Annotated in this window: 43 protein-coding genes (1 of these 43 running past the window's edge); 28 read left to right on the top strand and 15 right to left on the bottom strand. The window is 62.2% G+C overall.

Annotated elements, in window-relative coordinates:
• A protein-coding gene (locus tag VB777_RS13885; protein ID WP_323249663.1) for a protein phosphatase 2C domain-containing protein crosses the window boundary here: on the top strand, positions 1 to 176 show its 3' portion. Its footprint begins 1054 nt before the window's first position; 176 of the gene's 1230 nt are visible here — the last part of the coding sequence; its start codon lies off the left edge, out of view; it ends in the stop codon at positions 174 to 176.
• 246 nt (positions 177 to 422) lie between these two features.
• Here the strand turns inward: VB777_RS13885 and VB777_RS13880 are convergent, their stop codons facing one another.
• From VB777_RS13880 to VB777_RS13870, 3 genes are all read right to left on the bottom strand, one after another.
• Entirely contained in the window at positions 423 to 1169 is a 747-nt protein-coding gene (locus VB777_RS13880) for a RodZ domain-containing protein (RefSeq protein WP_323249661.1), read from the bottom strand.
• 68 nt (positions 1170 to 1237) lie between these two features.
• Positions 1238 to 2068 carry a hypothetical protein gene (locus VB777_RS13875; RefSeq protein ID WP_323249659.1) on the bottom strand — a complete coding sequence of 277 codons (831 nt, stop codon included), beginning with the start codon at positions 2066 to 2068 and terminating at the stop codon, positions 1238 to 1240.
• Positions 2069 to 2376: 308 nt separating this feature from the next.
• Complete coding sequence (locus tag VB777_RS13870; RefSeq protein ID WP_323249657.1) at positions 2377 to 4863, bottom strand: glycosyltransferase; 2487 nt, start codon at positions 4861 to 4863, stop codon at positions 2377 to 2379.
• Between the two features lie 282 nt (positions 4864 to 5145).
• Here VB777_RS13870 and VB777_RS13865 point away from each other — a divergent pair, with 282 nt between their 5' ends.
• The 3 genes from VB777_RS13865 to VB777_RS13855 all read left to right on the top strand — a co-directional run bounded on the left by VB777_RS13865 (position 5146) and on the right by VB777_RS13855 (position 9443).
• Positions 5146 to 7575: a glycosyltransferase gene (locus tag VB777_RS13865; RefSeq protein WP_323249656.1), complete on the top strand. Its 2430-nt coding sequence runs from the start codon at positions 5146 to 5148 to the stop codon at positions 7573 to 7575.
• 84 nt (positions 7576 to 7659) lie between these two features.
• Positions 7660 to 8769 carry a hypothetical protein gene (locus VB777_RS13860; RefSeq protein ID WP_323249654.1) on the top strand — a complete coding sequence of 370 codons (1110 nt, stop codon included), beginning with the start codon at positions 7660 to 7662 and terminating at the stop codon, positions 8767 to 8769.
• Positions 8766 to 9443 (top strand): tetratricopeptide repeat protein, encoded by a 678-nt coding sequence (locus VB777_RS13855; RefSeq protein ID WP_323249652.1) that lies wholly within the window; start codon positions 8766 to 8768, stop codon positions 9441 to 9443. Before VB777_RS13860 ends, VB777_RS13855 begins: the two co-directional genes overlap by 4 nt.
• Here the strand turns inward: VB777_RS13855 and VB777_RS13850 are convergent.
• Positions 9394 to 10557, bottom strand: a complete 1164-nt coding sequence (locus VB777_RS13850; protein WP_323249650.1) for a hypothetical protein — start codon at positions 10555 to 10557, stop codon at positions 9394 to 9396. The two genes, VB777_RS13855 and VB777_RS13850, sit on opposite strands and share 50 nt — an antisense overlap.
• Before the next feature lie 54 nt (positions 10558 to 10611).
• On the opposite strand from VB777_RS13850, the gene VB777_RS13845 reads away from it, so the two are divergent.
• The 9 genes from VB777_RS13845 (at position 10612) to VB777_RS13805 (ending at position 28611) form a co-directional block, all read left to right on the top strand.
• Positions 10612 to 13275: a glycosyltransferase gene (locus tag VB777_RS13845; protein WP_323249648.1), complete on the top strand. Its 2664-nt coding sequence runs from the start codon at positions 10612 to 10614 to the stop codon at positions 13273 to 13275.
• 107 nt (positions 13276 to 13382) lie between these two features.
• Positions 13383 to 14147: a hypothetical protein gene (locus VB777_RS13840; RefSeq protein WP_197156941.1), complete on the top strand. Its 765-nt coding sequence runs from the start codon at positions 13383 to 13385 to the stop codon at positions 14145 to 14147.
• 160 nt (positions 14148 to 14307) lie between these two features.
• On the top strand, positions 14308 to 17418 hold the full coding sequence (locus VB777_RS13835) for a hypothetical protein (RefSeq protein ID WP_323249646.1): 3111 nt from the start codon (positions 14308 to 14310) through the stop codon (positions 17416 to 17418).
• A gap of 182 nt (positions 17419 to 17600) precedes the next feature.
• Positions 17601 to 18386, top strand: a complete 786-nt coding sequence (locus tag VB777_RS13830) for a peptidylprolyl isomerase (RefSeq protein ID WP_323249644.1) — start codon at positions 17601 to 17603, stop codon at positions 18384 to 18386.
• 3 nt (positions 18387 to 18389) lie between these two features.
• Positions 18390 to 21635, top strand: a complete 3246-nt coding sequence (locus VB777_RS13825) for a peptidase domain-containing ABC transporter (RefSeq protein ID WP_323249642.1) — start codon at positions 18390 to 18392, stop codon at positions 21633 to 21635.
• A gap of 55 nt (positions 21636 to 21690) precedes the next feature.
• Complete coding sequence (locus VB777_RS13820; protein WP_323249640.1) at positions 21691 to 23160, top strand: HlyD family efflux transporter periplasmic adaptor subunit; 1470 nt, start codon at positions 21691 to 21693, stop codon at positions 23158 to 23160.
• The gene (locus tag VB777_RS13815; protein ID WP_323249638.1) at positions 23157 to 23855 is read left to right on the top strand and encodes a tetratricopeptide repeat protein; all 699 of its coding nucleotides are present in this window, start codon (positions 23157 to 23159) and stop codon (positions 23853 to 23855) included. Before VB777_RS13820 ends, VB777_RS13815 begins: the two co-directional genes overlap by 4 nt.
• Positions 23846 to 25747 carry a glycosyltransferase gene (locus tag VB777_RS13810; protein ID WP_323249636.1) on the top strand — a complete coding sequence of 634 codons (1902 nt, stop codon included), beginning with the start codon at positions 23846 to 23848 and terminating at the stop codon, positions 25745 to 25747. The genes VB777_RS13815 and VB777_RS13810 overlap by 10 nt, the downstream gene beginning before the upstream one ends.
• Positions 25748 to 25866: 119 nt before the next feature.
• Positions 25867 to 28611 carry a hypothetical protein gene (locus tag VB777_RS13805; RefSeq protein WP_323249634.1) on the top strand — a complete coding sequence of 915 codons (2745 nt, stop codon included), beginning with the start codon at positions 25867 to 25869 and terminating at the stop codon, positions 28609 to 28611.
• On the opposite strand, the gene VB777_RS13800 is transcribed toward VB777_RS13805, so the two are convergent.
• On the bottom strand, positions 28608 to 29843 hold the full coding sequence (locus VB777_RS13800) for a glycosyltransferase (RefSeq protein WP_323249632.1): 1236 nt from the start codon (positions 29841 to 29843) through the stop codon (positions 28608 to 28610). The genes VB777_RS13805 and VB777_RS13800 overlap by 4 nt on opposite strands.
• Positions 29844 to 30360: 517 nt before the next feature.
• Between VB777_RS13800 and VB777_RS13795 the strand changes: the two genes are divergently transcribed.
• Positions 30361 to 30846, top strand: coding sequence for a J domain-containing protein (locus VB777_RS13795; RefSeq protein ID WP_323249630.1), 486 nt, complete (start codon positions 30361 to 30363; stop codon positions 30844 to 30846).
• A 170-nt stretch (positions 30847 to 31016) separates the two neighbouring features.
• Here VB777_RS13795 and psbA read toward each other — a convergent pair whose 3' ends face one another.
• The gene (gene psbA, locus VB777_RS13790; protein ID WP_197156957.1) at positions 31017 to 32096 is read right to left on the bottom strand and encodes a photosystem II q(b) protein; all 1080 of its coding nucleotides are present in this window, start codon (positions 32094 to 32096) and stop codon (positions 31017 to 31019) included.
• A gap of 292 nt (positions 32097 to 32388) precedes the next feature.
• On the opposite strand from psbA, the gene VB777_RS13785 reads away from it, so the two are divergent.
• Positions 32389 to 32748 (top strand): hypothetical protein, encoded by a 360-nt coding sequence (locus tag VB777_RS13785; protein ID WP_197156959.1) that lies wholly within the window; start codon positions 32389 to 32391, stop codon positions 32746 to 32748.
• Between the two features lie 77 nt (positions 32749 to 32825).
• Complete coding sequence (locus VB777_RS13780; protein WP_323249627.1) at positions 32826 to 33341, top strand: hypothetical protein; 516 nt, start codon at positions 32826 to 32828, stop codon at positions 33339 to 33341.
• Between the two features lie 28 nt (positions 33342 to 33369).
• Here VB777_RS13780 and VB777_RS13775 read toward each other — a convergent pair whose 3' ends face one another.
• Positions 33370 to 34326: an aspartoacylase gene (locus VB777_RS13775; RefSeq protein ID WP_322758372.1), complete on the bottom strand. Its 957-nt coding sequence runs from the start codon at positions 34324 to 34326 to the stop codon at positions 33370 to 33372.
• A 76-nt stretch (positions 34327 to 34402) separates the two neighbouring features.
• Here VB777_RS13775 and VB777_RS13770 point away from each other — a divergent pair, with 76 nt between their 5' ends.
• The 3 genes from VB777_RS13770 to VB777_RS13760 are packed head-to-tail and all read left to right on the top strand — an operon-like array spanning position 34403 to position 38094.
• Complete coding sequence (locus VB777_RS13770) at positions 34403 to 35440, top strand: glutathione S-transferase C-terminal domain-containing protein (protein WP_322758371.1); 1038 nt, start codon at positions 34403 to 34405, stop codon at positions 35438 to 35440.
• Positions 35427 to 36080, top strand: coding sequence for a DUF2301 domain-containing membrane protein (locus VB777_RS13765; protein ID WP_323249624.1), 654 nt, complete (start codon positions 35427 to 35429; stop codon positions 36078 to 36080). Before VB777_RS13770 ends, VB777_RS13765 begins: the two co-directional genes overlap by 14 nt.
• Before the next feature lie 31 nt (positions 36081 to 36111).
• A complete protein-coding gene (locus VB777_RS13760; protein ID WP_323249622.1) occupies positions 36112 to 38094 on the top strand; it encodes an ABC-F family ATP-binding cassette domain-containing protein in 1983 nt (660 codons plus the stop codon).
• Here the strand turns inward: VB777_RS13760 and VB777_RS13755 are convergent.
• Positions 38068 to 38568, bottom strand: coding sequence for a hypothetical protein (locus VB777_RS13755; RefSeq protein ID WP_323249620.1), 501 nt, complete (start codon positions 38566 to 38568; stop codon positions 38068 to 38070). The two genes, VB777_RS13760 and VB777_RS13755, sit on opposite strands and share 27 nt — an antisense overlap.
• Positions 38569 to 38707: 139 nt before the next feature.
• Between VB777_RS13755 and VB777_RS13750 the strand changes: the two genes are divergently transcribed.
• Positions 38708 to 38926, top strand: coding sequence for a Calvin cycle protein CP12 (locus VB777_RS13750; protein WP_197170647.1), 219 nt, complete (start codon positions 38708 to 38710; stop codon positions 38924 to 38926).
• Positions 38927 to 39183: 257 nt separating this feature from the next.
• Here the strand turns inward: VB777_RS13750 and cgtA are convergent, their stop codons facing one another.
• Complete coding sequence (gene cgtA, locus VB777_RS13745; RefSeq protein WP_197156969.1) at positions 39184 to 40176, bottom strand: Obg family GTPase CgtA; 993 nt, start codon at positions 40174 to 40176, stop codon at positions 39184 to 39186.
• Positions 40177 to 40268: 92 nt separating this feature from the next.
• Here cgtA and VB777_RS13740 point away from each other — a divergent pair, with 92 nt between their 5' ends.
• On the top strand, positions 40269 to 41516 hold the full coding sequence (locus VB777_RS13740) for an ABC transporter ATP-binding protein (RefSeq protein ID WP_323249618.1): 1248 nt from the start codon (positions 40269 to 40271) through the stop codon (positions 41514 to 41516).
• A 28-nt stretch (positions 41517 to 41544) separates the two neighbouring features.
• Here the strand turns inward: VB777_RS13740 and VB777_RS13735 are convergent, their stop codons facing one another.
• Positions 41545 to 43998 (bottom strand): endonuclease MutS2, encoded by a 2454-nt coding sequence (locus tag VB777_RS13735; RefSeq protein WP_323249615.1) that lies wholly within the window; start codon positions 43996 to 43998, stop codon positions 41545 to 41547.
• Complete coding sequence (locus VB777_RS13730) at positions 43995 to 44432, bottom strand: VOC family protein (protein ID WP_323249613.1); 438 nt, start codon at positions 44430 to 44432, stop codon at positions 43995 to 43997. Before VB777_RS13730 ends, VB777_RS13735 begins: the two co-directional genes overlap by 4 nt.
• A 73-nt stretch (positions 44433 to 44505) precedes the next feature.
• On the opposite strand from VB777_RS13730, the gene VB777_RS13725 reads away from it, so the two are divergent.
• Complete coding sequence (locus tag VB777_RS13725) at positions 44506 to 46068, top strand: MFS transporter (protein WP_322758365.1); 1563 nt, start codon at positions 44506 to 44508, stop codon at positions 46066 to 46068.
• Positions 46069 to 46144: 76 nt separating this feature from the next.
• Positions 46145 to 47191, top strand: a complete 1047-nt coding sequence (locus VB777_RS13720) for an HlyD family secretion protein (RefSeq protein WP_323249610.1) — start codon at positions 46145 to 46147, stop codon at positions 47189 to 47191.
• 3 nt (positions 47192 to 47194) lie between these two features.
• Here the strand turns inward: VB777_RS13720 and VB777_RS13715 are convergent, their stop codons facing one another.
• The 3 genes from VB777_RS13715 to VB777_RS13705 all read right to left on the bottom strand — a co-directional run bounded on the left by VB777_RS13715 (position 47195) and on the right by VB777_RS13705 (position 51018).
• Positions 47195 to 48868, bottom strand: a complete 1674-nt coding sequence (locus VB777_RS13715; RefSeq protein ID WP_323249608.1) for a TolC family protein — start codon at positions 48866 to 48868, stop codon at positions 47195 to 47197.
• 73 nt (positions 48869 to 48941) lie between these two features.
• Positions 48942 to 49943 (bottom strand): porphobilinogen synthase, encoded by a 1002-nt coding sequence (hemB, locus tag VB777_RS13710; RefSeq protein WP_323249606.1) that lies wholly within the window; start codon positions 49941 to 49943, stop codon positions 48942 to 48944.
• Positions 49944 to 50007: 64 nt separating this feature from the next.
• Complete coding sequence (locus tag VB777_RS13705) at positions 50008 to 51018, bottom strand: J domain-containing protein (protein WP_323249604.1); 1011 nt, start codon at positions 51016 to 51018, stop codon at positions 50008 to 50010.
• Positions 51019 to 51167: 149 nt separating this feature from the next.
• On the opposite strand from VB777_RS13705, the gene VB777_RS13700 reads away from it, so the two are divergent.
• Entirely contained in the window at positions 51168 to 51593 is a 426-nt protein-coding gene (locus VB777_RS13700; RefSeq protein WP_323249602.1) for a hypothetical protein, read from the top strand.
• Between the two features lie 6 nt (positions 51594 to 51599).
• Here the strand turns inward: VB777_RS13700 and VB777_RS13695 are convergent, their stop codons facing one another.
• Entirely contained in the window at positions 51600 to 52262 is a 663-nt protein-coding gene (locus VB777_RS13695) for a GAP family protein (protein ID WP_323249600.1), read from the bottom strand.
• Positions 52263 to 52690: 428 nt separating this feature from the next.
• Between VB777_RS13695 and VB777_RS13690 the strand changes: the two genes are divergently transcribed.
• The 4 genes from VB777_RS13690 to VB777_RS13675 all read left to right on the top strand — a co-directional run.
• On the top strand, positions 52691 to 54115 hold the full coding sequence (locus VB777_RS13690) for a glycoside hydrolase family 10 protein (protein ID WP_323249598.1): 1425 nt from the start codon (positions 52691 to 52693) through the stop codon (positions 54113 to 54115).
• A gap of 664 nt (positions 54116 to 54779) precedes the next feature.
• Positions 54780 to 55637, top strand: coding sequence for a shikimate dehydrogenase (locus VB777_RS13685; protein WP_323249596.1), 858 nt, complete (start codon positions 54780 to 54782; stop codon positions 55635 to 55637).
• Between the two features lie 775 nt (positions 55638 to 56412).
• A complete protein-coding gene (locus tag VB777_RS13680; RefSeq protein ID WP_323249594.1) occupies positions 56413 to 57078 on the top strand; it encodes an AAA family ATPase in 666 nt (221 codons plus the stop codon).
• 118 nt (positions 57079 to 57196) lie between these two features.
• On the top strand, positions 57197 to 57671 hold a 475-nt coding region (locus tag VB777_RS13675), incomplete at its 3' end, for a transposase (protein WP_323249592.1).

The raw sequence follows: 57671 nt of genomic DNA, 5'->3' as shown, positions 1-57671 counted from the left end.
GGCCTCTCCACTGGCTGCAATGGACGCTGAACCATCGCCGCAGCCTCGGTGTGCTGATCGTGTCATTGGGCAGTATTAGCATTCTACTGTCATTGCGAGTTCTGGGGATCTGGTGCAACGACATCTTTCTGCTGCCTGAACAGAGCGTGGAATCCTGCACAGGCCGTGATCGCTGACACCATGGCCACGCCTGCATGACAAGGAGCGGAAGGCAAAGACGGCATGCCAAAGACTGCTCCAGGCCGACTGAAACACAGGCCAGCAGGATGACTCAGGCTGCTCTGCTCCTAAGAGACTGCTGAAAAACCCCTTCAAGGGCCATTCAGCCCGGGAACGCCTGACTCCGAGCCCAGTGTTCACGGGCGCTGCGCCCAGAGGTCAGACTCAAGTCATGGCGACCTCGGGACTTTTTCAGCAGGCTCCTAAGGCTGCTCTGCTCCTAAGGAACTGGGTTGGAAGCGATGCCAGTCGACCTCTTCAATGCGGCCGAGAACCCGCGGGGGCTGATTGTCCACACGCACTGTCACCAGGTCTGGCCGTCCCGCACTGACCTCCAAACCCTCGCCAAGGGGAAATTGCTTCTCACCCTCCAACTCACCGGCGAAGAGCATCGTGCCATCAAGCCGGCGGACCTCCAACCAGCTGGGCTCCATCGCCTGCAGATACAGTTGCTCCTGGCTGGTGATGGGCGCACTGCCTGAAAGAGCCTGCTGCTGCTGCAGGCGCCGCTGGATCCATGGACCACCAAGACCGACAATGAAGCCGATCAGAACGGCTCCCATGAACACCTTGGCCCATGCGGCATCCACAGGCCAGCCCGTGCGATGCCGTCTCCGGGGAGGCGTGACCAGCTCGCGGGGACGTTCTGGAGCGGCAGGCCGCTGAGGCCGCGACGCCACCTCTGCAACCTCACGCGCCTGCTCAGCCGAAACACGCGCCTGTTCAGCCGAAACGCGCGCCTGCTCCGCAGAGGCAAGCGCCTGCTCCAGCTCCCCCACGCGTTGGGTCTGCGCCTGGAGGCGACTGAGCAACACGCTCTGCTGGTCCTGCAGCTCCTGGAACTGCCGCTGTGCAGCCTGCAGGCCGTCCTCCAGCTGCCGGCGTTCCTCAGCATCCTGACGTGCCTGTTCCCTGAACTGCTGCCTGAGTCCCACCAGAAACTGCTTCAACTCCAGGGGACTGGCATCCTCTGGCAAACCGAACGTCTCAGAACTCGCAGAGGAAGAGGAACGGGTCATCACGACTCAGGGAACAGACGCTGAGGCTGCACAGCCTTCAAGTGAGCTGCGAAGGGAGGCTGACGGCCAGTCAGCACCGCGTCAAGGTCGTGATCCAGCATCTCCTGAAGCAACTGCTGGCGGGTGTCCTGATCAAACTGGGCTGGAATGCGGGATTCCAAGCGAAGCAACACGAACCAGTCATCGATGCGCAACGGTTCGTGCAGCTCACCGAGTGCCATCCGACTCAGGGCAGCCTGGAGATCCGGATGCAATCCAGCCAGGCGACGTGGACCAATCACTCCCAGGCTGAGTCGCTCGTCACCCGTTGCGAACTGCCGAGCCAGGTCATGAAAGGAGGCACCCTCATCCAGCAGGCGCAGGTACAGCTCAAGGGCAGTGCCGTGGCTCTCCACTCGAATCATGCTGAACACCACCTTCTCAAGGGCAGCGCTGCTCTCCTGAAAGTAGGCCAGGATTCTGTCGCCGTAATGGAGGTCGCACCAGCGTTGCAGACGCAAATGGAGCCAACGCTCCTCCAACATCGAGCGGAGGGCCAGAGGCACTGCCTCAATCCAGCCGCTGTTCGGATCCCGGGGTGGCTGACCCGGCAATCCCTGCCACAGCTCAGCCGCCATGGGCGACCAGTCCTGTGCATCAATCACAACTTCTGAGGCCAACCTGGCGCGAAGACGCACGCGCACAGCATCCCGCAACGCAGGATACTGGGCCAACACTGCAGGAAGATTCTCGTGGGCGGACGACGTGCCCTGCCGCTCCAGCCAATTCACCAGCTCGGCCTCTGGCTCATCCAGGCCTTCCGGCAGGGCCAAGGGGGCACGCTCCTGCATGGCCTCCTCTGGCAAAGTGGATTGGACAGGCTTTGGGCCCTGTCCAGGTGGCAAAGACGCGGGCAGGGAATTCAGCCGCGCCTCCACGGTCGCAAAGACGGCCTCGGCATCCCGCTGACGCTGAAGCCAACGCTGCTGCTGCTCGGCGATGGCCCGGTCAATCCGAGCGAGGTCCTGTTGAAGTGCTGAGATGGAAGGGGATCGTTCCTGCACTCCGCTCCTGAACTCCATTCAAGTGTAGGTGGAGCAAGGTCTTTGGCCAGACCAGGCTCTGAGGCCACCGAGCTCCGAATCAACCAAGGGGTAACTCAGATGGACCCCGCAGGCGGAAAAGCAGTGGGAGGCAAGGGGCGGAGTGTGGTCGATGAAGCAAGCACGTCCTGCGTAAGGAGATGCTGAGCAAAGCAGGATGACGTGCTGTGCGGGTGAACCCCATGCACGACACGCCCGACAAGATCATCCAAGAACATGATCTTGCACCCAGCATCAACAAATCGTCGAAGCAAGGAAGAATCGACAGGGAGAGAGTGATCGAACCCACTCAGCTTCAGCAAAGCAGATCGAGAGAACACATGACTGAAACCATGACCGTAGGCATTCGAGTCCAGCTCTTCACGCGTCAAGTTTCTCGCCAAAACAGTGATCCCAGCTGCCGTGAGATGAGAATAGCGCAGGCCAGATAATGATGAGTTACAAAAACCATACACACCACTCCGTGCGTGCCAACAGCACCAGCTCCTTAACGAGACAAAGTCACAGCCATGCTGCAACAGATCTCCAACCATAAAAGCCAGGTAATCAGGCGCGTAATAGTCATCGTCATCGAAGCGCGCAATAATGTCACCCGATGCAAGGTCGCAAAGCTGGCGCAGCTTCTCACCAAGGGATAGGGGACTCTGTCGATGTAAGTAGGTCACCCGCGCATCAGCCTGTGACAGAGCGATCGCCTCCGCACAGGCAGTGGCACTGTCATCAAGAATCAGCATCTGCTTATTGGGCCAGGTCTGGGCCTGAAAATGCCGAATCACACTGGTCAGGTGAGTGGGTCTGTCCTTGGTTGGCACAATCACAGAGACCTCAACACCCCTGCCGTCGCCAAGCCAGGCTCGGCCCAGGAGAGATTGATGGTCAGGGCCAGTCGCCACGCCACTCCTGGGCGGAGTCGCCAAGGACAGAAAGGGAGCAGGGGCAAACGGCGGGATCGATCGCAGGCGGCTGAACGAAACCGATGCGGTGACCTCTGAAGACAAGCGCCCCTCCAGAGGACCAAGATCGTTGAGCCAGAGCAATGGATCTGGAATCCAGATCATGCGCCCGGCTGCTAACTCGAGAAAGAGAAGGAACAAAGCTGATGCATCGGCTTGCTTGTCAATCGCCCCAGCCTCATCCCCCAGATCAGAGGGAACGATGAACGGCAGCAAGCCGGCCTTGAAACTGCGCAACGGGGCCGCACACCAACCAACCTGGCGAAATGAATGGGCCAAGGTGGTACGTGCCAGGCAGGCGCTGCCAACAACCTGATGGTCACTTGCCCGAACATAGCTGCCATAAGTCAACAGGCACTGATGACGCTGATACGTATGACTGATCAGCTGAAGAGCATCATCACCGAGTAGCCGGTCAACCCCATCGATCTGGATCATCACATCATCGCAGCCAGGCTGAAGCAGCTCGACTCCCTTCAGAAAGGCTTCAAGAGATGAATTCATCGACACAGGGCTCAAGAACACCTTGAATCGCTCATCCCCATCGATCGCGATAGAGACCTGCTCAGGCGTCAGCTCCGTAGATGGATCAACAAGGACGATGGCCCTGAAGTTATGATGCTTCTGCTGACGCAGTGACTGCATACAGTCATCAAGCGACACCGCAGGAACGCGGGCAGTGATGACAATCTTGAAATGGACAAGATTGCTGTCAAAGCACAAGCCATTCTCATGTCCTAATATCGGAATAGACGGAAGCGCCTGGACAATCGCACCAGAATCCCCACGTTCAACAGGAGACTGCATCGTGAGCCCCACTGGAGCGGAAGAACTCAGCATGACAGTCACATACTGGCTCGCGACTTCCTCAAGCAACTCAGCCGTCGGTCCCTCTGCTTGATTCAGCTGGCGAAAGCGGGGATTGCCCTTGTTCTGAATCAGCAGGCGCTTCTCAAATGTGTTGCGATCATGGCCAATGCAGAGGATTGTCTGTTTAGGATCCAGCTGCGCCAGAGGAAATGAGTAATTCTTCAGGAAGAATCGCTCCTCAGCTCGAGAAGCATCATTGGAATAAGCAGTTTGCTTCAACAGCTCCCTACGGAATGCAAATGTTCCAGCCGTGGCATGATGTTGCCCATAGGGCCCCGCCAGCCACAATTCTTTTTCGGGCAGGAAAAGAATCGGCAGCAGTGTTGAGCCGGCGACCAAACAACCAGTGTCTAGAAGCCGGCGAACAGCATGTTCGACACGAGTCGGGGGATAATAATCATCATCGTCGAGATAGACGATGATCTCGCCCTCACAGAAGGTATGACTGAGATTCCGCTTCTGTCCCAGTGGTAGCTTCTCATCAAGCCGGCGATAGACAACCTTAAGACCGCTTGCCTCGCTGGGCACGAAATCAGGAACACCAGCTGGGGAATCATCGATCAGAACCCACTCCATGCGTTCACGGGGATAGGTTTGATCGAGAATTCTTTTCTCCAGCAGCGGAAGAAATGCAGCCCGATTGTAAGTCACCGTGCAGAGACTGACAAACGGGTAGGAGCTCAAACTGGGATCTGACTTGCCTGAACTGACCATGGCCATCTCTTCGAGGGGCTTCGATGGCTTGGAGAAATCATGGAAAGGATTCTTGCGCCCCTGTCGCCGCTTTCTGGACACGATAGTCAGGCTGCCAACGAGAACTCCGATTCAAGTATGCAAGAACCAGAGGGTTGATGGCGATGAAACGACCAACAATGAAGCACAGACGATACAGGCAGAACAGAAGGAGAGAATCACAGCCAATCAACAGGAGACAATGGTCTGTTGGTCAAGCACTAGGATGGCCAACAGATTCCTGAAGCGGGCCCAGCGGTGGGGGAAAATGTGAACGACGTACGCGGCCACCTCGACGGGGTCGTCGGTCGCTTGGCGTTTGGATGGGCACTGGATGATTCCGATCCGTCCAGGAAGCTGAAAATTACAATTGTAGACAAACAAACGGGGGCCACGCTTGGTGAAGGCCTCGCCAATCAGCCCAGAGAAGATCTCGGTATCCTGGGTCAGCAGGATAGCGACTATGCATTCAGGATTGAACTGAACAGTTTCCCATCGTCTTTGGCTGAGATTGAAGCCGTGGCTGGCGGCGTCACCCTGGTCAAGGCTTCCACCAGCACCGCTGCACCAAGCAGCGGCAACCTTTCCAGCCGCAGCCTTGATGTGCTGGCATCTCTCAATCAGGCCAACTTGGCCTTACAGCGCACTCTTGCATTGGAAATCAAGGTCAAACGCATCGCAGCAGCACTGGGATTGCCATTGGATATCGACAATGAACTCCCCGACGATCAGAAGCATCAGCCAAGAGAAATTCCAAGGCAAAAGGCCGAAGAGCCAGGCAAGCTGATTGTCTTCTCCATTATTGACTGGGGGTACCGATACCAAAGACCGCAACAGATCAGTGCATCACTGGCAGAGGATGGCTATCAGATCTATTATGTGAATGCAAACTTCATCGCCACTCATAGCAGCGGTAGCGATTCCAAGGCATTGCTGCCCTCCCTGAAAAGAGTTCGAAAAAACATCCTTGAAGTCACACTGAAAAAACCACCCCACTTCTCCGGCAGCGGAAACGAGCAAGATCTCAATAACATCTACAACCATCCCAGTGATGCCATGGCACTGTGGATCTCGGCGCAACTGAGAAGTCTGATTGAGATCTACAAGCTAGAGAGTGCCATTGCAATCATCATGCATCCGTCATGGCACAAGATCTGTCGCACTGGGCTGCAGGAGCTGCCAATCGTCTACGACTGCATGGATCATATCGCTGGCTTTCCAGAGACATCTCTTGAAGTGATCGAAGAAGAAAAGCTGCTGGCCAGTCAGTGCGATGCGCTTGTCACCACATCTGAGTTTCTGCATAATCAGTTCACACATAATAATCACTATCTTATCAGGAACGGCTGCGATTATGCTTATTTTTCCGCTGCAGCCATGCCTGATAGCCTGTTTGAACGCTATCAGTCTGCAACGTCTCCCATTGTCTGCTACTACGGGGCGATTTCTGGCTGGTTCGACTTGAAACTTGTCGCCGATGTAGCGAACCAGCTTAATCACCATACATTTCTCCTGGCGGGTTCAACCGAAGGATGCGATCTCGATGCCGTAGAAATTCCAGATAACGTCCATTTCCTTGGCGAGATTCCGTACAATAAACTCACAGCTCTGTTACTCTTGGCGGACGTTTGCATAATTCCCTTCAAGCTCACAGACTTGATTAAAGCTACAAATCCTGTCAAGGTCTATGAATACCTGGCCGCTGGCAAGCCTGTTGTCTCCACATGGTTACCGGAAATCGAGGCGTTGAATCTGGATGAGTCTTTGGTACGCCTGGCGGCAACTGCGGATGAGTTCTCGGCAGCAATCATCAACGCAACACAGGAGGACAGCTCCCATGAGGTTGTTGCGGCTAGGCGACATTTTGCCGCAGAGAATACCTGGAATAACCGCAAAGAACTTTACGACCAGGCACTTAACAGCATTTTCCCCGAAGTATCCATCATTATTCCATGTCACAACAACATTCATTCCACACAGCTATGCATCGAGAGCCTGCAAGCTCATACACACTACCCGAACTACAACCTGATTATCGTCGATGACGCATCAAAAGATGGAACGCATCACTACTTGAACAGGTTGCAGGAGCAGAATTCTCACATTAGCGTCATCACACTCGAAGAAAATTCCGGCTTTGCACATGCTTGCAACCGTGGCATGGGGCAGGCACGATCAGACTATCTCGTGATTCTCAATAATGACACCCAAGTAACGCCACACTGGCTATTCAAGCTTTTGCGAGCCCTTCGCGCTGACCAATCGATTGGCCTGTGTGGCCCCGTGACCAATGCCATTGGCAACGAGCAGAAGATCAAGATTGCCTATGGCACCATGAAAGAAATGCAATGGCGTAGCCAGGAGTTCACAACCGCTCGGCACAGAAAGACGCTAGAGGTGGATGCATTAGCGTTTTTCTGCGTCATGTTGAAGCGTGATGTCGTTCGTGATATTGGATTGCTGGATGAAGACTTTGGCCTTGGCTACTATGAAGATGATGACTACTGTGTACGAGCTCGCAAAGCTGGCTATCGCCTCGTGATCTGCGATGATGTATTCATCCATCATGAACTCTCGAAGTCATTCGGAAAAGATGATCTCAAGCGATCAGAGCTTATTGCCAAGAACAGGACATTATTCTGTGCCAAGTGGGGGTTTGACGTGGTTCATTCCTATCGAGATGAGGAGGGCTTTGGCTAATCATCATGAACCTAATGAGAATCGCATTTACCCGATCCTCAATGCCTCTCGCAACAAGCCAAGTTCGTCAACTACAATCAAGCCATGGCGCATGAAAAACAGCATCGCTTTATTCTGAGCGCTTGTGAACGGTTTCAAGGGCTGATCGAAAATGCCAGGATTGTAGAAATAGGATCACAAGATATCAACGGCACAGTAAGGGATTGCTTTCAGGGCTGCCAGTCGTACCTAGGTATTGATATCGGAGCTGGTCAAGCGGTGGATCTGGTTATTCCGGGGGAATTGCTGGAACTGCCCTCCGAGTGGGCAACAATCGTCATCTCGACCGAATGCTTGGAGCATGCTTCAGGCTGGCAAGAGATTCTTGCAACGATCATTCGGATCACATCATCTGGTGGACTTGTGTTGTTAACTTTTGCCAGTTTTGGCAGGCCAGCGCATGGAACGATTGACTCAGACTCAGCATCCTCACCCTTCACCAATCATTACTATAAGAATTTAACTCCGCATCATCTACTTGACGCCATTCAGCTCAATCAATACTTTTCTGATTATGGCTTTGAAGTTAATACCTCACCCGGAGATACTTATTTCTGGGGAATCCGCTCCTCGACTCCTTGGAGAAAACGGGAAAGCTCGGAGATTCTGGAAGAGCGTCTTGCCAGGGCACAGGGGCAACTGGCCCAAGCCGTGGAAAAGATCAGCAAGCAAGAAGAACTTTATGCTGGCTTCAGAGATCTTGAAGCTCGCATTAAACACAAAGAAAATCAATTACAAGATCTTCAGGCACAACTTGCCACCACACTAGGACAGCTGACCACTCGGACTGCGGATCTCGAGAAGGTCCAGTCACTTCTAGATCAAAAGACAAAAGATGGGGAGCATAAGATAGAAGAAGTCAAGCAATTGCAAGATGTGATTGCCCGCAAAGAACAACAATCACACGGGTTGCTTGAACAACTTGCAGACATACGTTTGGATTGTGACCGTGCCATCGACAGCGCTGAACTGGCCACGTTGCGCTGCCGGAGCTTTGAGCTGGAATCCGAACGGTTTCGCACTGAACGGGATCAGCTTCTCCAGATCAACTCCGAATACCGTAGGCAATGCCGTCGTGCCGTCGATTTACTCTATAGGATAAAGGCTTTTTCCATGACTACAGACGCAGTCGAGAGCCAAGGGAGTTCTCGATGAATATCATCGCCTTGGCCGAATTGATTCGTCAACGCCCCTTGACATCAACTCAGTTGCATCACGTCGCAGAAGAACTGGAGTCAAGAGCGGATTGGACCCTGATGAAGCAGGCCTTTCTTTCCTTTCGAGTTGATGCGAATCCAGCCAGCAAGATCATTGGGTTTATTGACTACAAGTTGGCACAGGCCTGCTTCCATTGTGGTGAAACGAAAGAAGCCGAGGCCCTGGCCAGGCAGGCGATTCAGATCGAACCTGGCTTTCCATATGCTTATCATTTACTTGGAAAGTGTTATACACTGCTCGATCAGCACAGCAAGGCCATCGAAGCCCATCAACGATGCTGTGATCTGGCCCCCAGCTTTGCCTGGGGGTGGTATGAGCTGGCACAAAACCATCGGCATCTTCACCACTGGGATCATGCCCGTTACGGGTTGATCAGGGCCATACACTGTTGCACCGCCAACGAGTCTGAGCTGATCCAGCAGATCCAGGCGACGCATACCAGTGTGGATGAAGGAGAGCGCCTGGAAATCGCGAAGACCATCTGGGGAGATCGAATCAACGGGATTCCGGCGTTGAACGGCTTATCGGAAAGCGACCATGCCCTGCTCCAGTTGGAGCAATTCAAACGCCAGATTGATCGCTTGGCCGAGGATTTCGAAGTTCCGGCTTGAGCGATTCACCCCTTCGTGCATCGCCCTGTTGCGGATCGTCAGGCTTGAACGGAGTCTTGGCAACCGATGGAATGTCGTCTGGATCGGCAAGAGCCTGGCGATAGATCAGCGAAGCCTGTTCAAACTCACCACGCCGCTCATGCAGCTGCGCCAGGGTTCTGAGCAAGGCAGGGCTCGCCTGCTGCTGCTGCTGCAGCCAGGTGAGGAGCTCAATCGCCTCACGGTCCTGACCCATCTGCTCCAACGTGCCGGCAGCCTCGGTCAATCGAGCTGGCCGCAGATAACCGGGCTTGAGCCGATGGATGCGATGCACCAGCTGGGCCGCCTCCATCGCCTGGCCCAACTGTTGATGGGCCAGAGCAAGATTATTCAGGGCCGGCACAGCCTCTGGATCATCGGCGGCAATCTGCCCGAAAGACCTCCGCAGCAGTGGAATCGCCTGCTCCGCCCTGCCGCTGCGTACGAGGATTCCAGCCAGATTCACCAGGCTGCTGTAGTGACTGGAATCCAGCTCCAAAGCAGCGCGGAACCCCTCCTCGGCCTTGCCCTCATCGCGTTGCAGCAGGGCCGCCAGACCCTTGAGCTTGTGAAGATCCGGATCACTCACGCCCTGGGCCTGGAGCTGATCCAATTCACGCGTCACGGCGGCAGCCGTCTGGGCGTTGAGCTGCCGGCGCAGCGTCTCAAGGCGTTGACGCCAGGGCACCGCAGGAGTCTGCTGGGCCGGGTTGGTCGTGTTGGCCGGCTGCGGCTGGGCAGCGATCGTCTGGACAGGCCTGGGTGCGACGACCGGGCCGTCCGAGCTGTAGGGCCCGCTCTGCGCAGAAGCACGCAACAGCACATAGGCCTGCCGGAAAAAGGGGGCCGCCAGTTCAGGGGCACCGCGCAGGCTCAGATCCTCGGCGTAGTCGAAGTAGCGGGAAGCCTGCGCCACCAGGTGCTCTGGTGCATGGGCCGGCAGGGGCACGCTCACCGGCACAGCTGGGGAGCGGTTGCCTGCCACGCCCTCGAACAGGGGTGACTGAGCGAGCGCCGGAGCTTCTGCCTGGGGGCGTGGCCACAACCGCCCCAGGGCCCTTCGCAGGCGGCCGGGCTGCTGTGCAGGGGTGGTCATCGCAGAGGCAGGCGCCAGATTGATCGATAATCGCCCAGAACGGACACCATCGCCATGGGCACAAGGCCAGAGGTCTCCGTGGTGATTCCCTTCCGGAATGCCAGCGCCTGGTTACCCCAGACTCTCGCTTCGCTGCAGAGCCAGAGCGGGGTGGAGGGTGAACTGATCGCGGTGGATGATGGCTCAAGCGACGCGTCCGCCGCTCTGGTGCAACGGCTCTGGAGCCACCACCCCTGGCCCTTGAGGCTGCTGCGCTTGGACGGTGTGGGGGTCTCCCGGGCGCGAAACCAGGGTTGGCATGCCAGCCAGGCTCCCCTGGTGGCCTTTCTCGATGCCGACGACCTGATGCTGCCGGGGCGGCTGGCCGACCAGCGGGCCCTCCTGATGGCCGAGCAGCAGTGGAGCCATTGCCTGTGCGGCTGGGTGCGGCTGGATGCCGCGGGCCGGCCGCTGGTGGAGGTGCGGCCCTGGCTGGAGGGGGCGGGTTTCAGCCCGGCCGAGGCCTTCCGCCACAAGGCGGTGTTGCCCAGTGCGTGGATGCTGAGACGGCAGGCCCTCGAAGCCGTGGGAGGGTTCGATCCAGCCCTGGCCCATGCCGAGGATGTGGATCTGCTGCTGCGCCTGGCCCTGGCGGGTCAGCGGGGCACCTGGCTGCGCCGGATCGGCTGTGGCTATCGGGTGCATGCCGGCAGCGCCAGCGGGCACGTGCAGAGCCAGGCCCACAGCCTGCTGTGGGTGGTGGACCGCCAGTTGCGCAGGCTGCCGACCACGCCGGCGGCCCAGGCTCTGGCGCGGGAGCAGCGCTACACCACCCGCGCCTGGGCGGGATGGAAAGCCTGGACAGGGGGAGATCGCCCCCTGGCCCAGGAACTCTGGAGCACCAGCCTGGGGATGAGCCCCCTGTCTCCGGCACGGACGTGGCTGCACCTGGCGGAGAACGCAGGGCGGAGCAGCCGGCGGGAGGGCGTGACCTTCACACCGGAGCTGCTGCTGCACGACCCGGTGTGGCGGGGCCTCGAGAGCAAGCTGCTGCTGCGGTGGCTCCGACCGGAACCGGGGGAGCGGCTGGTGAGGCGCCTGCGAGCCGATCTGCTGAAGGAGCTGGGCGAACCGGCGGACGGCAGCCCCTGGTGGCCCCCTCGGCTGCGGACCCAGCTGAACGGGGAGGATCCCCTGCGGGACCTCCGCGCCCAGGTGCTGAGCTGGAGCGCCAGGCTGATCGGCGAGCCGGAATCCAGCGACTCAGAACTGGCGCAGGACCTGGCTGGGCTGCTACGGCAATGGCTGGCGGTGGTGTGGCCGGAGGACCGCCGCGCCAGTCAGCGGATTCTGGAGGAAAGCCTGGCGATCGCACCGCAGCCGCAGGCCCTGCGGGCCCTGGCCCGGCTGGAGCGACACGACCATCCGCTCGGTGCGCGGGCCCTGGAGCAGCTGGCGGCGGCGGCTGAGCTGGCGGCGCCATCCAGGCCGAACGCCCAGAAACCACCGCCACCGGCCATGCCCGCAGCGGCGTTCTGGGAGCGCGAACAGGGGCCACCGGATCGCTGCCTGGGGCCGCACTGTTCGGCCTGTGCTGAACGCCTGCTGCAGGACTGGCGCCAGGAACCACTGGGCCCCACCAGCCAGCGCTGGTATCCGCCGAGCCAGCGGCAGGCCGATCCACCCTTTGGCGTGCATCGCCTCAGCGGCGGACGCTGCTGGATTCGCAGCCCCGCCAACCCCTGGCAGCTCACCCATGGGCTGGGGGTCGCCAACGGCAGCGGTGAACGGATGGCTGCGTTGTGCCGGCGCTACCCCCAACCCTGGCCAACCTGCCCGGAACCGCCGCAGAGCCTGGAGCCATGGCCGGTGGACCCACCGCTGCAGCTGCGTGGCAGGGTGCTGGCGGTGGCGGATCTCTCCGCCGAGAATCACTACCACTGGCTGGTGGATGCGGTGCCCCGGCTGGGGCGGGCCCTGGAGCAGCTGGCAGACCAGGGATCGCTGCACGACCTGACGGTGTGGCACAACGGCGGCAGCGGACCGGTGGTGCGGGAATGCCTGGTGGACCTGCTGGGCCTGCGGCCGGAGCAGCTGATCGATGCCCACCACCACCGCCACATCCAGGCCGAGGAGCTGCTGGTGCCGGATTTCGCCGGTCGCTTTGCAGTGCCGGCTGCGGCAAGCGTGGCCTGGTGGCAGCGCACGCTCCAGCCGGTCGCTCCGCAGGATGGGCGGGTGCTGTGGTGGTGGCGCGGGTCAGGCGGCTGGCGTCGACCCGTGTGGGGAGAAGCGGAGGCCCTGGCGCGATTCCAGGAGCTGATGCCCGAACAGGAGGTGGAGGTTGTGGATCCGGCCGGCATGAGCCTGAGGCAGCAGGCCGAGCGGATCGGATCGGCGGCACTGGTGGTGCTGCCCCACGGCGCGGGGCTGGCCAACCTGCTGTTCGCCAGGAAGGGCTGCCGGGTGCTGGAGCTGTGCAGCAGGCGCTACTGTCCCCCCTACAGCCACGGACTGGTGCAACAGCTGCAGCTGGACCTGATCCGTTGCGAACAGGAAACGCTGACACCAAAGCTGTATCAGGGTTTATTTTACGAAGGACCTTCACTGGAGCCCCTGAGACTGGACCCAGGCCCCGTGGCCGAAGCGATGCGCCAGAGCCTGCCCCACCACCACCCACCAGACCGGCAGTCTCAAGGCGGGACTAACACAATTCAGGAAATCCCCAAGATTGTGTAGACCATGACAGAAAAATGGTCGCCAGATTAAGGCTTTGAAACACTGTGTCAGGCGCTCGATTCGGGGATAGGATTTGAGGCAAGCAGCGTCCCTACCGTCAGTCAGCCATGTCCTATGTGATCGACACGACCGGGCAGACGTACTTCTTCTGCGACGAGGAGATCCTCAGCGGCGGTTGCAATAACGTCATCAACGTCTCCGGCACCACAACCGTGATCGGCCTGGCCGAGAGCGGCCAGGGCGCGATCGTGGAGGCCTCCTTCGTCTGCGACGACGGGCCCAAGGTCTACGACTTCCAGAACGCCTACTGCAATCCAGACGACGTCGACTGCCGCGTCAACCTCGATGCGATCGTCAGCGGCGACTTTGAAGGCCCCGGCCAGACCATCCTCGAAGCCGCCGGTGGCCGGCGCGACGAGCAGGGCAACGTGATCGACAACGGCCAGATCCCCGCAGGAGGATTTGCCTACTACCTGGCCGGCGGCAACGGCAACGACAGCATCTCCGGGTCCCAGTGCAACGACTTCATTCGCGGCAATGGCGGCAATGACCTGATCAATGCCAACGCCGGCGATGACCTGGTGCGACCCGGAGCCGGCAACGACATCATCAAGCTCGGAGCCGGCAAAGACAACGTCTTTATGACCCCAGACGCATTAATTCGTCCCAAGGGCGTGATCGAAACCAACACAATCCGGGATTTCAACACCGCCGAAGACAAACTGTCGTTCCGCGGAACCATGGACGAGTATGTTATCAGTGGCATTGGAACCAAAACCCTTGAGGTCAAATACAAAGACACCACAACTCTGATCGTCAGCGGCAACAACGGCACCGTCTTCAACAGCGACGACCTCAGCTTCATTGGCTGAGATGAGATGAGGTCGCAGGAGAATTCCCATGCACTCACGAAGCCCCCCGCCTGATTGAATCCAAATCCAAGACCACATGATGCCTTGACTGGATAAAGTCAACCACACGGCATCATCATTTCAGCGAAACGTCAAAGACCACAACGCCTCCACAAAACCCATGGCCTTTTCCAATCCCGGCGCCAACGCCAGTGCTGACTCTCTGTTTATCTCTCTCGATAATTCGCCAACCACATCGAACGGAACATTTTCAGGTCAATACGTCACTGGGCAACTGGTTTACGACTCAAGTGGGAATTTAATTGACTTAGACGCAAATCAAACTCTTGCCTCTTCCCTCCAAGACGAACTCAATTTTTCCGTAGCCTCTGAGTCAGTCAACCTGGGCGGGATCGGCATCCTGAACTCCGGCTTCAGCGTTGGCACCAACGGTGGGATCAGCGTCTTCCAGCTTGGCTCCACGGAGGCTCGTGCGACCAATGCTTCCAATTTTGGCAATGCCTATGCGGGCGCCGTTCAGAACCTGGACCAAGGGAACAGCGCCCTGTTGTTCTCGAATGCCGGCGGCGGCATCATCAACACCAACGGTTTCGATCCGAGTGGAAGCCCGATTAGCCAGGTACCCCTTGGTTTCGGAGCCTATGGCAACAGCGACATCCTGATCGGTCGCCAGGGCCAGATCAATGTCTCGGTGGATAACGACGTCATCGCCTCGGCGTTGTCCAACAATGGAATTGATGCATCCGGCGAAGACCTCGGCGATTGGGCCCTGGGTTCAGGCATCAATCCCCTTGGCGCGTTCAGCGACGTCCCCGGCGGTTCTGTTGCAGCAGCTGTAGCTGGGAACACTTACGGTATTTTTAACACCTCCATCTTTGTTGGCGGTGGCACCGGCTCCACCAACACGGTGGATGCCAACCTCACAGGTGCCACATCGGCAACAGCCAAGGTTGGCGAGATCGATGCCAGTGACAACTTCACAGGCGGCATAGGCAATGCGGTTGCGGTCGCAGGCCTGAATCTGTTCTACAACGATCAATACTCTGCCATTTCCAGCGGCGGTTTCATTGACTCGAGCGCCAACCCCACTGGACCGATGGTCCTCAACTTCGGGAACGGCGCCAGCACCGTGATCGGTCGGGCCGGGACTGGCCCTGGTACAGAGCCGATCTTCGTTGGTGCCACGGCCCGAACCGGAATTGGCAATGCCAATGCTTTTTCCAGCGCCGATCAGTTTGGTGGTATCACCCAATCCGGCGTACTGCTAGACCCCAGCAGCAACTCTGCTTCTACTCCCGGCCTGCAGATTCTGATTGCGGGCGACGGCACCGTTGAAGGTACAGCGAAGGGCAATACCGATGCGATCGCCACAACGGAGCAGGGAAATGCCTTCGCCGTTACCCAGGTTGACGAAGTCTTCGGTATTGTTGACAACAACAATGTCCTGAATTCCGACTTCGGGCCTGGAGGTTTTGGCAGTGAGAATGTCGGCTCGGGTTCTGCCATTCTGATCAATGGAGCTGGCAGTATTGCTGCAGGTGCATCGATCGACAGCAACGCGTTTGCCGCGTCAAACATTCTCGATCCGAGCGGCGGGATTGCCTATGCCCGGACCGACAACAGCTACGTCATCGGCTTGTCGCAAGGTGGCATCGTTGATTCCGTCGACGCAAGCGGTAATCCCATCAACATCACCCCAGGCATTGGCATTGGCGGTGACGGCAACCTGAGGATTTTCGCCGACAGCACGCAAACCGCTACGGCGATCAGCAACTTCAGCGGCAATGACCCAAGCGGCAACGTTGATCCGTTTGCAGCTAGCGCCATTGGTGATGTCGTCGTCGGCATTCTGGATACTGAAATCCTGATCGGCGGCGATCTCACCGACATGCCCGTTGTGTCGCAGTTGAATGCGCAATCCAATGCATTCTCGCTCAGCGACATAGCCGATGCCCGATCCGGTGAAGACTCCGACAACCTTGGCATCAGTGGGTCCGTATTGGAGGTCTTCGGCGATGCCAACAGCAACATCTTCCTGGACGCATCAGGCAACCGTGTCCGAGGGCCGATTGACGTCATGGCGCAATCCTCCTTTATCACCTTTGCCGGCACCACAGGAGCTCAGCCTTCTGATGCCGAAAGTGGCATCAACACCACCACGTATGGTATTGAAGAATCGGCGATCGGGATCGGTGGTGATGGCCGAATCGTCAGCCAAGCGACGAGCGAGCTGAGTGCCACGGCTGGCATCGTGTACCCAGTTAGCGAGCAAGGCGTTGTTGACACGGATCCCATCGGAGTTCTTGGAGTTGCAACGTCAGATGCATACGCTGAAATCGGCAGCCAGTTCGATGACGGCGGCACTTACCGCTCAGCCGGTATCAGCGATTCTACGATCATCATCGAACGAGGTTCCTTTACGGGCAATATTGGCCCGACTCTCAATACCAGAGTTGAAGGCGAATCCGAGATCACAGCGGATGCCTTTGCTATCACAGAAGGTACCGACCCCAATGCCACTGACGGTGCGATAGCTTTCGTTGATCTGCTGTCCGACGGTATTGAGCTTTCAGGCACTAATGCTGCCACCGGAGACGCCAGTGGCATCAAGATCAAGCAAGACGGCAACATTGTTGGCAACTCAGTAATCACTGGGTCTAGCATTGCCGAGAATGGAGGTACGGGTGCCATCAACGGGTCTGGTTCCGATGCATCAGCCACGGCCAACATCAACGCTGATGGTCTTGATCTCGAGGACGAGAGCTTCGCCGTCGTTGGCCAAAATGGTTCTATCTTCGGCACCAGCATTCTTGGTTTTGATCAAGATCCCTTCGTGGTTGATGCCGGCGCATTAGGCGGAGACGCCAATGCCGTTGGTAACTTTGAACTCTCTGGTATTGAACTCTCGGATGGTGCCTTGCTGAGCCCTGGCCAACAGAGCGGCAACGTATTGGGTCAGGTCTTCTCCAACACCCTGGTCAAAGCTGAATCCGACGGTGGCGCAGCCAATGCCAATTCGACTGTGGAGGGCATTGGCATCAATTCTCAAGATGCTCAAACCATTAATCTCGGCAGCGGCAACGTGACCGGCATCAGCCAGGTGTTCAACCGGGTGGAGGCCTTCAACGCCAATGGCACGGCGGTCGCCACGGCCAACACCGAAGCAGTCGGCATCCGGGATACGGCACTCATCTTCGCCGGCAACGGTTCCGTCTTTGCCAGCGCTGGTGGTAGCAGCATCGCGATCTCCGGAGTTACCCCCAACCCTTGAGCGCGACTCCCTGAATACCGGTGTCTGGTTGATTCAATCGCAGCCAACACGTTGATCCTCAAAAGCCAGGCATCATGCCTGGCTTTTTTTCTGGCCTTTTGCAGAACGTCGTCTTCCAGCCACCCTTGGCCAGAAGGGGTAAATTGATCTGCACTGTTGACACCCATCCTGAGCCTCACACGATGCAACTGGCCTGCAGTGATCTCGAACCGCTGCTCCGCGAAAGGATGCAGCAGATGCAGGCCAAGCCCTTGCCGCAGCTGCTGCACGACCAGGGGTTGCTGCGTCAGTGGAGCCAGCAGCACCTGCTGGAACGGGTGCAGCAGAGCGTGGGCTTCAGCGCCGAAGAAGCTCCGGCAGTGGTGCAACGCCTCTGGGATGGGATCGGCCAGCCTCCACCCGATTTCAACCTGGAGGGCCAGTGGCTCGACAGGGTGGATGCCAAACTGCAGCCCACCCTGCAACAACGCTGGCAACAACTGCAACTGCAGAAATGGCTGGAACTCAACTACGGCCAGGATGTGGAAAGCCACTTCCTGGCCCGGCGTGAATCCCTTGAAAAGATTGTCTACGGGGCGATTCGCGTCGCCTCGGTCGGCCTGGCCGATGAGATCTATCTCCGCCTGATCGGCGGAGAAGAGAGCTTTGCCGCCCTGGCCCTGCAGTTTTCCCTGGGTGAAGAGCGCTACACCCACGGCCTGGTGGGCCCGATCACCGTCGACAAGCCCCATCCCAGCATCCGCCAGGTGCTGCAGACCCTGGCGGTGGGGGATGTGCATCCACCCCTGCCGCTGAACCGCTGGTACGTCATCCTCCAACTGGAGCATCGCGAGCCTGCCCGCCTCGATGAGCCGACCCGGTTTCAGCTGCTGCAGGAACTGTTTGAACGCGACCTCAATACCCAGCTCGATCAGACGCTCGACGAGCTGCTGCCACGCCTGCTGACCACCACCGCTGCTGAGGCCTGAGCCATGTCCGAGACCATCTCGATGCAGGAGTTACTGGCACGGCTGATCCTGTTCGCCGGCCTGCCGGAGCCGATGCTGCAGCAGCTCGCCTCGGCGGCCCGGGTGCTGCGCTTCCAGTTGGGCCAGCCGCTCTCGAGACCTGACTGCGTCAGCGACCACATCTATGTGGTGTTGGAAGGTCAGGTGCGCTCGGTGGTGCAGTCACCGCGGCTGCCGAAACGGGTGGCCACCCTCGAACGCCTGGGCGTGGGCAGCGTGCTCTGCCTCAGTGGGCTCACCAGTGGCCGTCCCGGTGGCTGGGAAACGCTGATCGCCTCCACCGAAACAGTGGTGCTGGCCCTCCCCCACGCCCTGCTCCGCCAGGTGATGCAGGCCCATGCCCCCCTGGGAGACCGGATCAACAGGGTCCTCGGCCCGGCTGAGCTGTTCGCCGTTCTGGATGCCTATCTGCGCGATTATCCACGCGCCCTGGAACAGGAGGTGGTTGCCGCTGCGCTGCAACTGGCGCCCACCTGCTATGTGCGCTACCTCGATCCGCAGGATCCCGTGGTGCAGCAATTGCCCCAGGATCGCCTCTGGCTGGTGACCGGCGGCGCATTGCCTCTGGCCACGGTGCTGCCGATCGCCGATCCCCCGCCTGCCGCCGATCCAGCCGCTATCGCGGCCCCAGTTCCAGGTCCTGCCTCTGCAGACAGTTCCTCTGGAGACAGTTCCTCTTCAGACAGTGCCTCCGCAGCTAGCACAGCCACCGAAGCGGCGGCCGCCGCAGCCCCATCCCGTGTGGTCCGCGCGGTAGGCATCGATCAGGCCGCCCTCGAGGCCATCCTCGAACCGAAACCGGAGGCCCACGCGGATTCGGGATCGGCAACCTCCGCCCAGGATGGCGCCGCCCTCTCGCTGAGCCGCTGGCAGGAGCACCTGCACATTCAGGATGCGTCCACGATTCCAGAGGCTGACTTTCTCGAGGCATTCGAGGCCGAGGAGCCCCTGGATGTGGAGCGTCAGCCACCTGAGGCTTTCCCCTGGTATCGCGGCGTCGGCCCGCTCGAATCGCCGATTGCGGCCTTCCGCATGCTCAGCGACTTCCTCGGCCTTCCCTTCCGCAAGGAACTGATGCAGCGCGTGTTCAGCGATCAGGTCAAACGTCATGGTGAAGCGTCGCTCGCCCTGACCGGTGCCGTTGCCGAATCGATCGGCCTGCAGACCCAGCTGCTCGAAATCAAGGCGGATTCCCTGCCCCGCCTCACCTGCCCCCTGATGGTGCGCTGGGGCAATGGGCTGGCGGTGATCTATCGCATCCGTGCCAAGAAGATCGTGCTGGGCATCCCGGCCAGCGGCAACGTCGAGATCAGCCTCGACGACTTCAAGGAGCAGTGGGGATCGGAGGGGGAAGTGATCACCCTGGCGGTGAATGAATTCACCCCCAAGCGCAAGTTCGGCTTCCGCTGGTTCCTGCCGGCCCTGCGCCAGCATCGCGCCGTGCTGATTGAAGTGTTGCTGGCCAGCTTCTTTGTGCAACTGTTCGGCCTGGTCAACCCACTGCTGATTCAGCAGATCATCGACAAGGTGATCATCAACAACAGCTCCTCCGCCCTCGGCTTGCTGGGATCTCTGCTGGTGGTCTTCGCGATTTTTGAAGGGTTGCTGCTCTGTTTACGCACCTTCCTCTTCATCGACACCACCAATCGCATCGACCTGGCCCTTGGCACCCGGATCATTGATCACCTGCTGCGCCTGCCCCTCAAATATTTCGACCGCCGACCGGTGGGGGAGATCAGCAACCGGATCGGTGAGCTGGAAAAGGTGCGGGGCTTTCTGACGGGCACAGCGCTCACCACCATCCTCGATGCGATCTTCGCGCTTCTCTATGTGGTGGTGATGCTCATCTACAGCTGGCAGCTCACCCTGCTTACCCTGTCTGTGATTCCCGTTCTGGTCGTGCTCACCCTGGCGGTCTCGCCGATGGTGCGCAGCCAGCTGCAGAGCCGCGCCGTGGCCAATGCCCGCACCCAGAGCCACCTGGTGGAAGTGCTGGGCAGCATGATGACGGTGAAAGCCCAGAACATCGAGCTGCGCAGCCGCTGGAAGTGGCAGGATCTGTATACCGATTTCGTGGCGGAAGGCTTCGACAACACCCTGCTCAGCACAACGGCCGGCACCTTCAGCGCCTTTCTCAACAAGCTCTCCAGCCTGCTGGTGATCTGGGGAGGGGCGGCACTGGTGCTGAAAGGCGATCTCACCCTGGGGGAACTGATCGCCTTCCGCATCATCTCCGGCTACGTCACCCAGCCGCTGCTGCGCATGACCTCCGTATGGCAGAGCGTTCAGGAAACCGCCCTCTCGCTCGAACGCCTGAGCGACATCATCGACACGCCCCAGGAGGCCCCGGAAGACAACGCCAGCCGGATCGTGATGCCATCGATCGAAGGACGGGTCGATTTCCAGAATGTCGAGTTCCGTTACCAGAATTCGGCTCCGCTGATGCTGAATGGCGTCAATCTCTCCATCCCCAAAGGTGCCTTCGTGGCGATCGTGGGCACCAGCGGTTCCGGCAAGAGCACCCTGACCAAGCTTCTGGCCCGCCTGTACTCACCAGAGAAAGGCGCCGTTCTGATCGATGGCGTTGACATCAACAAAGTTGAGCTCTATTCCCTCCGTCGCCAGCTCGGCATCGTTCCCCAGGATACGGTTCTCTTTGATGGCACCCTCGAAGAGAACATCACCCTGACCAATCCCGAAGCCTCCAGCGAAGAAATCATCCAGGCTGCCACCGTGGCGGCGGCCCATGACTTCATCATGGCGCTACCAGCAGGCTATTCCAACCAGGTGGGAGAACGGGGCAGCAGCCTCTCGGGCGGTCAGCGTCAGCGCATCGCAATTGCCCGCACCATCCTGCAGAAGCCGAAGATGCTGATCATGGACGAAGCAACCTCAGCGCTCGACTATCAGACCGAGCGCGTTGTCTGCGAAAACCTGATGCAGTCTTTACGTCACTGCACCGTGCTGTTCATCACGCACCGCCTCACATCCATTGTCAATGCCGACATGATTGTCTGCATGGGCAACGGTTCCATCCTTGAAGTTGGCAAACATGAGCAGTTGATGGCCAATCGTGGTCCTTACTATGCTCTCTTCATGCAACAAGGGGCCCGGGGCAGCTCCTCTTCCTCGTCTTCGTCCTCGTCTTCGTCCTATCGTCCCGTTGATCCAGCCCAGGGGACCTTCGCCCTCGGTGCTTCTAGGGCCTGACGTCCACCACTGCTGAACCTCTCACCCAGACATCCACTCCTTCCCTGCTCAGGCGATGGCCTCCTCCTCCAAATCCGGCGCATCCTCCGCCAGTCAGGTCCAACCGGTAGGGGCTCACGCCCCCAGTGGAACCGTTTTCGCCAACCAGAGCGATGGCGAGGTGGTGATTCCAGGGCTGCGGTCCACCGCAGACAGCCTTCTCACCAACCAGCCTGAGTCCAGCGCCGTTGTCGCCCCTTCGCGTGATGCCCCCTATGTCCGCCGGCATCGCCAGCGACGCACCACCTTGCCCCGCAGCACGCGCGGCTGGAGCCGGGCGATTGTCTGGAGTCTGATCGGTGTGACCGGCGTCGGCATTCTCTACGGCATGTTCGGCCGGATCGACCGCACCGTGAACGCCACGGGCACCTTGCGCCCCGTGGGCGGGGTGACGGAAGTGAGCTCCCCGGTCAACACGGTGGTCGAACAGGTGCTCGTCAAGGGAGGCGATGTGGTGAAAGAGGGTGATCCCCTGCTGATTTTCGATCAGGGGTCGCTGAAGCAGCAACGCAACCAACTGATCAGCCAGAAGAAGATCTGGACCAAGGAAAAAGTCTTGCTGGCCGTTCAGCTAGGCATTCCTGTCGATCCTCAGATCAGTGCCGAAGCCCAACGGGAGCTGGACATCAACACCCATGAGGTGAATCTCCGCAGCCGAGGAGCCACAGCAGAACGGGAGCGCTCCCGTATCACAATTCGTCAACAGGAAGACAACCTCGCTGCCCTGCGTCAGAAATACGCGATTAACGAAGGCATTGCCGACCGCATGCGAGGCCTGATTGCCCAGGGGGCCATGGCCAAGCTTGAACTGGATCGCCAGGAAGAACGGCAGATCGAGCTGCTCAGCACGATCAAACGAACAGAAAAGGAAATCGAAGCTGATCGTCAGCGCCTTGTCCAGAGCACCGTTCAGGAAGAGCAGGTGCCTGTCGCCAACCTCAAGAAACTCTATGCCGAGTACGACAACGCCCAGCAACAGCTCAGCGATGTCACGAACCGCCTGATCGATACGGAAGAGCGACTCCGCCTCGGCAAGTTACTGGCGCCTGTGTCTGGCAAAGTCTTCGATATTTCCGTCAAGCCCGGTGAGGTACCACGGGGAGACAAGCCTCTGATGAAAATCGTTCCGCAGGGATCCCTGGAAGCCGAACTGAAGATTTCCAACCTCGACATCGGCCACCTCGATGTGGGAATGCCGGTGGATGTGCGGGTGAATTCCTTTCCATTCACCGAATACGGTGCCCTTGAGGGCAAACTGGCCAGCATCGGCGCTGACTCCAAAGAAGCCACCCAGGAGGTTCCGATGGAGCACTTCATCGCCGTGGCCAAACTCGATGGAGACAGCCTCACCAAAGACGGTAAAACCTACAATCTCAGACCTGGCATGGCCATCACCGGCCTGATCCAGATGGGCACCCGACCGGCGATCTCCCTGATCAGCGACCGCTTCAAGTCGTTCATGGATGCGCCCAACACCATCCGTTGAGCACCGAGGCCTGGCTGGTTTTTGCCCAGCGGGCGTTGAACGACGGCAAATGGGCCTGTGCGGAAGGATCCCTGCGCCGGATTCTGTTGCAGGCACCCGAATCCCCTGAGTTTCTCGACCTGCTTGGTTATGCCTTGTTGATGCAGGGTGCCGCCGCCGCCGCAGAGCAGGTGCTGCGACGGGCCATCGACGCTGGCGGCTCTCAGTTCTGGACCCCACACAAACTTGGCGATGCGCTGCGCGCCCAGCAGCGATGGACCGATGCGGCGGCGGCCTATGAACAAGCCCTCGCCTGGGGAAGCGACAGCGACCTCACCGTGCGCAATCTGCTCCATGTTCTCGCCGCCAAGGGTGGTGAATCCGTGTTCCTCAGGCTCGAGGCGTTCGCCGCTTCGATGACGCGGCCGCTCCCCTGGCAGGAGCCCATGGCCTGGCAGAGGGGAGCCATCGCCACCACCTTGACCCTCGGCCGGGCGGACCTGGCCGCCTGGTTATGTGCTCAGGGATGTGCAGAGTCCGCCATCCGTCGCCTGGCCTATGGCGAAGCACTGGCCCAACTGAATCTCGATGCAGCCCTGGCCTTGCTCCATCAAGCCGCCGCCGGGCCGTCTGTGCAGGAGCCGCCGCACCCCCAGGAACAGGCCCTGCACCAGCGGATCAGGATGCTGCTCCACGGCTGTGACCCATGCCCGTGATGCTCGATTCCCTGCTGGAGAACGCCAGGCTGGCCCTGGAGAGGGGGGATCTGAACGACGCCGAGACCCTGCTGCAGCATTGTCTGCAACTGGAGCCCGATCACGGCGCCGCCCACCACCTGCTGGGCAAGACCCTGCTGGCGATGGGCAGGCCGGAGGAGGCGCTGCACCACCAGCGATGCAGTTGTCGCTGTGATCCAGCCCTGGGCTGGAACTGGTTTGCCGCAGCCGAGCTCCTGCAGCGGAAGCAACGCTGGCGAGAGGCGGCCGATCATCTGCAGCGGGCCGCCGATGCCCTGCCCACTGAGCAACCGTGGATCGAGGATCTGGCCCGCCAGACCTGGCTGCGGTACCACTGCGGCGGCGAGGACCTGTCCCGGGGGCTGGGGCCTGCGGCCTATCAGTACTGGATTCAGTATCGGGAACCGCGCCTGCCGGATCCGGCAGTCCCCCTGCTGGATCCGTGGTGGCAACCGGAACCCCTGAAGGAATGGCCGAGGGATGGCTGGCTGCTGCTGCTGGGAGACCAGTGCCGCCTGCGGCCAGGGGCCCTGCAGGCGGTGGAGCAGTGGCTGGCCGAGCAGGACGGCAAGGCGACGCCACACCTGATCTATACCGATGAAGACAGGCTTTCAGACGATGGTTCCCGCCTGGATCCCTGGTTCAAACCCGGCTGGTGCGACGACAGTTTCTGGGGCACGCCCTGGCTGGATTCCTTCAGCGCCTGGAGCATCCCCTGGCTGCGGGATCGGCAGCTGCCCCTGCCGCCCAGCGATCCGCAGCAGCGCTTTCGCTGGATTCTGAACGCACTGCACCAGAAGCCTGTGATCGCCCACGTTGCTCAGGTTCTGGTCCATGGACCACCAGGCCCGATCCCAGCGGCGGAGTGCTGGGATCGGGCCGCTGCGCTGCGGGATCACCTGGAGGCAGGCCAGGAAGCCATCAAGACCGTGGAACCCATGGGGGCTGCGGGGTTTCGATTGCAGTGGGCACTGCCGCCCAGGCTGAGCTGCGAGGTGATCATTCCAACCCGTGACCGCGCGGAGCTGCTGCAGCCATGCCTGCAACGCCTCTGGGACACCACAAGCCACCTCCACTGCAGGGTCACCATTGTCGACAATGGCTCCCAAGAGCCGGCAACCCAGACCCTCCTTGCCGACTGGACAGCCCGACTGGGCCCCGGCTTGCGGGTGATGGCCGATCCAGGCCCGTTCAACTGGAGTCGCCTCAATAACCGCGCCGCCCGCCCCAGCCAGGCCGACCTGTTGCTCTTCCTGAACAACGATGTGGAAGCGATCCGACCCGGCTGGCTCGAGGCCATGGCCGGCCAGGCCCTGCGCCCCGCCATCGGCTGTGTGGGTGCGGTGCTCACCTATCCCGATGGCAGCCTCCAGCATGCGGGCATTGTGGTGGGGATGGCAGGCGGCGCCGACCATGCCTACCGCGGTCTTGGGGTGGAGCATCCCGTCCATCGAGGCCGCAGCAGCTTTCTCACGAACTGGGGCGCGGTGACCGGGGCCTGCCTGATGGTGCGACGCGAGCTGTTTCTCCGCCACGGCGGCTTCGACGAACGGCTTCCCGTGGAATTCAACGATGTGGACTTCTGTCTGCGCCTCGATGCGGTTGGCTACCGCCATGTGGTGACTCCAGAGGCTGTCCTTCTCCACCGCGAGAGCCAGAGCCGTGACGCCCAGGGCAGCACAACGGCTGCCGCCGCCCTCGAACGCGTGCGTCGGCGCTGGAAAGCTCGTCTCCATGCCACCAGTCCCTGGTGGCCTGCCGCCTCGGCGCGAAACTGTGCCGATGGCCGCCCCCGGGAGTTCTGCCCTCCAGGCTGGTGGCTCGGGGATCGCATGGTCGGCCCCCAGGGCCAGCCCTGGGGAAGCTCCTAGCCCATGGCCCCCCGAGCCAGAAGCCAAACCGACACATCCCGAAATATCGTGGTCGACCTCGGAGTTCGGGGGTAACTTGGTCGAACGGGTCAACCCATCCTGAAGCACGCAAGAATTCGATGAACTCAAGCATCAGCGAATTCCAGGACGCTCTCTCCCTGAAGCGCGATGGCCGCAGAGTATCTCTTGAAGGAATCTTAACCGGGTCTGCCCTGGGGCTGTTTCTCGTCTACACCCTCAAGGACACACAGGTCCCGCTGGCACAGATTGATATCGGTTCAAGTGATGAGTGGCTCCGAACGGGTGAATTTGAGCCCATTGCCATCGGGAAAGCTAGCGGGCCCGTCGTTGCCCCCGCAGACCAACTCAAAACAGCAGGAGATTCTGCAAATCAGAATCCAGATTTGCTCAATTTATCCCCATTGAATCTGGGGAGCGGGATCAGCGCTCAGGGGGGCTTTGCCGGTGCAAGCTTTTTCCCATCTCCCCTGTCTCAAGCCAATCCTCAGTCTCCCACCGAAGATGGCCTGCCTGCCATTGGTGAATTCGGTGCATCCACGTCCGGACGGATCGGTGGCAGCTCAGGTAGCGGTGGCAGTGGTGGTGCTGTCTCCCTCAGCGCCAGCGGACTAGACACCCTCAACGACTTTTTGCGGGGCAATTCTTCTCGCAACCGCTCCAGCGATTCAACGGCGACCAATCCGCTCCAGCCTAACCAGCCAAGCCGTCCGCTTTTTGGCCAAGAGCCTCCGTCGCGGGGATTGGATTCCAATTATTTTCAACCCAATGAACTGAGTGCATCAACGACCCTGATCAATGATCGCTCATTCGGCAACTCAGATCTCAATCCATCCCGCCCAATCAATGTAGGTCTCGAATCTCCCGCAGAAGTCCTCCCCCCACCCAAGGTTTTACTGGTTCAGGTCAATACCGGGACCGACGCCGTTGCCTCCTCTGTGTTTGACGGGGCGTCGTCAACCTCACAGATCAATCAGGCCGCTCTTGACGGCGTTACGCTCGACCTGCGGGGATCAGATATTGATCATCTTGTGGTTGTATCTAACCAAGAGGTCAATCCAGTAGCGAAGAGCACGTTTACCCCTGTTCAGTTGGAGATTCTGTCTTCCAACATCGCTGCTCTGAACAGCAGTCTGACCGGCGGCGCCGATACTGACGTCTTCTTGATCCAGGCGAGCGATCTCTTCAAGTCGGTCATGGAGGGCACAGGCGGCAGCACCGCCACCGCATCAATCCAGACCATCGCCATGCAGGCCAGCGAACTGGTCAGCAACCTGCAGCCCACAATTGTTGGAGCCCAGGCCACCACTGGATTCGAATTTTTTGGACTGACCGATCTGCAAACAACAAGCCTGAATTTTGACCTGCTGACGCAGGCCGTGGCGGACAGCACAATCAGACTTGGAGACTGGGGCGATACTGTAGAGATCATCAGCACAATTGGGAATGCTGATTCCACTGAGATTGTCCTGGAGCATTCGGGATTCCTCTCCCCATCCAGCTTCCTCAATTCGGCTGATGCTCCTCAAGGAGTCTTCAATCTCAATGCACGTGCAATCGGGCTTTCCAATAGTCTTCTCGACACCGCTGGAGGAAACGACAATCTCTTTGTCTCCTCCCATGTTCATCTGGATGGTTCGGTTTCCGAAGGCGATCAATCCAAGCTTGCGATTGGAGGCCAGCTTCAGTCCATAGCCCTGTTGGATTCCCAGATTCTGCTTGGCGATGGAAACGATACCGCCATTCTCGATGGTGCAGTTGTCGATTCCTTGATTGACCTTGGCAATGGTTTCAATCAGTTGGTCACGGGCGGATCCATGCTGGATTCGACCATCAGGAGTGGGGCAGGAACCAGCCTGATTGATCTTGCCAATGCCGATAATTCCTTGACTCTGGACAGCCAAGGTGCAGTCAGGCTGCGGGGAGGCAATCAATCGGACAACATCACACTCTCCAGTCTGCCGATCATTGCCGAGATCGATGGCCAAGCCGGGCTTGATCAAGCCACGATCGACACGCCTTCTGGGGTTCAGCTGCTGATTAATGGTAACAATGCCGCTGTTGTTGCTGGAGTATCGCTGACCAACATTGAGTCGATCAAGCTCGGCAACGGTGATGACAGCATTGTCATGTCGTCAACCGGAAGCCTGGATGGATCTCTTGACGGCGGCGATGGTTTTGACCTGCTTGATTTCAGCAATCGCAGTCAATCAGTGGTCGTTGACCTTGATGCCGGTATTGCAAGTGGGATTGGCAGTGCAACCCCTGGGGCACTGACCAATATCGAAGCCGTCATCGGCACCAATCAATCGGACCAGTTCGCGGTCTCCTCAAAGCCCGGCCAATACATTGACGCAGGCGAAGGCGAAGATATGATCTATCTGCGTTGGACTCCCTGGGCGGAAGCAGATGACACTCCCTCCTCCGAGGTACTTGGTGGAGCCGGCAAGGACACGTTTATTGTTGGCAGTGGGTTTGACACTAGCCCGGTCAATATCTTCGAGCTCCCCGACATTCAATTCAATATGGGCATTAATGGTACGTACGGCCTTAGTGACAGAATAAGGTTTGGCTCAACAATCCTAACCGCTTCGGACGCCAGCGGCATTGGCAATGCAACTCTATTGCCGATTGCCCCCTTCGAGACATTGCTGATGGGCGCAGATTCCTATGGCTCAGATTTTAGCCAGTTAGCGATTGATTATTCGCCATTGCAATCGAGCAGTGCATCAATGATCAACCTAAGCCGTAACTCTGGATTCACAAGCTTCTCTCAAATTGCCAGCCTATCCCGCTTCAATGCATCCAGCTCGTCCTCATTTGAGAGTAACTTCTCGTTTGGCTAACGCAATCTAGATCGCTCATCAATTTGTCCCTCCAAGACCCGAAACGGGTTCTCCAGTGGCAGGTTCCTGATCAGTTCGGCACGCCCTGCCTGTGCCAGCAAGCAACCTAGACGTTGTTTCACAATTTTTCCCAAACGCTCAGGGGCAAGCAGACGCTGAACGGCTTGACGACCCGATTGACTCAGCCTGAACCGGACATCAGGGTCTGTCGACAGCGCACGAAGATAAGTAGCTGCTTGGTCAATGTTCGGCTCTCCCCAGAATGAGCCACAACGATAATCACCCTCTGAGCAAAGAATAGGCACAAGGTCAGCATCAACCAAGGCCGAACTACCGGGCGGCATGAAGTCAAGGTTTCCCGAATATCCCGTTGCCACAACGGCAATGCCCGACGCCATCGCTTCTGCCATTGCCAAACCAAAGCCTTCGGCACGGTGGAGATGAATCATCACATCACTGTTGATCAGAAGTTGATCCAGCTGTTCACGGGTTAGATGCGCATCAATCAATTGAATTCGGGAATCATGTGATATTCGCTGCCGTAATGATGCAAGCTCTTGAGGGAACTGCGAGCCACTGCCTACTTTGAGCACAAGCCGCGCATCAGGCAACCTATGGCCAGCAGCCTGACTGAAAGGGAAAGCCTGCTGAAAAGCGTCAATCACGCCATAGGGATTTTTACGCCCAACCGTGCTCCATAAATCAAACAGATAGACACAGACAAAATCCGCAGTCGATCTCTGGCGCTTCAAGACCTGGCGTTGCCTGTGGATGGCATCGGCACGCGCCCAATCAATCAGATGAGGCAACGGCGTCACAGGGATCGGACTGCGCAGCCCAAGACTCGTTGCCGAAAAGCTGGAAGGACACCAGAGCTGATCCAGACCGATGAATCCAGACTCCCAGCCACTGGGAAAGTCTTCGAGCTCCCATGCCCAGAAGCCAATGCGCAATGGAGCCTTGAGCTGCAGACGCTCCGCCAGACCGTCCGTTTGGCGGAGAACATTGGGATTGGTATGAATCAGATCCACCGCTGCCGGGAGGATTTCAGCAGCTGGCCGAGTTGGCTGATCATTCACATGGGTGGCCAAGGGCAAATCATGCACTTGAACCCGCACACCCGCTGCCTGGAGGCTGCGCATCGTACAGCGCGCCCCTTCCCCAAGCCCGAAGCCACCACTGAGATGCCCCCAGAGATTGACAGTGAGCTGCCGCTGGACCAGCGCGCTCATGGATACACCGGGCAGCATGATGGAAGCCATGCTAATTTACGGCTCCAGGATCTGCCCAAGAAGATCAGAAGTGTCATCCAATCCCTGCAGACACATTGAGCTGACTCCTACAGAAGCCAAAATTCTTGAGGAGCTTGTGGGGCGATACGAAGCAAGTATCCTCGGCGAGACAGGCGTCTGCACAGACCATGATGAGCTCTTTAACCTTCGGCTTCTCTCTTCCTTGCTTGCAGATATACGCGATAAATTCCATCCGAGTCAATGGATAACGGCATCCTGCGCCAACTGCGGGACAGAGTACATCTGCTCCGACAGCAGCAATCGTTTCTGCTCAGAGAAATGTCGTCGTCGCTTCGAGAGGCTAGCCAAAAAGGCGATCAAGAATATCTCTTCACTCTAAGCACTGAACCAACTTTATCGCGCACCAGCATACCTGGCGGCAACGTTCTTGGCTGAGAAGACTTACTTTTTTCCTGACGGCAAAAGAGTATTGACGACTCCATAAATCTTGTCGTCCATGTCGCTGGTTTTGCTTCTCTTCCTGGGCCTGGCGGCAGTTCTGATCGGACTGATCCTGTCCTATGGCGCCTGGATCATGACCTGGTGGATCATGGACCACTGGACCGAAGCGGCAAGGGTCAAGATCCGAGCAGAGCGACTCCGTCGTGATGCTGAAGCCTATGCCCGTGCCGCCGCAACAGCGCAGCAAGCCAACCGAGCCAGAGCCAGACGAGCAAGGATCAGGGTTGGCGAAGTCTTTGATCTGGATGGCAAGCGAATCGCCCTGACCCTTGATCAGCTGTCAACCTTTCGAACGCGCTGTTGCCTCGAGCTCGACCTGAATCCGAGCACCTCCTGGAGCGAGATTCGACAGCAGTGGCGTCGTCGCAGCATGGCCTGGCATCCGGATCATGGCGGATCATTGGATGTCTGGCTGCGAAAACAGAGGGCCTACGAAGCCCTGGCTCAGCTCAACCGTTGGCAGAGCAATCAACCCCATTGACACGGATCAGTACGTTCAGTCAGTTGAGCTCGTGATCCAGAATTCAGTGGATCGATTCACAGGAATGAAAAAGCCCTTCTCCTGAGGAGAAGGGCTTGACCAGCAATTGATTTTCGAAGTCGGTATTCCGAAATCGATGAGCTGATTGCCTGTTGGTTTGAGGCTTGACCTCAGCCGATCGAAGGAGCCATCAGAGCCACGGGGGTGGCTTCAGCGGCGGCCAGATCGAGCGGGAAGTTGTGAGCATTGCGCTCGTGCATCACTTCCATGCCCAGACCAGCGCGGTTCAGCACATCGGCCCAGGTGTTCACCACACGGCCCTGGCCGTCGAGGATCGACTGGTTGAAGTTGAAACCGTTCAGGTTGAAGGCCATCGTGCTCACGCCCAGGGCGGTGAACCAGATGCCGACCACGGGCCAGGCAGCCAGGAAGAAGTGGAGGCTGCGGCTGTTGTTGAAGGAAGCATATTGGAAGATCAGGCGACCGAAGTAACCGTGGGCTGCCACGATGTTGTAGGTCTCTTCCTCTTGGCCGAACTTGTAGCCGTAGTTCTGACTCTCGCTCTCGGTGGTTTCACGCACCAGCGACGAGGTCACCAGGGAGCCGTGCATGGCGGAGAACAGGCTGCCGCCGAACACACCGGCCACACCCAGCATGTGGAAGGGGTGCATCAGGATGTTGTGTTCAGCCTGGAACACCAGCATGTAGTTGAAGGTGCCCGAGATGCCGAGGGGCATGCCGTCAGAGAAGGAACCCTGACCGAAGGGGTAGATCAGGAACACGGCGCTGGCAGCGGCCACGGGGGCGCTGTAGGCGACGCAGATCCAGGGGCGCATGCCGAGGCGGTAGGACAGTTCCCACTCGCGGCCCATGTAGGCGAAGACGCCGATCAGGAAGTGGAAGACCACCAGCTGGTAAGGACCGCCGTTGTACAGCCACTCGTCGAGGCTGGCGGCTTCCCAGATGGGGTAGAAGTGCAGGCCGATGGCGTTGCTGGAGGGAACAACAGCACCGGAGATGATGTTGTTGCCGTAGATCAGACTGCCGGCAACGGGCTCACGGATGCCGTCGATGTCGACGGGGGGAGCGGCGATGAAGGCAACGATGAAGCAGATGGTGGCGCTCAGCAGCGTCGGGATCATCAGCACACCGAACCAGCCCACATAGAGGCGGTTGTTGGTGGAGGTGACCCACTCGCAGAACTGATTCCACGCAGAAGCGCCTTGGCGCTGCTGGAGAGTGGTGGTCATGAGAACAGGGGTTGGTAATCCAGGGCCCGGAGGCTCCGGAAGAGGTATGGACGGATTTCCGTTGAGGGGAAACCCTCCACAGAGGCGATCCGCCTGTGGATGACCGTAAAGGAATGTTGCGGATCTGTAAAGGGGGGTTCATGAAGTTTCTGGCTTGGGCGGCTTCCCCTCCCCCTGCCCCTGGGCTGCGCTGGGCTCCACGCCTGGGCTCCAGCAACGGCCCCAGGCTCCGGCGCGTGGTCAACGCGGTGGCGCACTGCTAGGAGTTCGGGTCTCGCTCCATCACCAGGGCATGACCATCACGCCGCAACGCTTTCCCTTTCTCCGCAACGGAGGTGCCCTGGTGCTGCTCAGCTCGGCGTGGCTGCTGGCGGCCTGCCAGCCGAAGGTGGCGCAACCGATCAAGGTGGATGCAGGCCAGCAGCAGCGTCTCAATCAGTTGGAGCTGAAAGTGCAGCAGCTGGAGCAGAAGCTCAATGCCACAACGCCCCGCGATCCGGCCGATCGGGACGGCAAGCCCCCCGCCGGCCCCGTGAAGTCGCTCACCCTTCGCAGCGGCAGCGACGACGATCGCCTCCGCATCTACTGGGCTGATGGCAGCAGCAGTGACCTGCCCTGCACCAAGGAACAGGGCACCCTGGTCTGCGGTTGATGCCGGCCATCCCCAGCTTGACAAGCTCAGTCAGCGCCGCTGAGCTAGCGGGCCATTCCGCTTCTCTCCCTTCTCCCATGCGCGCCTCCCTGTCCCCGCAGGCACTGCAAGCTGTCCTGGCGGGTTCCCTGGCCGCAGTTGCGCCCCTGAGCCTGGCTGTCCCGGCGGCCCTGGCCACCTCGCCGCTGGCTGAAGCCCCTGCTCCAGCCGAAACCCGCTTAGCGCAACTGGACAACGGAATGCCGTCGCCTTACAGCGGCATCCGCGCCCTCAACCTGGCCCGCAACGCGGCTGTGAAGCTCAATGGCGGCCTCGGGGTCTATCGGCCGGCCTCCTGCATGTTCCGCTCCACCTCGCAGGACAATGACTGCCTGATCTCGGCCGATGCTCAAGGATTCCTGTTCCGCTTTCTGGGGGGACAACCCGGATGGGAACAGCTTGATCTGCCGCCCACGGTGGAGACCGAGATCCTGATCTCTCCGGATGGCCGCGAGGTGGTGAGCGTGATCTACAACGGCAAGCCACGGCCGCCCATTCAGACGGAACCCGGGGATGCGCCCGTTGAGTCTGATCCCGCACCGCCTCAGAGCTGAGATCGGCAGGCCTGGGACCAGAGCGAGGTCACCCCTGCTCGAGTGCCAGGAGAGAGGCAACGGCACCGAGCGCCTCGGACCAGGCGCTGTCCACCGGCCAACTCTCACGCCTGGTCAGACTCAGGGCAATCCCTTTCTCGCCATAGGCCGCCTCGTTGAGGAACACCGGCCAGACCGGTTCAGACTCCAGACCCGGTGGCGGCACGTAGGGAAGGGGTTGCCCCTCTTCCCCCAGAAAAAGCGGATCACCGGGCCACATCGGCTGCCAATCGCGGTGCATCCGTCGCGGGTCAAAGCAGGCCGCCACAGCACCATGGGCATGGCGGGGCAGATCGAGGATGAGGAGATGGCGATGCACCACCAGCTGTCGCGGCAGACGCAGCTGACCGCGGCCCGCCGCCGCCAGGGCCGCCAGCGACGCCTCCACAGCCAGCTGGGTCTGGACGCAGATCGCCGGCACCACCACCCCCTGCGGCACCGGCCCCACCTCCACCACCAGGCCGCAGGGCCAGCGCTCCACCAGAAAACCGCTCTGGTGGGGATCGGCCTCATGCAAATAAACCGGAAGACCCAACGTTCCCTGCAGGGCGGCCGCCAAGGCCAGATCCGGCGGGCGCCGGCCGTAGACCACCAGGCTGTTGCCCATGGCTGCCGTTGTGCTGTGCAGATCGAGCGCCACCAGGCAGGGCTGCGTCCCCTCGGGGCCGTGGCGGCGGATCAGTTCACGGGCCCGCTGCATCTCGTAGGCATCCTCGGCGGGATCGTCCAGCAGGTCCGGCACGAAGCAGCGGTTGAGGTCGCGATCGCGATAGCGGCAGTTCGACGCATGGGCTTCGGGGTTGCCCAGCACCAGCTCCAAGGCCAGTCCACTGCGATCGAGCAGGGCCGGCTGCCGCCGCCAGGCGTCCAGCAACCAGGGGGCATTGCGCTCGTTGCCGTGGGTTCCTGCCACCACCAACACCTGAGCCCTGTCACCACCGCTCATGGGCTGCCTGCACGATCGCTCGCTACCCAGCCTGGCGCAGCGCTGGCCGAGAGTTGGACCTTGCCGCTGCCCTGTCATGCGCCCCCCCGCCCCCGTGGTGCAAGCGGTTCGCCAGGTCTGGGAATGGCAGTGGCGTCAGCTGATGGGCGGTCTGGGGCCGGCCGATGCCGAGGGCAACTACCGGCGTCCGGCCGCCGCCTACGGCCAGCTGCCCCCCCTGCCGCCGCGGGCCGGCGAGGCCGGCAGCCACGTGCTGATCGTGGGCCGCAGCTGCCCCTGGGCCCACCGGGCCTGGCTGGTCTGGACCCTGCGCCAGCTGGACGCCACGATCACGCTGCAGGTGGTGGAACCCGACCGACGGGGAGGGCGCTGGTGCTTTCCAGAACCCTTCGAGGGCTGCTCCACCCTGGCGGAGCTTTACCAGCGCCGTGCCCCTGGCGCCAGCGCAGCGCCGGCCCACGGACCCGCCACGGTGCCCTGCCTCTACAGCCGCACCGAGGGGCGGATCCTGGTGAACGAAAGCGCGGTGCTGATCGAGCTGCTCAATCAATGGCCCGCACCTTCCAGCGCCTGCGATCTGGCTCCGGCGTCGCACTCCAACCTGATCCAGGAGTGGCGAGAGCGGCTGCAGCACAGCGTCAACGATGGCGTGTACCGCTGCGGATTTGCCCGCAACCAGGCGGCCTACGACCGGGCCGAGGCAGCCCTGTTCAGCACCCTCTGCGCCGCGGATGAGGTCCTCGCCGCGGCCGAAGCCAAGCTGCCGCCAGCTGCCGGGAAGCCAGGCCCCTGGCTCTGCGGCGGCAGCGAGCCCTCCCTGGCGGACGTGATCCTGTTTCCCACCCTGATCCGCCTGGAGCTCGTCTACGCGCCCCTGTTCGGCTGCAGCCGCCTGCCGCTGTGGCAGTTGCCGGCCCTGTGGCGCTGGCGCCAGCGCTTCTACGGCCTGGCCGGTGTGGCAGCCACCTGCTGGCCGGAGCACTGGCGGGCCGATTACTTCGGCAGCCTGTTTCCGCTGCACCCCTCCGGCATTGTCCCGGCAGGCCCGGCCCTGGCCACACTGGTGAACGGCACCCCAGCCGTTTCCTGCCAGAGGATCGATGCAGAGTCCTGATGCCGTCCACGAGGGCTACTACGGCCCCTACACCATCACGGCCGACGACCGCCGTGAGGTGTTGGGCTATCGGCTCGCCCTCACGGCCGTGGCCATCGGCCAGCTGGGCCTGCTGCTGCAGTGGCGCCAGTGGGGACCGGATCTGGTCTGGCCCTGGCTGCTGGTGATGGCGGCGGGCCTGGGGCTGGCCCTGCGCTGGATTCACATCTACCTGCGGCCCCTGCACCGGGCCCTGCAGGTGTTCTGGCTGCTGGGCTGCCTGGGCGGAATCGCGCTGGCTGCCCAGGCCGGTGCCAGCGCCATGCTGCCGGAGATGGCACGCCAGCCACTCTGGATCCTGGCGATCGGCCCCTTCTTCGCCGCCCTGGCCGGGGTGGGCTTCAAGGAGTTCTTCTGCTTCCGGCGGCCCGAAGCCATCGGTGTGACCCTGCTGCTGCCGCTGGCCCTGCTGGGCCGTCTCAGTGGCCTGCTCGATCCCGGCGCCACGGTGGCGCTGCTGGCAACCGAAAGCGCCCTGCTGCTGCTGTTGTGTCTGCGCAAATTCCCGATGCCGGCCGCTGCGGATGTGGGCGACAAGAGCGTGTTCGAGGAGATGGAGCGGCAACGGCAGGCCCCGGCGGCCGACGGCTTGCGAGGCTGAACACCGGCCCGCCCCGCAGCCCACCTGACCCATGAGCCTGATCAGCCTGGTGGATGCCGGCAAGGACTTCGGCATCCGCACCCTGTTCGAGAACCTGACCCTGCATGTGGGGGAGCGGGAGCGGCTCGGGCTGATCGGCCCCAATGGCGCCGGTAAATCCACCCTGCTACGGGTGCTGGCCGGCCTCGAACCCCTGGGCAGCGGCGAGCGGCGCTGCGCCAGCAGAACCCGGGTGGTGCTGGTGGACCAGGACCCCGTCTTCGATCCCGCCAACACCGTGCTCGAGCAGGTCTGGGCAGACTGCGGCGAGAAGGCCGATCTGCTGCTGCGCTACGAGCAGCTCAGCCATGCGGTGGCGGCCAATCCCGAGGACGGCGCGCGGCTGGCTGAGCTCAGCGATCTCCAGGCCCAGCTGGACCGCAGCAACGGCTGGCAGCTGGAACAGCAGTGCCGCGAGGTGCTGCAGCGGCTGGGGCTGGGCGACGGCCACCAGCGGCTCGGTGATCTGTCCGGTGGCTTCCGCCGGCGGGTGGCCCTGGCGGCCGCCCTGGTGGCCGAACCGGACGTGCTGCTGCTCGATGAACCCACCAACCACCTCGATGCCCACGGGGTGGAATGGCTGCAGAGCTATCTGGGCCGCTTCCCCGGCGCCCTGGTGCTCGTCACCCACGACCGCTACGTGCTCGACCGGGTGACCCGGCGGATCGTGGCCGTGGAACAGGGGGAAGCCCGGCCCTACGAGGGCAATTACGCCACCTATCTCAAGCACCGGGCCGAGGAGGAGGCCTCCGAAGCCGCCACGGCCGCGAAATTCAAGGGCACCCTGCGGCGCGAGCTGGCCTGGCTGCGCCAGGGCCCCAAGGCCCGCAGCACCAAGCAGAAGGCGCGCCTGCAGCGCATCGAGGCCCTGCGGGAGACGCCGCCGCGCCAGGGTCGCGGCCAGGTGAGCCTCACCACCAACAGCCGGCGCCTCGGCAAACGGGCGATCACGGCCGAGGATCTGTGCGTGAGCAGCGTCGAAGGGGAGCAGGGCCGCACCCTGCTGCGCCAGTTCAGCTACGACTTCAGCCCCGAAGACCGGGTGGGGATCATCGGTCCGAACGGTGTCGGCAAATCCAGCCTGCTGGAGGTGATCGCCGGTCGGCGCCAGCCCAGCGGCGGCAGCCTGGAGCTGGGCAGCACCGTGAAGCTGGCCTACTTCGATCAGCACAGCGATGTGCTGCTGCAGGCCAGCGCCGACGGCACACCGGCCCTGGAGCGCAAGGTGATCGATGTGGTGAAGGATGCCGCCAGCCGCGTGGACGTGGACGGGGTGGAGCTCAGCGCCTCGCAGCTGCTGGAACGGTTCCTGTTTCCACCGGCCCAGCAGCATCAGCCGGTGCGCAAGCTCTCCGGCGGTGAGCGGCGGCGGCTGCACCTCTGCCGGCTGCTGATCGAAGCGCCGAACGTGCTGCTGCTCGATGAACCCACCAACGACCTCGACGTGCACACCCTCAGCGTGCTGGAGGACTTCCTCGAAGACTTCCGCGGCTGTGTGGTGGTGGTGTCGCACGATCGCTACTTCCTCGATCGCACCGTGGATCGGCTGTTCAGCTTCGAAGACGGCGAGCTGCGGCGTTTCGAGGGGAACTACAGCGCCTACCTCGAGCGCAGGGATCAGGGGGGAGGCAACCGGGGAAGCAATCAGAACAACCGCCAGTCAGGGTCAGGCCAAGCCTCGCCGGAGCCCGGTTCTGCCACTCCAGCGACCCAGGCGGCCACAACCCCAGGAGGAAGCGCATCCGCACAGGCAAAGCTGCGGCGCCGCAGCTTCAAGGAGAGCCGCGAGCTGGAGCACCTGGACAGGGATCTGCCCCTCTTCGAGGAACGCCGCCGCGACCTGGAGCAACGCCTCGCCGGGGGCGGCGAGGATTACACCGCCCTGGAGAGCCTCACCCAGGAGCTGGCCGAGCTGATCGAGCGGATCGGCGCAGCGGAGGAGCGCTGGCTAGAGCTGAGCGAGCTGACAGCCTGAGCGGCGACGGCGGCGGGGGTGGGCCATCTCCAGACCGTTTGAACCCGCCGCTCCGGTTTCGGCACCGCGGGGCGGCAAGCCGCACACCGGGCCGAGGGGTTCCGGCAAACGCCAGGGCTGGACGCGCGGCGGCGCACCCGCGTCTTCAGCCAGCTTGATCGCGGTGGGTTTGTAGTCGTCAACGCCGCGATGGAGTGCCATCTGATCTCCCATGCGGCGCAGATAGAGGTCGTGCGCCCAGGTGATCAGGCGGTGCTCGTAGGCCTCGCAGGCCGCCCGCGGTGACGGGAATCGCTGACTCACCAGGCCGCTGGGCGCACACTGCTTCCACTCGAGGATCTCGGCGAAGCTGAGGCCGCGGCGCCACTGGCGCTGCTCGGAGAGGTAGCAGTGGTCGTCCGGGCCATTGATCCAGATCAGGCGACCTGCCTCATCGATGAAATGGCGACCCAGGCGTTGCCTGATGCGTGCCATGCGCGTGCCCTCCACTGGCTACGCCCTTGCTGATAGCCACGCCGAACCAGATCAGCAGCAGCGCACAGAGGCCCACCCATGCCGTGATGGCCCGTAAGGTGGAACCGATGATCTCCGGTGCGCCACGGCCGGCATTTGCATGAACACGATCGACGAGCACATCCAGAAGGATCAGACTGAGCTCGAAGCGGCCCGTGCCTCCGGCGACCTCGCCAAGCTGCGTCACCTCGAGGGCGAACTTCACGATCTGCAGGAATACAAGGAGCACCACCCCGAAGAGAGCAAGGATCCAACCTCCCTGGAGGTGTATTGCGATCTGAACCCTGAAGCCCCCGAATGCCGTGTCTACGACGACTGAGGCTTGTCCAGGCTGAGGCTCATCCAGGCTCAGTCGTCATCCCGGCAAGCAGCATTCCCCCATCCCAGGCTTCTTGATTGGGAGATCTCTCTTCCTGGGGCTGTATTTGCTTTGCTGCCCCACAACGCCTGCCGTTGTGGGGATTGTCTTTGGGAGCGAGCCAGTCAGAGCAGAGCCTCCGCCGTCAGAGTCAGCGCCCCTGCAGCAGCCTCGAGCAAGGCAGCTCAGATGCCGCTCAAACCCAGATCCGAGGCCGCTCAGCCCACGCCCAGTGCCTGCCACACGGCCTGCTTGAGGGGCTCCAGTCCCTGGGCCATCGCCGCCGAGATCGTCAGCACGGGCTGGCCGAGGCGAGCTTCGATCCGCAGGCGCAGCGCCTCCAGCTCCTCGGGATCGAGCAGCTCCAGCTTGTTGAGCACCACCAGCCGCGGCCGTTCCGACAGGCCGTGGCCATAGGCCTTGAGCTCTTCCTCCACCACGGCCAGATCCCGCTCCACATCAGGAGCACCGACATCGACCAGATGGAGGAGCAGGCGGGTGCGCTCGATGTGGCGCAGAAAATCGTGACCCAGGCCCGCCCCCTGGGCTGCGCCGGCAATCAGGCCGGGGATGTCAGCAAAGACTGTGCCATCACCGGTGGGGCGGCGCACCACACCCAGATTGGGCACCAGGGTGGTGAAGGGGTAATCGGCAATTTTGGGCCGGGCTGCGGACAGCACCGAAATCAGAGTGCTCTTGCCGGCATTGGGCAAGCCGATGATGCCCACTTCCGCCAGCAGCTTGAGCTCGAGCTGCAGCGGCCAATGCTCCCCCTCCTTGCCTTCGGTGAACTTCTCGGGGGCCCGGTTGCGGTTGCTGAGGTAGTGGGCGTTGCCGAGGCCACCGCGGCCACCGGCGGCCACCAACAACTCGTCGCCGGGTTCGGTGAGATCACCCAGCAGGATGCCAGTGCGCAGGTGACGCACTTCGGTGCCACAGGGCACCTTGATCACCAACGGCGATCCACTGGCGCCGGTGGAACGGTTGGGCCCACCACGGCGGCCGTCATCGGCGGCGAACAGCCGCTTGTATTTGAAGTCGAGCAGGGTCTGGAGGTTGCTGTCCGCCACCAGCAGCACATGGCCGCCACGGCCACCGTCGCCTCCGGATGGCCCACCAGCCGGCACATACTTTTCACGGCGGAAGGCCACGATGCCGTCGCCACCGCGCCCGCCCTGAACGGCAATGCGGGCCTGATCAATGAATTGCAAGGGGGACGGGGAAGGCGAACGACGCTGCCGGAACTCCGCAACCGGGACCTCCGCGATCGACAACCCTAGGATCGCCGGGTCGCAGGGCTGGTTTGGCCGAGGTTCGATTCCAGCAGGTCAGCAAGACCTATCCGCCGCGGCGCGGAAGTGAGCCCGTCTCTGTGCTGCGCCAGCTGGACCTGGCCATCGCCGACGGTGAATTCCTGGTGCTGGTGGGCCCCTCCGGCTGCGGCAAAAGCACCCTGTTGCGGCTGCTGGCGGGCCTGGAGACCCCCAGCGGTGGCGAGATCTATGTGGGCGGCAATCCGGTGAGCCGGCTGCGGCCCGGCCAGCGTGACGTGGCCATGGTGTTCCAGAGCTACGCCCTCTATCCCCACCTGAGCGTGGCGGACAACATCGGCTTCGGTCTGCGGCGCAGCCGCCCCCGCAGCGCGCCCCAGCAACTGCAGGACGCCCTGCACCGGGCCAGTCGCCAGCTGCCGCCCCTGCTGCGGGTGCCCTCCGAGCGCGAGGAGCGGATCGAACGGCGCATCGCCGAGGTGGCCGAGACCCTGGAGCTGGAGCCGCTGCTGCAGCGGCGCCCCAAGGAGCTCTCGGGAGGCCAGAAGCAGCGGGTGGCCCTGGGGCGGGCGATTGCACGCTCGCCGGCGGTTTTCCTGATGGATGAACCGCTCAGCAATCTCGACGCCAAGCTGCGCACCGGCACCCGTGCCCAGATCGTCGAGCTGCAGCGACGCCTCGGCACCACCACCCTCTACGTGACCCACGATCAGGTGGAGGCCATGACCATGGGGCACCGCATCGCCGTGCTCAATGCCGGCCGGCTGCAGCAGCTGGGCACGCCGATGGAGCTCTATCAGTGGCCCTCCAATCTGTTTGTGGCCCAGTTCATCGGCAGCCCGCCGATGAATCTGCTGCCGGTGATCGCCCTGGGCGGGGATCAGGTGCAACTGGGCTCACGCCGCTTTCTGGTGGAGGGGCCGGTCACCCAGGCCCTGGCCGCCCATGCCGAGAGCGCCTCAGCCAGCAGCCTGACCGCTGGGCTGAGGCCGGAACATCTACGGCTGGCCCCCGCCACCAACCGCAACCTGCCGGCCGAGGTGACCCATCTCGAGGCGCTCGGCAACGAGCAACTGATCAGTTGCCGGTTGCAGGAGACCAGCCATCTGGTGCTGTTGCGGGCCGATCCCTCGCAGCACCTGGCTCCGGGCCAGACCATCCACCTGGAGGTGGAGCCGAGCGGCTGGCGGTTCTTCGATGCCTCCGGCGAGGCCCTGCCCATGCCCCTGCCGGTCCCCATGGACCACGAGCCGAAGCTTCCAGACGTCGGACGGATCTGATGGCTCCAGCCTGATCACCCGAGCCCGATCACCGGGGCCAGATCACCGTGCAGCCCTGGCCGCCGTCACCCTGCTCCGCGTCGCCCACCCGCTCCACGTAGGGCACACCGGCCAGCCACTCGCGCAGCCCCCGTTTGAGCCGGCCCGTTCCGATGCCGTGGATCACCCACACCGGGCCATTGGCACCGCGCAGGTGTTCCTCCACCGCCGCCTCGGCTTCATGGACGCGCATCCCCCGCACGTCCACGGTGTTGCGCTCGGTGCGCACATCCGGCCCGCGGCTGGCGGGCGAGCGGCGGCTGCGGATCTGCACCACGGCAGCGGCAGGCTCCGGCAGGGTGGGTTTCTCGCCATGCAACCCCTCGATCGCCGTCAGATCGACGGTGAGCCGCAGCACACCGCAGCGCACGTTGAGTTCGCGGCCATCGCCTGAGATGGCCAGCACTTCGGCGGCCTTGCCCAGGGCCAGGAGCCGCACCCGATCGCCCACCATGGGCTGCCAGCCGCGATGGTCACGCCGCTCGGGCTGGGGCCGGTGCTGCCGCTCCAGGGTCTTGAGCCGCTGCCCCGCCTGGCGGGCCGTTTCCCCCAGGCTGGCCGCAGAACCACCGCCATCGCGGGCCGCCCCCTGCCGGAGCCGGCGAATGATGCGGCGCACCTCCTTCTGGCCGTCGCGAATCGAGTGCTCCAGCTCCAGCCGCCGCCGCTCCTGCAGCTCGGCGGTCTGCTCCTTCTGCTGCTGCCAGCGCAGCAGCAGCTCCTCATGCAGCAGCTCGGTGCGGGCCAGCAGGGCCGCCGCCTCTTCCGCCGCCAGCTGCTGACGCTGGCGCTCATCCTCGAGACCTTCGATCACCCGGTTCACCTCGCCTTCACCGGCCGGCTCGAGCTGGGCCGCCGCCGCCTGCACCACCGCAGGCTCCAGACCCAGACGGGTGGCGATCGCCAGGGCATTGCTGCGCCCCGGGATGCCCCATTGCAGCCGGTAGGTGGGCGAGAGGGTCTCCACGTCGAAGGCCACCGAGGCGTTCTCGAAGCGCGGATCGCCGTATTTGAGGGCCTTGAGCTCACCGAAGTGGGTGGTGGCGATCGTGAGCCGGGCCCGATCCGCCAGATGCTTGAGCAGCGCCGCCGCCAGGGCCGACCCCTCCTGCGGATCGGTGCCGGCCCCCACCTCATCGAGCAACACCAGCGAAGCGCCCGCATCCTCGGGGCCGAGGGCCGCGAGGATGCGGGCGATACGGCGGATGTGGCCACTGAAGGTGGAGAGGCTCTGCTGCAGCGACTGCTCATCGCCGATGTCGGCCAGCACCTGGGCGCACCAGGGAAACCGGGGAGTGCCGGAGCAGGGCAGAAACAGACCGGCTCGCGCCATCAGGGCCGCCAGCCCCACGCTTTTGAGCGTCACCGTTTTGCCGCCGGTGTTGGGGCCGGTGATCGCCACGACGCGCAGGTCGTTGCCCACGGTGAGGCTCACCGGCACCACCGGCGCGCCAGCCTCGCGCCGCTCCTGCCAGAGCAGCAGGGGGTGGCGCAGCTCGCGCAGCTCGAAGGCCGCTTCTGGATCCTCGAGCAGCTGGGGCCGCACCGCCCCGAGCCAGGCGCCATATCGGGCGCGGGCCAGGGCAGCATCCAGCTGGACGAGCACCGCCTGGAGGTGCTGCAACGCCGCAGCTTCCTCGGCCACCGCTGCGCTGAGCTGCCGCAACACCTCCCGCTCCAGGTCCCGTTCCTGACCCTCCAGCTCGCGGATGCGGTTGCCGAGGGCCACCACGGCCTGGGGTTCCAGGAACACCGTCTGACCCGAGGCGGAGCTGTCGTGCACCAGGCCGGGCAACTGGCTGGCCGCACCGGCCTTCACCGCCAGCACGGGCCGACCGTTGCGCTCGCTGATCACCGTGTCCTGCAGGAGAGCGGCATGGCGCCGCAGCAGATCCTGAAGTCGCTCGCGCCGCTCGCCACGCACTCCCTGCAGCTGGCGTCGCAGACCGGTCAGGGGGGGACTGGCCCGATCCGCCACCCGGCCACCCTCCTCCAGGCAGAAATGCAGGCGCTGCTCCAGCTCGGGCAGGGTGCGCAGCCCCGCCACCAGAGCCGAGCTGGTGGGCCGCAGCTCCGGATCCTCGATCTGCCGCCGCAGGCGCCTGGCCGCCGCCAGGGTGGAGGCCAGCAGCAGCAGGGATTCGCCATCGGCGGTGCCCTCCTTGGCGCAGAGCAGCACCGTGGCGGCGATGTCGCCGGCCCCCTGAAAACTGAGCCCACCCTCCACCAGGCCATCGAGGCCGAGCAACTCGGTGGTTTCGGCCAGCAGGCGCTGACTGGCGGCACAGCTCGGCGCCAGGGGCAGGTCGAGGCAATGGCTGCGGCCGGCCGCTGTGCTGGCGAAGCTGGCGACATGGCCGGCCAGGCGCGGCCATTCCAGCAGCTCAAGCGTGTCGTGCTGCACCGGCGTCGGGGCCGGCGGCGCACCGGAGGACTGGATCAACTGCGCTCCCCCGCCAGCGGCGGCACGGGAATCGGGGCCTGGCCCGGCACGTTGGAGGGGATGCCGGCGGCTGGCTCGTAGAGCATCTCCAGCCAGTTGCCCTCGGAATCCTGAAAGTAGAAGGACGCCGTGCCGTCGCGGTGGTCATGCACCGGCCCCACCGGATGACCGGCCGCCGCCAGGCGGGCATGGGCCTCCTCCACCTCGCAGCGCTCACAGAAGTGGAAGGCGACGTGGGGACCGGCCGCCTTGTAGCTGGGGCTCAGCAGGGCAATGCCGTCGCCATTGCGGGGGTTCTGGAGATAGGCCCAGTCGTCGGCCTCCCAGGTGAGCCGAAAACCAAGCGAGCCATAGAACGCCGTGGCACGGTCCATGTCCTGCACCCTCAGGGCCACGTGACCGAGGCGGTGGGTTGCAGGCCGGGGGGCAGACATGGCGATGGGTGCCTCGGCCTCCATTGTCCGCTTTACCGGGCAACACTGAGACCTCGTCCCAGCGCCTCAGCCCGTGACCCCAGCTCAGTCGGGTCAACCCAGCAGCTTCTGGCTCACCAACCGAGGGGTGGTGGCGACCGGGTTCCTGGTTCTGGAGCTGGTGTTCTTCGCCACCGACTCGGTGGGCGTACCCGCCCACGCCTATGTGAGTGGCGACGTGGGAGGAACGCCCTACCTCGCCGGCTGGTTCAGCCACGCCTTCCTGATTCCGGCCGCGCTGATCATGCCGCTGCTTGGCAGCCTGCGTGAGCGGGTGGGGGCCAAAGCGATCGCGACCGTGGGTCCAGGGCTGTTCGGCGTGGCCTGCCTGATCAGCGCCATGGCCACCGATCCCCAGCTGTTCATCGCCATGCGCGTCCTGCAGGGACTGGGGGCCGGCGTGATCCCAGCCGCCGCCGGCGGCTATCTGGGCGGCCAGCTGGGGGAGAAATACACGCCGATGGGTAAAGGACTGGTGGCGTTGGCGCTGGTCACCGGCTCCAGTGCCGGCATCCCCTTTTCCGGTTTCATCACCTGGTATTTCAGCTGGCGGGTGCTGTATGGGGTGCTGGGCCTCACCGCCCTGGTGGCGGTGGCCGTGATCGCCCGGCTGATGCCAGCCACCCCAGGCAACCCGCAGGCTGAGATCGACTGGCTTGGTTATGGGCTGATGGCCGGCGGCTTCGGTCTGCTGGCGGTGTCACTTGTGGTGGGCAACCAGCAGGAGTGGTTCCAGAGCAGCACCTATGTGGTGATGCTGTGGAGCGCCCTGCTGCTGATCGGCCTGTTTGCCTGGAGGGCGGTGGCGGTACCGAAGCTGATCAACCTGCGCATCTTCCAGGACATCAACTACTGCATCAGCGTCGTGAACCTGAGCTCGGTAATGTTCTTCCTGTTCATGATGTTCGCCATCGTGCCCCGCTTTCTCACGGTGGCGCTGGGCAACACGATCGCAACTTACTCCTGGTCCTTTGTGCCATTTGTGGGTACCGCGGTACTCACAGCCGTGATGGTGACCCCGGGGGTCAGCCCCCATCTGATCGCTGCCCGGATTCCGGCCAAGAAGAAGCTCTGCGCGACCGCGATCCTGCTGTTTGCCCTCACGGCCCTGTGGATGGCCCACACCAGCGCCCAGCAGAACAACGCCAATCTGACGATTCAGCTGATGGCCGTAGGGACGTGCTTCGCGCTGATCAACTGCCTGGAAATCCAGATGTCGTTTTCCACCATGGCGCCCGAGCTGATGACCAGCGCCAGCTCGGTGCTGTTCTTCTGCGCCAACATCTCGAAGGCGCTTTCGGGAGGCGTGAGTGCCGCCATCCTCACCGTCACCAGCCAGGGCAGCTGGGATCGATTCCGTGAACGAATCAGCAGCACCAGTCCAGCGATGGAGGCCTTTCAACAACCCCTGAGCGGCCACTCAGCGGGCATCAGTGGCGACACCTGGTCGCAGGGCTCCCTGGAACTGATCAACAAGGCAACCGCTCAACAGGTTGAAGTGGTGGCGTTCATCAACATCGCCACCCTGGTGGGCCTGGCGCTGCTGGCTTTGTGCGCCCTGCCGCTGCTGCACCGCAGCCCAGGTCCGAGGCGCTGAGCCCGCAGCCACCGCCGCAACTCCTGGCAATCAAGCGCCCTAAGCTCCATGTGATTGACCTGCCTAAGGGGCACGCATGAGCGCTACGGCCCTCAACCCAGGCGAAGCCCCTGGGGCTCCAGCTCCGCCCCCTGCTCCCCCCGGCAAACGGGGTCGCGGGCGCACACTCTGGATCGCCGGCGGTGCCGTCGCGCTGGTGGGGGCGGGGCTGACGGGCTATTTCGTTCGCAATCATTATTTCCCTAGTACCAACGACGCCTACGTGCATGCCTACACCGTGACGGTGTCGCCCTACGTGGAGGGCTATATCAAGACCATCCAGGCTGAGCCCAACGCCTTCGTGAAGAAGGGCCAGCTGCTCTACGAGATCGTGCCGCTGCCCTTTCAGCTCAGCGTGGCTCAGCAGCAGCACCAGGTGGAGGCAGCGATTGCCCAGAAATCCTCCCTGGAGGATCAACTGCTCAAGGCTCGCCAAGCCCTGAAAGATCAGCAGGCAAGCCAGTGGCTCATCGACCTCAACCAGCAACGCTATGCCTACCTCCAGCAACAGCAGGTGGTAGCCCTGGAGAAAGAGCAGGAATTCGAAAGCGCCAAGCTGGAGGCCAAAGCCAAAGTCAAAAGCGCAACAATCGAAATCTCAAGACTGCAGAAACAGATCAGCGAGCAAGACGCCAATATTCGCGCCATGCGGGCTGCGGTTGGCACTGCGAAAGTGAATCTCAATTACACGCGCTACTACGCACCCATGGATGCCTACGTGAGCAATAGTTTCAGCATTCGCGCGGGGCAATACGTCAAGCCAGGCCAGGCCATGTTCAAGCTGATCGACAACACCCACTGGTGGGTGGACGCCAACTTCATGGAGTCGCAGATCGGTCGAATCCGCGATGGCATGCCCGCCACGATCAGCCTGGACATGTATCCCGGCACTACCTTTTCAGGCAAGGTGATCAACATCAGCCAGGGCAGCGGTGCCTACGACTCCCTGCTGCCACCCCAGAACGCCACAGGCAACTGGGTGAAGGTGCCCCAACGTTTTCCTGTGCGCATCCGCCTCGAGCAGAACACACAACATCCGCTGCGGGCGGGCGCCACGGCCCATGCCACGGTGAATACGCTCTGAGGCTTACTGGGGCAGGGTGATCGGCAGCTCTACAGGCTGATCGGGCCGGGAGGGCACCGGCAGGAGCTCACGCAGCAACTGCGCGTAACTGAGGTTGGCCAGGGTCATCGCCTCGGCCCGCTGTTCCATGGCCGTGGTGAGGGAGCGAATCGTGTCGGCAAGGTCGGTGTAGTCAGCCAGTCCAAATTCATAACGAGCCCTGGAATCGCGGTAGGCCTCGCGGGCGGCCCGGAAGGAGGCATTGGCGGCGATGATCTGGCTGAGAGCCGCACGATGGCCGTAGTAGGCGGCTTCCAGCCGCTGTCGAATGGCATTGCGCTCAGCGGCCTCGGCCTGGGCGGTGCGATCCGCCGCGGCCAGGGTGGCCTGCACCGCGCCGGTTGTGATACCGGCATCAAACAGCCGCCAGTTGAGCAGCACACCGGCGGCCCAGTCGCCACCCTGGGAGTTCAGACCAGGGATGAAGGCTGGCCCCTTGCAGCAGTCGTTGAGATCGATCACCGGAGAGGTGCTCTGGGCCACCTGATACCCACCCGTGGCGAACAGCGACACCCGCGGCAACAGCTCGGCGGCGGAACGATCCGCCTGCCGCTGCAAAGCGGTGCGTGCAGCCTGCAGGGCCTGCAACTGGGGATTGTCCTGAAACCCGCGAACAATCGTCTGCTCCAGATCCAGCGGCCAGGGGGGCTGCAATCGCACTGCCTGCCTGGCCACCAACGTGACATCGAAGGGCACATTCACCAGGTTGCTCAACCGGCGCTGGCTGCTGAATCTCAGGGCCTCGGCCTGCTCCAGCCGGAAGCGGTCCTGCTGGAGCAACGCTTCAGCCCGCAACAGATCAACCCGCGGCACCAGAGCGGCCGTTTTCATCGCCAGAACCTGATCACGGATCACCGTGTCGTTGTCTACAACGACCTGACGGATGCGCCGGAGCTGATCGGCCAGCTGCAGGCGGTAATACGCCTCGCTCACATCCAGCTGCAGCTGACGCAGCCGGTTGGCGTAGGTGTGCTGCGACTCCTGCAGATCCGCCTTCACCTGGGCGAGGGCTGCGCTGCGTTCGAAACTGACCAGCTCGTAATCGAGCCGCAGCTGGGCAAAGCCTTCACCGATGTTGGTCTGATAACGGTTCGAGCTACCGGTGGGCACCGCAAAGGCCGAATTGACGCCGTAGCCCTCTACACCAAGATTGCCCTTCCAGGCCCAGTTGCTGCCAGCCTGCTGGCTGTAACCGCCACCCAGAGCGAGGCCCAGGATCGGATAGAAACGGCCACGTACAGAGCGCAGCCAGCCCTGCTGTTCGTTCACACGAGCGATCTGTTGCTGCAGCACCGGATCGTTCTGCACCGCCAGGGCGATCGCCTGCTGCAGATCCAGCCGCAGGCGCTCACGGATCGCCACGGCGCTGGGCTCGTCGGGCAAGGCGCCCGCTGCGGGCGCCGGCAATCGACGTAGCAACTCCGCGGTCTCAACCGGTGACGGCGCCGCAGACTCGGCATCGGCAGGCCAGGCCTGATCGAGGCGGTCAAGATCGCGGGCGTAGGCCTCGAAGCTGCGCAGCAGGGGCCTGAGGGCTGGCGGCGTGGCTTCCGCCAGAGCCGCGGGCGCAGGAAGTACCACGCCCGCCAGCAGCGCTGCCGCCAGAGGCGCCATCAAACGGTCCACAGGCACAAGCATGGACTGGCGGCAGAAGCTTGAGCGCGCCAAGCCTATAAGCGGCAGGCATGATGAAACAGCACAGATACCAGCTTCAGCCCTGGCGCAGCCAGGCCGCCGCATCACAGGCGTGATAGGTGAGGATCAGATCGGCACCGGCCCGCTTGAAGCAGAGCAGGGTTTCGAGCACCACAGCCCGTTCATCGATCCAGCCCCGCTCCGCCGCCGCCTTGACCATGGCGTATTCGCCGCTCACATTATAAGCGGCGATCGGCAGTTCGGTTTCGCCCCGCAGGCGATGAATGATGTCCATGTAGGCCAGGCCGGGCTTCACCATGAGGATGTCGGCGCCTTCCTGCTCATCAAGCAGGGCTTCGGTGAGGGATTCACGGCCATTGGCCGGGTCCATCTGATAGGTGCTTTTGTCCTTGGGAATCGGCTTGCTGTTGGTGGCACGGGGCGCCGAATCGAGCGCCTCGCGGAAGGGGCCGTAATAGGCGGAGGCGTACTTGGCGGTATAGCTGATGATCCCCACGTGCTCGAAGCCCTCTTCATCGAGTGCTTCCCGAATCGCACCCACCCGGCCGTCCATCATGTCGCTGGGGCCGATCAGATCAGCACCGGCCCGAGCCTGGGCCACCGCCTGGCGGCAGAGGATGGCCACGGTTTCGTCGTTGAGCACCACGCCCTCCGCGCTGACGATGCCGTCATGGCCATCGCAGGAATAGGGGTCGAGAGCCACATCGGTCATCACGACCATGCCGGGATGCACCTCCTTGAGGCGACGGATGGCGCGGGGGATGAGGCCGTGCTCGTTGAAGCATTCAGCGCCGTCTTCGCTCTTGAGGCCATCGGCCACCTTGGGAAACAGCACCACGCAGCGGATACCGAGGTTCCAGGCGCGCCCGACCTCCTCCACCAATCCTTCCAGGCTCCAACGCTGGCAACCGGGCATGGCGCCGATCGGCTCGTTGGTCGCCCCCTCATGCACGAACAGGGGATAGATGAAATCAGCCGCGGCCAGATGGTGCTCGCGCACCAGGGACCGCAGCGCAGGGGTGCGGCGCAGCCGGCGGGGGCGGTAGGAGAGCTCCATGGACGGAAACGGGCTGGCCGGATCCTACGGAGCGGGGATCAGCACCACTCCGGTGGTGGAACCCTCAGAGCTTCGCCGCCTGGATCCAGCCGCTGCGGGGATCGGCACTGCGGGCCTGCCGCAACTGCTCCAGCAGGCTGCGCTCCTCAGGGCTGAGCATCTCGGGAAGCTTGAGCACAGGGGTGAGCAGCAGGTCGCCACGCCCACCCTTCACCGGCCAGCCCTTGCCCTTGAGCCGCAGGCTGCGGCCCAGGGTCATGCCGGGAGGCACCTGGACGGCAGCCTCGCCATCGGGCGTGGCCACCCGCACCTCACCGCCGAGGGCCAACTCATCGAGGCTGAGCGGCAGCTCGGCGCGTAACTGATCGCCATCCAGCTTCCAGACGGGGTGCTCCTGCAACTGGAGCTGGAGGTAGAGATCGCCGCGGCGCCCCGTGCCGGGCTGGAGGTTGCCCTTGCCCTTGAGGCGGAGCCGGCTGCCGGCCTTCACCCCAGCAGGGATGCGCACCTGCACCCGCTCCTCATTCACCGCGAGGGTGCGCTCGCAGCCGCGAAAGGCTTCGCTGTAGGTGAGATTAAGGGTGGCTTCTGCATCGAGATTGGCGGCTCCTCCCCTGGCCGTGGCGCCACCGGGGCCAGGGAAACCGCCCCCGAAGCCTCCGGGGAAACCGGAGCCGAACCCGAAGCCTCCCGGTGCCCCGCCGAAACCAGCAGCACCGCCGGCACCCCCGCCCGATCCCCCAAAACGACCCAGAAGGTCGTTGATGAAGTCGTCGAAGTTGCCGTAACGGCCGAAGTCGACATCCATACCGGGTCCACCGCCCCCGGCGGGGCCACCCATCTGGCTCCAGTACTGACCGAACTGCTCGTAGCGCCGCCGCTTGTCGGGATCAGAGAGCACTTCATAGGCCTCACTCACCTCCTTGAAGCGAGCCTCGGCGCTCTTGTCTCCGGGATTCACATCCGGGTGGTGCTGCCGTGCCAGCCGCCGAAAGGCCTTCTTGACGGTGTCGGCATCGGCACCGCGCTCCACACCCAGAACCTTGAAGTAGTCGCGGTAGCCGTTGGCATTCATCGCAGCGCAGGCAGATCGGAACAACGGCCGGACCCAGTGTCTCAGCCACAGCCTCTGTCGTGCGGCCTTCTGGGGGGCGGAAGGCCGAACGCGGCTCGTGCCCATGGGCCTCCACTGTTCCTAAACTGCATCGAGCTCAGGTTCCGTCCATGTTTCCTCGCGGCACCCTGCGCTCCGGCCTGCTGATCGGTCTCACCACGCTGATGGTGGGCCTCACCAGTACCGCCAGTGCCGGCAGCGCCCCCTCCGGCAAGGCCAGCACGACCCCAAGTCTTGGCGAGGCCCTTCACGCTTCAACGGCCGAGCAGAAGGCCCTCACCGAGCACCTGCGTGCCAAGGGAGTGCTGTTCTATGGCGCCTGGTGGTGCCCGGCCTGCTTCAAACAGAAGAGCCTGTTCGGCAAGGAAGCCGGCAATCGCCTGCCCTATGTGGAGTGCGACAAGGACGATGCCGGCCGTCAGCGCTGCATCAGCGCCAAGATTCGCGCCTTCCCCACCTGGGTCATGGCCGACAAGCGGATTGAGGGCGTGCAGACGATCGAGGAACTGAAGGTGTGGAGCGGCTACGGCCGCTGAACCCCTTCAGAGGCCGCTGATGCCCTTCAGCGCCAGAAATCCGGCGAAGCCGAAACAGAGAAGCGCCTGGATGCGGCGCTGGTGCTGCGCCATCCAGGGCGCGAGCCGCTCCAGCGTTCTGCGGCCAGGGGCGCCCCAGAGCCACACCAGAGCGGGTGGAGCCAGGGCAGGCAGCAGGGTGATCAGGGCCATCAGACCCACCAGCAACACTTCGGTCGGCAGCGATGGCTGGGCACGGGCCAGATCCTGCAGTGCTGGCAGAAACAACACCAGCGAGGTGAGGTTGGTGGCCATGCTGCCGGTCCCGATCAACAGGCCACGCCTGACACTCAGGGGCGCCCCCTCCGCACCCACCACTGACGCATGCACCAGGCGTCCCTGCTGAATCGCCAGGCCCAGGGTTAACAACAGCAGCGCCAGTACGAGATGCACCACCGCAGCCACGGGGTCAGGCCCTGGTGTGCGGGGCGGCAGGGCATGGCCCAGCAACAATCCAGCCAGGGTCCAGCCAGCCACCACCAGGCTGGCGCCGGCGGCGAAGCCCCAGCTGGGACCCAGGCCCTGGGTACTGCGGCCCAGCAGCATCACCTGCAGGATCAGCACCAATGGACTGACTGCCGCGCCAAGCGCCAGGGGCAGAATTTCGACGAGCAGGGAGAGGGACACCATCCAACCAGCATCGGGGGGAATGGGCGATCCGTTCAAGGCTCAGATCCTGGACACGCCGGTTGCGCGCTGGCCGAGGCAGCGCATGTTGGGGCGAGCGGCACTGCGCAGTTCCTGTCTCTGCCCCCTTATGCAGGGTCGTGACCGCCGGTGAAAGCTGGGGCGCCTCCAGGTTGCCAAGCCCGATCGCCACCACCATGGCCGCGAGGACCAGGGTGAGGAGCTTCTGGGTGGTGGTGGCGGATTGGTGGGTCGGCATCGTTCGTTTGCCCGATGACGTCACTTTCAGCGGAGCGTTTGGTGCCCGCTGCGATCCAGCGCAAGGCCGGCTGTGATCTTGCTCACAAGGCCCGCGGACAGGCCTGGGCCGGCGCCAAAGACGCTCGGAAGCAGAAGGCCTTAACGTTCGGCTCCTACAGCCCACGCCCCCCATGGGCCGCCGACTCTGGGTTCTGCTGATGCTGGCGACCCTGGGGCTGGCGCTGCTCCTGCCCTTCCCCGCCAGGCTCGCCGCCCAGCCGATCGCCACAGGCAGCCCCACCGAGATCCGGGGGGTCTGGATCACCGCCAACGACATGGGCGTGCTGCGCGACCGGGAGCGGATGCGGCAGATGGTGGCCCAGCTGGCGGAGCTGAACTTCAACACCCTGTATCCGGTCGTCTGGAACGCGGGCTTCGCCTACTACCCCAGCCGCGTCACCGAGGAGCGCGGCCTGCAGACCTTCACCTACCGCGGGCTGCAGGGCCAGGACATCCTGGCCGAACTGATCGAGACCGCCCACTCCCATGGCCTGCTGGTGGTGCCCTGGTTCGAGTTCGGCTTCATGACACCACCGGACTCACTCCTGGCCCGGCAGCATCCCGACTGGCTGACCCGAAAGAAGGACGGCGGCCTCACCTCGATCAGCGCCGCCGGCACCGTGGCCTGGCTCAATCCCTTCCGGCCCGAGGTACAACAGCTGATCAGCGATCTGGTGCTGGAGATCGTGGGCCAGTACGACGCGGACGGCATCCAGTTCGACGACCACATGAGCTTGCCGCGGGACTTCGGTTACGACCCCTACACGCTGGCGCTGTACGAGAAGGAAACCAGAAAGCCGAACTCAAAGGCACCCTCCACGGCATCAGCACCTCCTGCTCCACAGGATCCTGCCTGGCTGAAATGGCGGGCGGACAAGATCACGGCTTTCATGAGCCAGCTGCGGAAGGCGGTGGAGGCTCGCCGACCAGGGGCAATCGTCTCAGTGTCGCCGAATTACTACGACTTTGCCTACAAGCTGCAGCTGCAGGACTGGCTCACCTGGGTGCGGCGCGACATCGCAGACGAGATCCTGATCCAGATCTATCGCCCTGATCTCGAAAGCTTTCTGCCCCATCTCAGCCGGGTGGAGGTACAGGAAACCCTGCAGAAGATCCCAACCGGCATCGGCATCATGAGCGGTCAGCGCACCAGACCCGCACCGATGGAACTGATCCAGTCCCAGGTGCTGGCCGCCAGGGAACGGCAGCTGGGGGTTGCCTTCTTTTACCTCGAAAGCCTCTGGGAGCAAAGCGGCGAACCGCGGGAAGCACGGCTGGAGGGCCTGCGGCAGCTCTTCCCCACACCAGCTCCTCGCCAGCGGCGGGCCCGCTCCTCGACGCTTTCGCAACCCGCGGCCCCGACAAGCCTCCCGAATCAACCTGGAACACCACCTCCTGTCACACCAGCTCCTGGAACAGCAGGGCCAGGTCATGCACTGCCGGTGAGACCCCTGCCTTTGCCACCTCCCCTACCGAGCCTGCCGGGAGCCTTCGCTCCACGCGCAGCACCCATTCAATCCACCGCTGCATTCTCCCCAGTGCTGCAGGAAGCCTAAACCGCTGCTTTGACACCCACCAACCACGGCATTAGCAAGGGACAACGTCTTGTTCACCATGGCCTGGCAACAGCCTCTGCAGCGCCTCCTGCCACTGGCCCTGTTGCCCGTTTCGCTTGGATGGCTCGCCACTTCGCCAGCCACAGCCAAAGAGGCCCGCTGTGTGGTTGTGGAGGCTGGGGTGACGACGTTTCAGGGACGCTGCGATTTCCAGCAGTTTGGCGGCGACGGCAGCTTTTCGATCGGGCCCATTGGACAGCCCTTGATTGCAGGCCGGCTGCTTCTCACGGTGACTCTCGTCACGCCAGAGAGTGCGGAAGTACGCGGAGTCACTCAGAACGGCATCAATTCCCGCTGGGGCCCAGCCCGCCGCTCCGTTCGGGATCGTGCCTGCTGGGACGGGAGTGATTTCCGGATTTGTGCCTACTGAACCGGCGGAGACTGGGGGTCTCAGGCGCTGCCGCGGCGTGAGTTCGGAAGGGCCAGGATTTCCCGAGGGTGCGGCGACGGGCCGCCACCAAAAGGAGCCGTTGCTGGGCACAAGCCGCCACCTCCCACCACAACAGCCGGGCACGCTCGGGGGTTCGCTGCAGCAGCAGCTGGATGGCCATGTCTGGAGGCCCTGCCTCGCCATCGCAGCGTTGCCAAGCTGGAGCCAGTCGCCATGGCCGCCGTGATTCCTCCCCAGAAGCAGATGACCGGCATGCTCGGCCATCCAGTGGCCGAGAACCCGATCGACCGCATGTTCGACGCGGTGTACAGCCACTACGGCCTGCCCTGGCAGTTCTGGAAGAGCGACATCGCCTCGGAGGCTGATCTGGCCCTGGCCGTCGCCGCCCTGGCTCCGCTCGGCTATCGCGGCGTGGGCATCACCGTGCCCTACAAGGTGGCGGTGATGCCCATGCTGGATGGGGTCGACGACGACGTGCGTGCCATCGGCGCCGCCAACTACGTCACGATCGAGCAGGGCCGCCTGATCGGCCATAACAACGACGGCAAGGGCGTCGTGAAGGCGATCGAAAAGGTGGTGCCGCTGCGCGATCAGCGGGTGGTGATGCTCGGCGCCGGCGGGGCCGGCCGGGCAATGGCAGTGGAGATCGCCTGGGCCGGTGCCGCCCAGCTCACCCTGGTGACTCGCCGCGAAAGCCAGGGGCGCGAGGTGGCGGAGCTCGTCCAACGGGCCAGTGGCGTGCCCTGCTGTTGGCAGGCCTGGCAGCAGCAGGTCAGCGTTCCAGCGGGCACCACCCTGCTGATGAACGCCACGCATCTGGGCTGTGCGCCACAGCTGGAACCCGTCCCTGTGCGCTGGGAAACGGTGGACCCGGGATGTACAGCCGTGGATGTGATCACCAACCCGCGGATCACGCCCTTTCTGGCCACCGCGCGTGAGCGGGGCTGCCGGATTGTGGACGGGGTGGAGATGCTGGTGCAGCTGGCGATGCAAATCTTTGAGCGCTGGACTGGCATCAGCCCCGAGGAGGCGGTGTTCCATCGCGCCGTGGCCGACGCCCTCGGTGAGTGAGCTTTGGATCCTTCCCTCCAGAACGATGGCCGGACCTGGGCTGCGGGGACCATCCGATCCCTGGGCTCGTGCCCCGCAATGGCGGGGAGATCAAGCAAGGGGCCCGGATGCAGTCTCAACACGCACCGAAAACCTAAATGGAGCATCGCCGAGGAGGAGCACCCGGACCAGAGGCAATCCGACAAGTCGCACAGTTCAAAAAACGACAACTACGCATACTTCTGTCAACTTATCTTCACGCAAACGTCGCACATCCAAGGCCAAGTCAATCACGAGAGCAACAAGACGACATGGAAACTTTTCATCGAGGACTGAGCGAAGATGCCATCATCACCCGCTGAAAAGGCTGCCGCGTCATGAGCTTTATGCAGAGCCCGAAAGAAAGCCGCCCAATACCGAACGCCTCCCAGGAGAGTCGGGGAATCCATCGGGGACCACCTTGAACTCGGTCCGATCAAGGTGACACTTGTGCATCGGCGGGAGCTCCTTCTCAAGTGCAGGCCCCTGCCGCTCTGATGAACGGTGGGACTTCAGCAGAGAAACCAGGCCATCCCCGAAGAGAAAGGCGCAAGAGAGCCATTGCACTGACGATTGAAGTGCCAGGGCATGGACTTGGACACAGGGACAGGAGACTGGTGCCTTGCATTGCCCGCACTTCATGCCCGAAGCGATGACCCGCCCAAGCCGTCCAAGCGCAGCACCAGGATGCGCGCACTGAACCACTCCGAAGTGCGATACTCCAAGAATAGAGAGTCTTCCTGGCACAATTCTCACCATGCGCATCGCCATTTCAGGCTCTCATTCTTTGGGCAAGTCCACCGTGGTCAGGGATTGGGCCGCGGCCCATCCCTCCTTTCACAGGGAAGAAGAACCCTACCGCGCCCTTGGGCTGCACGGCCCCTACGAAATACTATTTCGCGAGGCATCAACTCGACTGCACAATGGAATCCAGATGTACTACAACATCTCCAGGATCCATCGCTACGCAAGTCCGTCGGATCATGTGATTTTCGATCGCGCGCCCATCGATTATCTCGCCTATTCCCAATACACCGCGAACCAACGAAGTACCGACATTGACGACGAGTACGTAGCCTCGATGATTCCCGCCGCAAGGGAATCATTGGACCACCTCGACATTCTTGCATTCGTCCCAAAGTCTGAAGCCTGGCCCGTGGCGATGGAAGACGATGGCATCCGCCCAGTTGATCATGCCTACCGTGACGAAGTTGATGCGATCTTCAAGCAGATCTATCGCGAGGGTCGCTTCAATGTGATGCCAGAGCAACAGGCTCCGCTGCTGATCGAATTGGTTGGACCGGCAGAGCAACGACTGGAACAGCTGCAAAGCGCCATCCTCGAGATTCGGCATCGCAGCCAAGCAGGCGGCGACAAGCTGAATCGAAGCAAAGTTCAGGGCAACCCCCTGCAAGACTTCTGAGTAGGGCCTCCTGAGAAAGTGCAGAGCGGCTGCGCCGCAGTAGATCCGAGCAGTTTTTAACTGTAGAATGTGTTCAATTCGGCTCGATGTCGCCGAAAAGCAGCCCAGAGTTTTCCACATGTATCGGCGCGAGCATCGTCATCAGCTCTCGTTTGAGGATTTCTTCTTGCCGTTTGGCGGCAAACTCTCTAGTGACAATCGCTGGATCAAGCTTGCTGAGCTCATTCCCTGGGATGAGCTGGAGGACGACTACGCGTCGCACTTCTGCAAAGGCTTTGGGGCACCTGCCAAGCCATTTCGAATGGCGCTGGGTGCACTGACCATCAAGGCTCGTATGGCGATCACAGACGAAGAGCTGGTTGAGCAACTCAAGGAAAACCCGTACCTTCAATTCTTCATTGGATTAGAAGCATTCCAGTTCTCAGCACCGTTTGATCCGTCGATGATGGTCTATTTCCGGAAGCGGCTGCCGGAGTCAGTGATCAACGACTGCAACGAACGGATCGTGCGCCATGGGCTGAATGTGATCCAGGCCGCAGGTACCGACGATGATCAAGGTGCAGACAAAGGTGGCGGTTCTTCCACGGGACATA

The organism is Synechococcus sp. CCY9202 (assembly GCF_034931685.1).
GTDB lineage: Bacteria > Cyanobacteriota > Cyanobacteriia > PCC-6307 > Cyanobiaceae > CBW1002.
This window is presented reverse-complemented; position numbering and strand designations above follow the sequence as displayed.

What these genes read in the sequence shown, in the direction of transcription:
- VB777_RS13875 (WP_323249659.1), bottom strand. Translation starts at nt 2,068, where the DNA reads ATGCAGGAGCGTGCCCCCTTGGCCCTGCCGGAAGGCCTGGATGAGCCA.
- VB777_RS13870 (WP_323249657.1), bottom strand. Translation starts at nt 4,863, where the DNA reads ATGGCCATGGTCAGTTCAGGCAAGTCAGATCCCAGTTTGAGCTCCTAC.
- VB777_RS13860 (WP_323249654.1), top strand. Translation starts at nt 7,660, where the DNA reads ATGGCGCATGAAAAACAGCATCGCTTTATTCTGAGCGCTTGTGAACGG.
- VB777_RS13855 (WP_323249652.1), top strand. Translation starts at nt 8,766, where the DNA reads ATGAATATCATCGCCTTGGCCGAATTGATTCGTCAACGCCCCTTGACA.
- VB777_RS13850 (WP_323249650.1), bottom strand. Translation starts at nt 10,557, where the DNA reads ATGACCACCCCTGCACAGCAGCCCGGCCGCCTGCGAAGGGCCCTGGGG.
- VB777_RS13845 (WP_323249648.1), top strand. Translation starts at nt 10,612, where the DNA reads ATGGGCACAAGGCCAGAGGTCTCCGTGGTGATTCCCTTCCGGAATGCC.
- VB777_RS13840 (WP_197156941.1), top strand. Translation starts at nt 13,383, where the DNA reads ATGTCCTATGTGATCGACACGACCGGGCAGACGTACTTCTTCTGCGAC.
- VB777_RS13835 (WP_323249646.1), top strand. Translation starts at nt 14,308, where the DNA reads ATGGCCTTTTCCAATCCCGGCGCCAACGCCAGTGCTGACTCTCTGTTT.
- VB777_RS13830 (WP_323249644.1), top strand. Translation starts at nt 17,601, where the DNA reads ATGCAACTGGCCTGCAGTGATCTCGAACCGCTGCTCCGCGAAAGGATG.
- VB777_RS13825 (WP_323249642.1), top strand. Translation starts at nt 18,390, where the DNA reads ATGTCCGAGACCATCTCGATGCAGGAGTTACTGGCACGGCTGATCCTG.
- VB777_RS13820 (WP_323249640.1), top strand. Translation starts at nt 21,691, where the DNA reads ATGGCCTCCTCCTCCAAATCCGGCGCATCCTCCGCCAGTCAGGTCCAA.
- VB777_RS13810 (WP_323249636.1), top strand. Translation starts at nt 23,846, where the DNA reads ATGCCCGTGATGCTCGATTCCCTGCTGGAGAACGCCAGGCTGGCCCTG.
- VB777_RS13805 (WP_323249634.1), top strand. Translation starts at nt 25,867, where the DNA reads ATGAACTCAAGCATCAGCGAATTCCAGGACGCTCTCTCCCTGAAGCGC.
- VB777_RS13800 (WP_323249632.1), bottom strand. Translation starts at nt 29,843, where the DNA reads ATGAGCGCGCTGGTCCAGCGGCAGCTCACTGTCAATCTCTGGGGGCAT.
- VB777_RS13795 (WP_323249630.1), top strand. Translation starts at nt 30,361, where the DNA reads ATGTCGCTGGTTTTGCTTCTCTTCCTGGGCCTGGCGGCAGTTCTGATC.
- psbA (WP_197156957.1), bottom strand. Translation starts at nt 32,096, where the DNA reads ATGACCACCACTCTCCAGCAGCGCCAAGGCGCTTCTGCGTGGAATCAG.
- VB777_RS13785 (WP_197156959.1), top strand. Translation starts at nt 32,389, where the DNA reads ATGACCATCACGCCGCAACGCTTTCCCTTTCTCCGCAACGGAGGTGCC.
- VB777_RS13780 (WP_323249627.1), top strand. Translation starts at nt 32,826, where the DNA reads ATGCGCGCCTCCCTGTCCCCGCAGGCACTGCAAGCTGTCCTGGCGGGT.
- VB777_RS13775 (WP_322758372.1), bottom strand. Translation starts at nt 34,326, where the DNA reads ATGAGCGGTGGTGACAGGGCTCAGGTGTTGGTGGTGGCAGGAACCCAC.
- VB777_RS13770 (WP_322758371.1), top strand. Translation starts at nt 34,403, where the DNA reads ATGCGCCCCCCCGCCCCCGTGGTGCAAGCGGTTCGCCAGGTCTGGGAA.
- VB777_RS13765 (WP_323249624.1), top strand. Translation starts at nt 35,427, where the DNA reads ATGCAGAGTCCTGATGCCGTCCACGAGGGCTACTACGGCCCCTACACC.
- VB777_RS13760 (WP_323249622.1), top strand. Translation starts at nt 36,112, where the DNA reads ATGAGCCTGATCAGCCTGGTGGATGCCGGCAAGGACTTCGGCATCCGC.
- VB777_RS13755 (WP_323249620.1), bottom strand. Translation starts at nt 38,568, where the DNA reads ATGGCACGCATCAGGCAACGCCTGGGTCGCCATTTCATCGATGAGGCA.
- VB777_RS13750 (WP_197170647.1), top strand. Translation starts at nt 38,708, where the DNA reads ATGAACACGATCGACGAGCACATCCAGAAGGATCAGACTGAGCTCGAA.
- VB777_RS13730 (WP_323249613.1), bottom strand. Translation starts at nt 44,432, where the DNA reads ATGTCTGCCCCCCGGCCTGCAACCCACCGCCTCGGTCACGTGGCCCTG.
- VB777_RS13720 (WP_323249610.1), top strand. Translation starts at nt 46,145, where the DNA reads ATGAGCGCTACGGCCCTCAACCCAGGCGAAGCCCCTGGGGCTCCAGCT.
- VB777_RS13715 (WP_323249608.1), bottom strand. Translation starts at nt 48,868, where the DNA reads ATGCTTGTGCCTGTGGACCGTTTGATGGCGCCTCTGGCGGCAGCGCTG.
- hemB (WP_323249606.1), bottom strand. Translation starts at nt 49,943, where the DNA reads ATGGAGCTCTCCTACCGCCCCCGCCGGCTGCGCCGCACCCCTGCGCTG.
- VB777_RS13705 (WP_323249604.1), bottom strand. Translation starts at nt 51,018, where the DNA reads ATGAATGCCAACGGCTACCGCGACTACTTCAAGGTTCTGGGTGTGGAG.
- VB777_RS13700 (WP_323249602.1), top strand. Translation starts at nt 51,168, where the DNA reads ATGTTTCCTCGCGGCACCCTGCGCTCCGGCCTGCTGATCGGTCTCACC.
- VB777_RS13695 (WP_323249600.1), bottom strand. Translation starts at nt 52,262, where the DNA reads ATGGTGTCCCTCTCCCTGCTCGTCGAAATTCTGCCCCTGGCGCTTGGC.
- VB777_RS13690 (WP_323249598.1), top strand. Translation starts at nt 52,691, where the DNA reads ATGGGCCGCCGACTCTGGGTTCTGCTGATGCTGGCGACCCTGGGGCTG.
- VB777_RS13685 (WP_323249596.1), top strand. Translation starts at nt 54,780, where the DNA reads ATGGCCGCCGTGATTCCTCCCCAGAAGCAGATGACCGGCATGCTCGGC.
- VB777_RS13680 (WP_323249594.1), top strand. Translation starts at nt 56,413, where the DNA reads ATGCGCATCGCCATTTCAGGCTCTCATTCTTTGGGCAAGTCCACCGTG.